Raw genomic sequence first — 56,309 nt, 5'->3', positions numbered from 1 at the left:
GCATTGCTCCATGAGCGCTCGAATCGGAAGCCGTTCGACATCCCCCATATGAGCCGTGAAAGATGGGATGTATCGTCGGCAGTTAGTGGCTCTCGGGCTTCTGGCTGGTAACGTAGCGGATTGTTAGCACGTGCAGCATTGAAGTAGCAATCTTCCAGTTGCTCGAACACATCCCATGCCTTATCTGTCTCGAGCATCTTGGCATGCCTAGCGGCTCCGCGCTTTGTCCAGAGAATGGCTTTGTTGAATAAATCGAATTTTCAGGGGATCGCCGGATCAAAGCACTATCATCGCTCCCGATAGCAGCTCCCCATGGCAAAGCAAAAGTTTAAAATCACCAACTGGCCCACCTACAACAAAGCACTCAGACAACGCGGCTCCCTGACGGTCTGGCTTGATGAGTCGGCCATCGCTGCATGGACTGACAGTTCTTCGCCTGAAGGTCGTGGTCGGCCGCTTTACTACACCGATATGGCTGTTATAGCCAAGCGACATTATTTTGATAACAGCCAGCTATGCTTCTTTGCCGCATATCAGGGCATAGGATGTAATCATTTTTAAGTCGGTTGGCTATACCACGGTTTTGATGATAAAGCGCGTGTTTAACCTGTCGCTCCGGGCATTACAGGGCTTTGTCGACTCGGTTTTTACACTGATGAGCCTGCCACTGCGCTGCCCGGACTACTCTCTGGTCAGTAGGCGGGCAAAAACCGTCAGTATCAGCATAAAAACGCCAACGCGTGGTGAAATCTCGCATCTGGTCATCGACAGTACCGGTCTGAAGGTCTTTGGCGAAGGTGAATGGAAAGTCAGGCAGCATGGGGCTGACAGACGAAGAGTGTGGCGCAAGCTTCATCTGGCAGCAGACAGTGCGACGCATGAGATTATCTGTGCCGACTTATCGCTCAGCGGAACGACAGATGCGCAGGCACTGCCGGGCCTGATTAACCAAACCCACCGAAAAATCAGGGAAGTGTCAGCAGACGGTGCTTATGACGCCCGTTACTGCCACGATGCGTTGCTAAGAAAGAAAATCAGGCCCCTTATCCCGCCGCGAAGCGGAGCCAAATACTGGCCGGACAAGTACCATGAACGTAACCATGCGGTGGCGAATCAGCGTCTGAGCGGGAGTAATGATATGTGGAAAAAGAAAGTGGGTTATCACCGGCGTTCAGTGGCAGAAACAGCGATGTTCCGCATAAAAACTTTGCTGGGTGGCCATCTGAGCCTGCGTGACTATGAGGCTCAAGTAGGTGAAGCCATAGCGATGGTCAAAGCGCTGAACCGTATGACGTTGTTGGGTATGCCACACAGCGTCAGGATAGGATAACAGGTGTAGCAGAGGGAGTCATCCTGTCGGCTAATTCTGATTTATTCAACAAAGCCCCTCCTGAGGTAACCATCTGGGCAGATACCGGTTTTCAAGGTATAGATAAACAGCATCCTAATACACAAATCCCAAAAAAAGGAACTCGAAAAAGACCTTTATCGCCTGAACAAAAACAAGAAAATAAAATAATCTCGGGCATCCGTATTACAGTTGAACACGCCATCGGCCCCATTCCCAGTCGAAACGCAACAAAACGGTAGGGCATTATGCCGCCTGTAAGTGCGTTAAAAATACCTCATTTGGAGAACGATAACCCAGCGATTTTCGGCCTCGCGTATTGAGCAGGTGTTCGAGTGCTGCAACCTTGCGATGGGTGACATAATTGAAGTCCGTTCCCTTCGGGTAAAAACGCCGTATCAGCCCGTTGGTATGCTCATTCAACCCGCGTTCCCAGGAATGATATGGCCGGGCAAAGTAGACCGGTGCCCCCGTGACTTTTGTAATTTCCCTGTGCTGGGAAAATTCAGAACCGTTGTCAGCAGTCAGGGTTTTAAACTCGCAGAAGGTATTGGCAACGATGTCCCTGAAGGCCGCTACCACTGTCTCTGCTCGCTTGTTGGGCAGTTTGCGAATGATGACCAGCTTGACGGCTTGATCGACCACCGTCAGCAGGAATGATTTCTGATCTTTGCCAAAGATGGTGTCAATCTCGAAATGCCCGGGTTCCTGTTTGAGGTCAGCAACGGCCGGCCGCTGCTCAATGCCAACACGGTTGGGAATAGGACCGCGTTTGTTCTCATCGGTCTGATAGTTATACCGTTTACCCCGATGAGGGAGCTGCTGATACAGCTCACCGCCGGCCCGGCGCTCCTGCTGGATATAGCGATAGAGCGAGTTCTTGCTGACGGACAGGCCAAATTCCAGGACCAGGCGCCCACTGATGACCTCAGGTGAGGTGTGGGTAGACAGCGCCGTTCTGATAAAGTCCTGAATGTGCGGTTCAAGCTGGTTAATCACGCTGTCCGGCCGTGTTTTCTGCCGCCGCCCTCTGGCCAACGTTTCGGCCCTTCTGCAGGAATAGACCCCGTTGAAAGCGGCGTCGGTATTGCGTCTGAGTTCCCTGCTGATGGTAGAACGAGGAAGCTCCAGTTCCCGGGCGATGGTGGCCTGGTTAACCCCATCACCACGCCGTTTTTCGATGTATAGCCAAGCGACTTAATTTTGATTACACCATATGGACTGAGAACAAACTCTCTGTATCGCAACCCATCTCTCTTTTTTTGCTTTTTGCTTGTGCCCATTTATGCTCAATTGGGTTAAGATCTGGCGAATATGTAGGCAAATACTCCACCATATACCCTGCATCGATGATGACTTGTTGAATATTATGTTTTTTGTGAAAAGTGGCATTGTCCATCATGATTACACTGTTTTTAGGGAGTACTGGGATAAGGACTTGTGTGACCCAGGCATAGAAAACATCGCTGTTAATATTGATATCAAATAATCCGATAGCAAACAGCGTTGTGCCTAATAAAGCGCCGATAACATTTGTTCTTCCCCTAGCTCCCCAGTTCTTCAGGCCAAAACACCGTTGACCTTTTGGGGAATAGCCGTGAGTCCGTGGGGCATCGTGTGAAAAACCACTTTCATCAATAAAAACAATAGGTTTACCTTCTTTTTCATACTGTTGTTTTTTTTGTTGAAATCCCTGCCGGGCGTTTTCGTCGGCTTTCGGATGACGTAGAGTTTTTTTTATAGGTCAATCCCAGCTTTTTAAGCGCTTGCCAAATGGCCTTCTGACAAACGCCAAAACGCTCTGCACGTTCTTTTTGGTAAGCATCTGGATATTGTTCAACATCTTTTATCAACTCGGATTTATCGATCTTTCGCTGACGCGTGGTCGATGCTTTTGACTCTATTTGATTAATCCAACGCGATACAGAGGCAGGGCCAATCCGAAATTGCTTCGCTGTTTCTCGGATACTCAACCCTTCGTTTTTCCGTGTAGATATCACTTTACGTCTAAAATCAATTGAATAGCTCATTTAAATAATGTAATCAAAATTAAGTCGTTTAGCTATAGAACCGCTCTTTGTGAGTCAGATGTTTTCCCTGCATGCAACGGGATCTCCAGTAGGGCCAGAACGGTGATTTTATCCGGGTCTGGCCAGTGGGTCACTTTGTTGCATTTCGACTGGGAATGGGGCGATGGATACTATAGCTCAAGCAATTATAGCCAACCGACTTAAAAATGATTACAGCCGATGCCCTGATATGTGGCAAAGAAGCATAGCTGGCTGTTATCAAAATAATGTCGCTTAGCTATAAGGGACACAGCCTAGCCGAAGAGAAGCGGATCGCAGCGGAAGCCAATAGAGTTTATGCCAAAGTAGAAATTTAAAGACGAACGCTTTAAGAATTACATAGGGCGTTACGGTGCTGTCAGAAGCGACTAATCCGAGATAGGGACATCACCCCCTGTCAACAGGTGACCGTGCAATCACGTTCCGCCTGACCCAAGGGATATAGTGCACCGTCACATTTTGAGAATGGCAGCAATGATGCTCACGGCAGCGGCGACCATTAGACCAAGCCGGATGGTCATCTGCATGCCAAGCTTCTCAAATTTATCGTTAATTTTATCGAAACCAGCAGTCATATCCTTACGGACATCGGCTATCTCTGCGGATAAGTCCTTACGGACATCGGCTATCTCTGCGGATAAGTCCTTACGGACATCGGCTATCTCTGCGGATAAGTCCTTACGGACATCGGCTATCTCACGCTTCACCTCGGCGATATCAGCGGACAGGTCTTTGCGCACGTCCTCGAGATCGCGCTTTGTAGCAAGATCTGCTACCTCGTGTGATTTTCGCACAACAAGAGATATCGCCTTGGCCTGGTCTTTCGGCAACCCGGCGTTTTCCAGCGTTTCAACGAACTCTTGAGTATCAAATGCAACCTGGCCCATAGCGGATCCTCCTGTGTTAAGCCAAGTGTAATCGATCTGACCGCCAATCTGCAAAATTTTACCCGTTAGCCCTCTGATATAGCCAAGCGACATTATTTTGATAACAGCCAGCTATGCTTCTTTGCCGCATATAGCCAAGCGACTTAAGTTTGATTACACCATATAGACTGAGAACAAACTCTCTGTATCGCAACCCATCTCTCTTTTTTTGCTTTTTGCTTGTGCCCATTTATGCTCAATTGGGTTAAGATCTGGCGAATATGTAGGCAAATACTCCACCATATACCCTGCATCGATGATGACTTGTTGAATATTATGTTTTTTGTGAAAAGTGGCATTGTCCATCATGATTACACTGTTTTTAGGGAGTACTGGGATAAGGACTTGTGTGACCCAGGCATAGAAAACATCGCTGTTAATATTGATATCAAATAATCCGATAGCAAACAGCGTTGTGCCTAATAAAGCGCCGATAACATTTGTTCTTCCCCTAGCTCCCCAGTTCTTCAGGCCAAAACACCGTTGACCTTTTGGGGAATAGCCGTGAGTCCGTGGGGCATCGTGTGAAAAACCACTTTCATCAATAAAAACAATAGGTTTACCTTCTTTTTCATACTGTTGTTTTTTTTGTTGAAATCCCTGCCGGGCGTTTTCGTCGGCTTTCGGATGACGTAGAGTTTTTTTTATAGGTCAATCCCAGCTTTTTAAGCGCTTGCCAAATGGCCTTCTGACAAACGCCAAAACGCTCTGCACGTTCTTTTTGGTAAGCATCTGGATATTGTTCAACATCTTTTATCAACTCGGATTTATCGATCTTTCGCTGACGCGTGGTCGATGCTTTTGACTCTATTTGATTAATCCAACGCGATACAGAGGCAGGGCCAATCCGAAATTGCTTCGCTGTTTCTCGGATACTCAACCCTTCGTTTTTCCGTGTAGATATCACTTTACGTCTAAAATCAATTGAATAGCTCATTTAAATAATGTAATCAAAATTAAGTCGTTTAGCTATATCAGGGCATAGGATGTAATCATTTTTAAGTCGGTTGGCTATATGTCTAAATTAGTTGTCATTGAAATGCCACGATGCGTTGCTGAGAAAGAAAATCAGGCTCCTTATCCTGCCGCTAAGCGTTGCGCAATACTGGCCGGAAAAGTACCATGAACGTAACCCTGCGGTGGGGAATCAGCATCTGAGCGGGAGTAATGACGCCTGGAAAAAGAAAGTAGGTTATCACCTGCGTTCAGTGGCAAAAACAGCGATGTTCCGCATCAAAACTCTGCTGGGTGGCCACCTGAGCCTGCGGGACTATGACGCGAAGGTGACTGAAGCGATGTCGATGGTCAAAGCGCTAAACCGGATGACCCTGTTGGGTATGCCGGCCAGTGTCCGTATTGCATAACAGGTGTTCCAGCGGGAACATACTGTCGTCTAAATCTGATTTATTCAACAAAGTCGGGGTCGACTCTTATTGATTCAGCGAATTATGAAAGCAGTATAACTCTCACTTAATTATGGTAATGTACATTACAGTAAAGAAGCATAGCAAGGCTTTGTTGAATAAATTAAACGATTAATTTACATAAATGTTAGGTAAAATGAATGTAAAGGAAATGTATTTTGCTAAATAGCTGCGCGGAATAGTGCTCCAGTTGACTTTGTTGAATAATAGGTAATCATGCTGTTATGCCTGTTTTGGATTAAAATGCTGCATCGCTCCGAGATGCATCACCACGATCTGAATTTAACATACTGATTTTACGTCAAGGGAATTCGCAGCCTTTATGGCTACGCAGCATAATATCTATTTATTCAACAAAGCCCAAATTAATTCAATCATTGAGGTTTATTTCACTATGAATATGAAAATATCAAGCAATGTAAGTCCAATTAAAGAAACGTTTGCAACTACAAAAGGTAATTTAACTACTTCAAATAGAAGTAGCATCATCAATAATAATATCACTCAAGTATATAATTGCGTTCGTGAACTTGCATCTATAAAACAATTTGTTAACGCAAAAAATAATAATTACATTGACATAAGTGAGGTTAATCAAATTAATATTAAAAATAGAGAATATAAAATCCAAGAAAAAAATGGGAAAGTTGAGATTATTAAATCAAAAACATACAGAAAATTTGATTTTATCAAACATTTTTTTGAAAAATGCAAGGCAAATCATTTTGCCTCGGTAAAAAAAGATATAAAATCTATGCTTGATCAAAAGAGTCACATTAAAAATATGGCGACTTCAGAAACTTTTTTTCGGCAATATGGTTTCCCCCCGATGACATTCACTCCGCCAGCGCCTGTCACCCCGATGACATTCACTCCGCCAGCGCCTGTCACCCTGAGCACATTCTCTCAGACAGCGCCCGTAAAACCGGGTGAAATTGGGATGCCGCCTATGCCGCCAGCATCGTATGAACCTCAGAAGGATACGGGCTTTTTTGAATAAATCAGAGTTAGCAGACAGGATGCTTCCCGCCGGGGCTACCGTTATGCGATGTTTTGATACGGAACATCGCTGTTTCTGCCACTGAACGGCGGTTATTGACACAAGGAGAATGAGATGAACGCATCCCACACATTTGAGAGCAGCGAAGGGTTCGGCAGGTAAGGTGTGGATCCTCGCAGACTTACGGCATCATTGTGCCCAACACGGGATGCATAAAGCTCCCTGATAACTGGAGGATCCACGACATGAAATATACCCCTGTTGGCGTCGATATCGCAAAACATCTGATGCAGGTTCATTTCATTAATGAACATACCGGTGAAGTCATCGATAAACAGATAAAGCGCGACGCGCTGCTGGGATACTTCAGCAATCGTGAGCCTTGCCTGATTGGCATGGAAGCTTGCGGCGGTTCCCAGCACTGGGCGCGGGAGCTGGAAAAACTGGGGCATAAGGTCAGACTACTCCAGGGCAAATTCGTCAAGGCCTTCGTGATGGGCAATAAAAATGACGTGATGGATGCCCGTGCTATCTGGATGGCGGTCCAGCAGCCAGCTAAAGCCGTTGCCGTCAAAACTGAGGAACAGCAGGCAGTACTGTCGCTGCACAAAATGCGCCGCCAGTTAGTGAAGTTCCGCACCGCGCAAATCAACTCGCTGCACGGATTGCTGTTGGAGTTCGGCGAAACTGTGCGTAAAGGCCGGGCGTCACTGGACAAGGCGATGCCAGAGGTGCTTGAGCGACTTAAGGAAAAGCTGCCACCGTTCCTGAACTACCAGTTTGAAGACCAGCATCGGCGCCTCACTGACCTGGATATGCAGATAGAGGGTATCGAAAAACAGCTTGCCACTTGGGCGAAACAGAATGAGGCCTGTCGGCGGATTATGGACATTCCAGGTGTTGGCACACTGGTTGCCACCGCAGCAATTACCACCATAGGAGATGCGGGAGCCTTCCGATCAGGACGGGAGTTCGCAGCCTACATCGGCTTGGTGCCAAAGCAAACAGGCACCGGCGGCAAAGTGCGGCTTCTGGGCATCAGTAAACGCGGCGATGCTTATCTGCGGACGCTGTTTATCCACGGAGCCAGGGCTGCGACGCTGCTGGCGAAAGAGCCGAACCCGTGGGTTACGGAGCTGCTGAAAAGACGGACAACCAGCGTTGCGGTGGTGGGAATGGCTAACAAGATAGCGCGCACGGTGTGGGCCCTGGTGGCACATAGCCGAACTTACGACAAAAAACACGTCAGCGTCAGGCCGTTCTGAACGACAGATGCTGGCAAAACATTAACTCTTTTAATAGAAGGGTGAATGCTGAAAGGTTGCTAGGGCAGCCGTAGTGATGACAACGACAGGTAAGACCGTGACTCACTAAACCTGAATGGTGTGTTGAGCTTAAAGCTCGCCAGGAGAATGAGGTGTGAGTCAGCGAATCTCATCGAGGCCCGCAGCAGCGGCTGCAACAAGGCCGAATATAGAGCTGCAACCTACCGTCAATGTCAACACCACGAATGCTTTGCAAACGGGATGCGTTCATATAGCACCCATGAATTATGCATTCGCGGGTCATGCTGCCCTCATGGGGAGCTATCACCCGCAAGAAACCCAATTGGATAAATGGGTTCAATGCCCCATTCCCACTCGAAACGCAACAAAGTGACCCACTTGCCAGAGTCGGATAAAATCACCGTTCTGGCCATACTGGAGAGCCTGTTGCATGCAGGGAAAACATCTGACTCACAAAGAACGGTTCTACATCGAAAAGCGGCGTGGTGAAGGTGTCAACCAAGCTACCATCGCCAGAGAGCGTGCTCTGCCTCGCTCGACCATCAGCAGGGAACTCAGACGCAATACCGACCCTACTTTCAATGGTGTCTACTGCTGTAGAAGGGCGGACACTCTGGCCTGGGAACGCCGTCATAAGCCTCTGCCAAACAATGCTTTTTACCAGTTGGAGCCACACATTCAGAACTTCATCAGGCAGGCGCTTTCCACTCACTCTTCACCTGAAATCATCAGTGGCCGTTTGCACCTGGAATTCGGTATATCTGTCAGCAAGAATACGCTATATCGCTATATCCTGCAGGAGAGACAGGCTGGCGGGGAGCTATATCAGCAACTTCCTCATCGGGGAAAACGTTACAGGTACAATGCCGAAAACCTCAAATCAGGCCCTATTCCCAACCGTGTTGGTAGGCTTTGTTGAATAAATAGATATTATTCTGCGCAGCCATAAAGGCTGCGGATTCCCTTGAGGTAAAATCAGTATGTTACATCCAGAGCGTAGTGATGCATCCCGGAGCGATCAGCATTTTAATCCAAAAAAGGCGTGTCATAACAGCATTATTCCCTATTATTCAACAAAGCCGTGTTGGTATTGAGTATCGCCCAGCTCAAGCCGAGCTTAAACAGGAGCCTGGCCACTTCGAAATTGACACTATTTTTGGCAAAGACCAGAAGTCATTCTTGTTAACCATCGTAGATAAAGCATTGAAAACCGTCATCATTCGCAAACTGCCTAATAAGCGTGCGGAGACTGTGGTTGCTGCTTTCAGGGACATTGAAGCTAATACCTTTTGCAAGTTTAAGACCCTAACAGCTGATAACGGCCCTGAATTCGCTCTGCACGAGCAAATTACTCAAATCACAGGGGCGCAGGTCTACTTTGCCCATCCTTATCATTCCTGGGAGAGGGGCTTGAATGAGCACACCAACGGGCTGATACGACGTTTTTACCCAAAGGGAACAGACTTCAGTCAGGTCAGTCATCGTAAGATCGCCGAACTCGAACACATACTCAATACAAGGGAGAGTGTAAAAAGATCTGTGTAAATGGCATTTTGAGGAAAACCTTCAGAGGACAAAAAATGCCTATCAGCAACGAACTTATTGACCAACTGCTTCAGGATTGCCACTCCCATCAGGAGCTTCTGGGTGAATCAGGCCTACTCAAGGAGCTGACTAAAAGACTGGCGGAACGGGTTCTTCAAGCTGAGATGGAGATACACCTTGGGTATGCTAAGCATGACCCGGCTGGTAATCATTCAGGCAACTCCCGCAATGGCAAGACATCCAAGAGCGTACGTAGCCAAAATGGGGCGCTCGAGCTCGATATTCCGCGCGACCGCAACAGTACCTTCGAGCCGACACTGATCGGTAAGCACGAAAAGCAGCTTAACAGCTTCGATGACCGCATTATTTCTCTCTATTCCAGAGGGCTATCAACCCGTGATATTCAGGCTCACTTTAAAGAAGTCTACGGGGTCGATGTTTCCGCTGGCTTCATTTCTCAAGTGACCAATGCCGTGATGGATGAAGTTAAGCGCTGGCAGCAACGGCCGCTGGATGCGTTTTATCCCATTGTTTACCTTGACTGTATTGTGGTCAAAAGCCAGGACGGCGGAGCCGTGACCAACAAGTCTGTTTACTTGGCTCTAGGCATCAACGGCCAGGGCGAAAAAGAGCTGCTGGGGCTATGGATAGCCAAAACCGAGGGGGCCAAGTTCTGGTTATCTGTAATGACAGAACTGAAAAATCGTGGGCTACAGGACATCTTCATCGCCTGCTGCGATGGCCTGAAGGGCTTTCCTGATGCCATTGAAGCTGTTTACCCGCATACGCGGGTACAGCTCTGCATCGTGCATCAGGTGCGGAACTCGCTGCGCTACGTCGGCTGGAAAGAGCGTAAAGCCGTTGCTGCTGACCTCCGCACTATCTATAGTGCAGTGGTCAAGTAAATCAGGACACTTTTTTCTCAGCCATTTGTTCATAACGCACCGGAGACAGGTCCCCGTTAGCGGCATGATGCCTGTCTAGGTTGTAGTAGCGGATATACGTCGCCACATCCTGCTCCATGTAAGCCCGTGTTGGCTGGGGTACCAGCAGCAACCATTCATGTTTCAGACTGCCCCAGAAGCGCTCCATCACCGCATTATCCCAGCAGGCACCCACGTCTCCCATACTGCTCCTCAGCCTGTAGCTGCTCAGCAGCGCCTGAAAGCGTTGTCCCGTGTACTGCGCCCTCCTGTCCGTATGCACCACCAGGCCCGGCGGGGGAGTTCGCAGGTTATATGCCTTCATCAGGGCCCCGCAGACCAGCGATGAGGTCATCCGTCTGTCCACCTGCCAGCCCACTATCTGCCGGGAGTACAAATCCATAATAGCCGCCAGATACAGCAAGCCTTCACCGGTCTTCAGATACGTGATGTCACTCGCCCACACCTGATTTGGCCCCGGCGGGTTAAAATTCTGGTTCAGCAGGTTTAGGGCCACCTCTGCACCCGGGGGGGGTTTTGTCGTGACCTTATAAGTCCGGCGCTGTCGGCAGACCAACCCCTCTTCCTGCATGAGTTTCCTCACCCGCCAGCGGCTGATTATGATGCCTTCTCCACGAAGCCTTTTGACCAGCGTCCGGCTTCCTGCTCCCTGCCTGCTGGCGGCGAACAGCGCCTTTAACCTGACCCGGACCTCCACGTCTTTTTGCAGCGGTTCGGCGGGCTTTTTTCGCCATGCATACCAGGCAGAGGCCGTCACACGCATGACCCGACAGAGTGTACGAACGCTGAAGTCAGTGGCATTGTCGAGAATGAACCGGTATCTCACGACATATGTTTCGCGAAGAAGGCACTCGCCTTTTTTAGTATCTCCTTCTCTGTACGTAACTCTTTGTTTTCCTTTTGTAACCGTTTTAACTCTGCACGTTCATCATCGCTGAGTACGCCGTTGCTCTGCTCGCGTGCCAGCGAGACCCATGTATGCAGGGTTTTGTTGCTTATGCCCAGCGATGCTGCTGCCCTGGCTATCGTATAGCCCTGCTCTGTTACCAGGGCAACGGCTTCCTTTTTAAACTCAGGGGTAAATTGTCGTTTATGGTTCACTAAACACCTCCGTTTTGGATGTAAGTTTAGTGTCCTGATTATTCAACCACTACATAGTTCCGCAACGCTAGAGGGCGCTGAAGAAGCCCTCGATGCCTTCGCGGCCAAATGGGATGAACAGTTCCCGACGATCAGCCCATCGTGGAGAAATAATTGGGAACGTCTCATCGTCATTTTTGATTTTCCGCCGGAGATCCGCAAGGTTATCTACACCACCAACGCGATAGAGTCGTTAAATGCTTCATTGCGCAAGATAACGAAAACGCGACGAATATTTCCAACGGATGACTCGGTGCTAAAATTATTCTATCTAGCCTTGCATAATATCTCGGCTAAATGGACCCTACCAATCAGAGACTGGAAACCGGCTATGAGCCAATTCATGTTGATGTATGGAGATCGGATTTCCGGTTAAGCGATGGAGCCATTTACACGAAATTCTTTACAGACTCATACAAGGGGCAGAAAATCGCTGGGCTATCGTTCCCCCAATGAGGTATTTTTAACGCACTTACTGGTGGAATAAGCCTCTACCGTTTTGTTGCGTTTCGAGTGGGAATGGGGCGATGGCTTTATTAACTGTGTGGGTTACATTTGGAGCGGCTAATGCCATGCTGGAAAAGCATAGACACAGTGTGGCTTTAACCAAAATAGCAGGAGAGACGGTCCTCATAAATGATCTCGTAATTAGTTGGCATATCGACGCTTTTTATAACGTCGCATCCTCGCATCGCATGATGAGTATAACGCCCATTTTGTTAACCAAATCAAAACCATTCTCTACTCAACAATTTCGCGTACGATTGATAGGTTCGTTTCAATCCGCCCTGCTCCACGGCGAGTATTCTGTTCACTAATTTTCCGATTTATTCAATAGCGTTCGTGAAAATTATCGCGTTTACCAGAAATCAGATTACATTCTCCGTTAAGTGAATAGTCAATAACTCATCATTTATTCGCTGATTTGAGAAAGTCTCTTCCTGCACGCTTATTGCCAATCGGTTTATTTTATCAATGTGGATTATACTATATTCTTAGACGCGTCATAAATGTAACACTTTTAATATTGAATTGCTGTTACAATCTCTTGGCGCATTACATTAATACACCGTTGCCTTTTCACGGTTGGAATTGCTTTTGTCTGCGGAGTTGTTGACGTTAATGTTATTTTTCTCGGAGAGATATAATGAAATTAAAGTTAGTTACGTTGGCAATGGCTTCATTGATCACACTTAACGCACATGCTACTGCCATTGATTATCAGCATGAATTTAAAGATTCATCAAACGGGGAGCACAATGATAGTTTTAAGTTTTCCACGCTTTTTGAGCAGGGTTTTGGACTGTCAGCAGAAGCGCGATGGGCTCAGCATCCCAATGATAAATCAGAAAAAAGTCCATTCAGCGAACGGGTCAGTAGCGGTACGGAGGTGATCGCCAGCTACACGCATGATGTCAACAAAACCTTCTCTTTAGAACCTGGATTTTCGTTGGAATCGACCGCGGACTACAATAGCTATCGCCCCTACCTGCGCGGTAAAGCGAATATTACCGACGATCTTTCCGTCTCTGTGACCTATCGTCCTTATTATAAACGAAACAGTGTCAATATTGGGACGCCGAAACAAACATCCGAAAAAGGTTATAGTTTAACGTCGTTGATGGCTTATAACTTCCTTAATGACTATACGTTTGAATATGAACTGGATTATCAAAATGCCAACGAGCTAAAAGCCAACTCGGCAGAAAATAAAAAATATGCCTTTAGTCATGATTTTAAAGTGAGCTATCAATGGGATAAAAATTGGCGCCCTTACCTTGCTGTCGGTAATGTTCCTGCGGTAGATAAGGGCAACGATCGACAAACACGCTATAGGATCGGGATTCAGTATAGTTTCTGATATATTGTGCGCGTAAAAAAGCCGACAACATAAATGCTGTCGGCTTTTATTTTTAGATCACTAAACTTTTAGTAGTTGCAACCCGCACGCTTTCACACTTTCCAACAGGATTTTTACATCTGCCAGGCAAACGGTAGGATTCAGCAAGGTCAGTTTCAGGCAGATCACCCCGTCGGCTTCGGTAACACCCACATTTGCGCTGCCAGACGCGAGCAGTGAGTCACCAATGCGTTGGTTCAGTAAAGCGACAGTCGCCACATCGCCAGACGCCGGGCGGAAACGGAACAGTACGCTGGCCAGTTGTGGCTGCATCACCAGTTCCAGATGCGACTGTTCTGTGATAAACTGTGCAACTTGTTGTGCCAACGTTACACCATTATCAATGATTTCGGCGTACTGCTTTTTGCCCAATGCTTCAAGGCCCATCCACAATTTCAGAGCATCAAATCGGCGCGTAGTTTGCAGCGATTTCGACACCAGATTAGGCACGCCCTGCTCTTCATCAAAGCCTGAATTGAGATAAGCCGCCTGATAGCGCATCAGTTCATAGTGACGGGCATCTTTCAGCAAAAATGCGCCGCAGCTGATGGTCTGGAAAAATTGCTTATGGAAATCCAACGTGACGGAATCGGCTAACTCAAGGCCATCCAGGTAGTGGCGGTATTTATCAGAAAGCAACAGCGCGCCGCCCCATGCTGCGTCAACGTGCAGCCAGATATGCCGTTCGGCGGCCATAGCCGCAATCTCAGCTAAGGGATCGATGGCGCCGGCATCGGTAGTTCCGGCCGTTGCAACAATGGCCAGCACCTGCTCACCATTGGCGGCGGCCTGCGCCAATTTTTCAGCCAAATCGCTGAGATCCATGCGCGAGAATGGATCCGTTTTTACCAGCGTAACGGATTGATATCCCAGCCCCATCAGTGCCATGTTTTTTTGCACGGAAAAATGGGCATTTTCAGAACACAGCACTTTGATTTTACTCAGATCGCCGGTTAAACCGTGCTGCTGAACGGAGTGCCCCTGACGCGCAAAAAAAGCATCTCGCGCCAACATCAATCCCATCAGGTTGCTTTGGGTACCGCCGCTGGTGAATACACCCGCGTCACCCGCGGTGTAACCTACTTGCTGGCGTAACCATTCGATCAGCTTCATCTCAATGATAGTGGCTGACGGGCTCTGATCCCAAGAGTCCATGCTTTGGTTGGTGGCATTAATCAGCACTTCTGCCGCCTGACTGATCACCAAACTCGGGCAATGCAAGTGCGCGACACATTGCGCGTGATGCACGGACAAGCTGTCTTTAAGAAAGTATTCAACAGCACGTTCAATGGCGACCTGGTTGCCCAGCCCCTGAGACGTGAAGGACAAATGAATACGCTCACGCAATTGCTCAACGGTCTTGCCTTGATACATCTCGGGCTGCTGTAACCAAGCCACGACAGCCTGAGTGCTCTGCTCGATGGCGTCCTGATAGGCGGCAATGCTCTGCGCCGAACCTGACAGAATAGGTTTGATATCAGACATTTGAGGGCTCACTACACTTAAACAGGCTTGACGCCAGCGCTCAGCAAGGCACTTTCGAATTTATCGAGGAAAATATCCAACTCGGCATTGGTGATGAGCAGCGAAGGCAACAGGCGCAATACGCAACCGTTGCGGCCACCTCTTTCAAGGATCAGGCCAGCTTCAAAACATTTTTTCTGCAACAGTGCAGAAAGTTCACCATCCGCAGGGTGGCATCCCATGTGATCCTGCGCTTCATGAGGTTTGACGATCTCAATGCCGATCATTAACCCCAGCCCGCGTACATGCCCCATCACCGGGTAGCGTTTTTGCAGTTCGGCCAGCTTGGCTTTCAGCCACTCGCCCTGTGCGGCCACTTTATCTGCAATCCGATCGTCTTTAAGGATTTTGAGCGTAGTCAGACCGGTGGCCATCGCCAGTTGGTTACCACGGAAAGTGCCGGTGTGGTGACCCGGTGCCCAGGCATCGAACTGTTTTTTGATGCCAAGCACTGCAAGCGGTAAACCGCCACCGACCGCTTTAGACATGACGATGATATCAGGTTCGATGCACGCGTGTTCAAACGCGAACAGTTTACCGGTACGGGCAAAACCGGCCTGTACTTCATCAATAATCAGGACAATGCCATGTTCCTGAGTCACTTTGCGAATACGTTGCAGCCACTCGGCCGGTGCCGGGTTGACGCCCCCTTCTCCTTGAACGGCTTCAAGGATTACCGCGGCAGGTTTGCGCACCCCGCTTTCGACATCGTTGATCAGATTGTCAAAGTAGTAGGTCAGTGCGTTAACACCAGCCTCACCGCCAATGCCCAACGGGCAACGGTATTGGTTCGGGTAAGGCATAAACTGCACTTCAGGCATCATACCATCGACAGCTTCTTTAGGTGACAGGTTACCCGTGACAGCGAGCGCTCCGTGGGTCATACCGTGATAGCCTCCGGAGAAACTGATCACACCTGAACGACCGGTCACTTTTTTAGCCAGTTTTAGCGCAGCCTCAACGGCATCGGCACCGGAAGGCCCGGTAAATTGCAAGCAATATTCTTTGCCCTGACCCGGCAGCAATGACAGCAGATAAGATGAAAATTCATCTTTTAACGGCGTGGTCAGGTCAAGGGTGTGTAACGGTAAGCCACTGGTAATGACACTTTGAATGCTTTGAAGCACATCAGGATGATTATGGCCGAGTGCCAGGGTTCCGGCACCGGCAAGGCAGTCAAGATATTGATTATTCTCAACATCAGTAATCCAAACGCCCTGCGCTTTGGCAATGGCCAAGGGCAATTTGCGCGGATAGCTCCTGACATTAGATTCAAATTCAGCTTGTCTTGCTAAAAAGGTTTCATTGCGTTGCGGTAATGAATTAGCACTCAAAGTATCAATACGGACTTTATCCGTCATCATATCACTCCTACAACCGGGGGTATGGTTAACGCCGGGTTGAATAATGGTTAAGGGGTAAAAAACGCGGCTAATATATGTTGTTTGAGCAATGGACTCAATATTTTATGGGGATATTGCTGGGATTTCATGCAGATATAAATAACAAAAAACAGCGTCAGGCTGACTTAATTGAGTCTGTAAAGAATTTTGTGTAAATGGCTCCATTGCTTAACCGGAGATTCGTTCTCCATACATCAACATGAATTGGCTCATAGCAGGTTTCCAGTCTCTGATTGGCAAGGTCCATTTAGCAGAGATATTATGCAAGGCTAGATAGGCTTTGTTGAATAAATCAGAATTAGCCGACAGGATGACTCCCTCTGCTACACCTGTTATCCTATCCTGACGCTGTGTGGCATACCCAACAACGTCATACGCTTCAGCGCTTTGACCATCGCTATGGCTTCACCTACTTGAGCCTCATAGTCACGCAGGCTCAGATGGCCACCCAGCAAAGTTTTTATGCGGAACATCGCTGTTTCTGCCACTGAACGCCGGTGATAACCCACTTTCTTTTTCCACATATCATTACTCCCGCTCAGACGCTGATTCGCCACCGCATGGTTACGTTCATGGTACTTGTCCGGCCAGTATTTGGCTCCGCTTCGCGGCGGGATAAGGGGCCTGATTTTCTTTCTTAGCAACGCATCGTGGCAGTAACGGGCGTCATAAGCACCGTCTGCTGACACTTCCCTGATTTTTCGGTGGGTTTGGTTAATCAGGCCCGGCAGTGCCTGCGCATCTGTCGTTCCGCTGAGCGATAAGTCGGCACAGATAATCTCATGCGTCGCACTGTCTGCTGCCAGATGAAGCTTGCGCCACACTCTTCGTCTGTCAGCCCCATGCTGCCTGACTTTCCATTCACCTTCGCCAAAGACCTTCAGACCGGTACTGTCGATGACCAGATGCGAGATTTCACCACGCGTTGGCATTTTTATGCTGATACTGACGGTTTTTGCCCGCCGACTGACCAGAGAGTAGTCCGGGCAGCGCAGTGGCAGGCTCATCAGTGTAAAAACCGAGTCGACAAAGCCCTGTAATGCCCGGAGCGACAGGTTAAACACGCGCTTTATCATCAAAACCGTGGTAACAGCCATATCGGTGTAGTAAAGCGGCCGACCACGACCTTCAGGCGAAGCACTGTCAGTCCATGCAGCGATGGCCGACTCATCAAGCCAGACCGTCAGGGAGCCGCGTTGTCTGAGTGCGTTGTTGTAGGTGGGCCAGTTGGTGATTTTAAACTTTTGCTTTGCCATGGGGAGCTGCTATCGGGAGCGATGATAGTGCTTTGATCCGGCGATCCCCTGAAAGTTCGATTTATTCAACAAAGCCGGCTAGATAGAGTAATTTTATCACCGAGTCATCCGTTGGAAATATTCGTCGCGTTTTCGTTATCTTGCGCAATGAAGCATTTAACGACTCTATCGCGTTGGTGGTGTAGATAACCTTGCGGATCTCCGGCGGAAAGTCAAAAATGACGATGAGACGTTCCCAATTATTTCTCCACGACGGGCTGATCGTCGGGAACTGCTCATCCCATTTGGCCGCGAAGGCATCCAGGGCCTCTTCAGCGCCCTCTAGCGTTGCGGAACTATAGATGGTGCGCAGGTCAGCAGCAACGGCCTTACGCTCTTTCCAGCCGACGTAGCGCAGCGAGTTCCGCACCTGATGCACAATGCAGAGCTGTACCCGCGTATGCGGGTAAACAGCTTCAATGGCATCAGGAAAGCCTTTCAGGCCATCGCAGCAGGCGACGAAGATGTCCTTTAGCCCACGATTTTTCAGTTCTGTCATCACAGATAACCAGAACTTGGCCCCCTCAGTTTTGGCTATCCATAGCCCCAGCAGCTCTTTTTCGCCCTGGCCGTTGACGCCGAGGGCCAGATAAACAGACTTGTTGGCCACGGCTCCGCCGTCCTGGCTTTTGACAACAATACAGTCAAGGTAAACAATGGGATAAAGCGCATCCAGCGGCCGTTGCTGCCAGCGCTTAACTTCATCCATCACAGCATTGGTCACTTGAGAAATGAAGCCAGCGGAAACATCGACCCCGTAGACTTCTTTAAAGTGTGCCTGAATATCACGGGTTGATAACCCTCTGGAATAGAGAGAAATAATGCGGTCATCGAAGCCGTTAAGCTGTTTTTCGTTCTTACCGATCAGTGTCGGCTCGAAGGTACTGTTGCGGTCGCGCGGAATATCGAACTCGATCTCCCCATTTTGGCTACGTACGCTCTTGGATGTCTTGCCATTGCGGGAGTTGCCTGAATGATTACCTGCCGGGTCATGCTTAGCATACCCAAGGTGCATCTCCATCTCAGCTTCAAGAACCCGTTCCGCCAGTCTTTTAGTCAGCACCTTGAGTAGGCCTGATTCACCCAGCAGATCCTGAGGGGAGTGACAATCTTGAAGCAGTTGGTCAATAAGTTCGTTGCTGATAGGCATTTTTTGTCCTCTGAAGGTTTTCCTCAAAATGCCATTTACACAGATCTTTTTACACTCTCCTCAGTGCAGCGTTGCTGCGTCAAATACTGTTGCATCTCCGTCAACGTTCCCTTGCCTGCCGGTGCAGACGTTGAAGCTGGCTTATCCATGATTGTCTCGTCATCATTTTTATTTGGCATTGCTTAGTTTAACAAGAATTAACATCTTCATAACGTTTTTTCCGACTAAGAGGAGTAACCGAGCAAAGCCCCAAGAATTGTGATATCCATCACATTTATCGAGCCTGCGGGCTTTATATTGGTGCAAACGCTCCCATTTAAGGGAAAGATGTTCCTAAGTTTCATTACGGCGCTTTTTCTTGCAACCGTTGCGCATCAGATTTGACTTGCCGCAACTATTGACACGATTCCGCTTGACGCTCAGCAAGGTTTTTGTAATTTTACAACCAACCTTTATTCAGTAACCATTATTCACTAACCATAGCTGGTGAAATATATGACTATCAAAGTAGGTATCAACGGTTTTGGCCGCATCGGCCGCATTGTTTTCCGTGCTGCTCAGAAACGCTCTGACATCGAGATCGTTGCAATCAACGACCTGTTGGACGCTGACTACATGGCTTACATGCTGAAATACGACTCAACTCACGGCCGTTTTGACGGCACCGTTGAAGTGAAAGACGGTCAGCTGATTGTTAACGGCAAAAAAATCCGCGTTACCGCAGAAAGAGATCCGGCTAACCTGAAGTGGGACGAAGTTGGTGTTGACGTAGTTGCTGAAGCAACCGGTATCTTCCTGACTGACGAAACTGCACGTAAGCACATCACCACCGGCGCGAAAAAAGTGGTTCTGACTGGCCCGTCCAAAGATGACACCCCGATGTTTGTTCGTGGTGCCAACTTTGACAAATATGCCGGACAAGATATCGTTTCCAACGCATCTTGCACCACTAACTGCTTGGCACCGCTGGCAAAAGTGATCAACGACAACTTCGGCATCATCGAAGGTCTGATGACCACTGTTCACGCCACCACGGCTACGCAGAAAGCCGTTGATGGCCCGTCTCACAAAGACTGGCGCGGCGGCCGCGGCGCATCCCAGAACATCATCCCGTCCTCTACTGGCGCAGCTAAAGCGGTAGGTAAAGTTCTGCCGGAACTGAACGGTAAACTGACCGGTATGGCGTTCCGCGTTCCGACTCCGAACGTTTCTGTTGTTGACCTGACTGTTCGTCTGGAAAAAGCAGCTTCTTACGCAGAAATCAAGAAAGCCCTCAAAGCCGCTTCTGAAGGCGAGCTGAAAGGCGTTCTGGGTTACGTTGAAGATGACGTGGTTTCCACCGATTTCAACGGTGAAATTCTGACGTCTGTGTTCGATGCCAAAGCCGGTATCGCGCTGAACGACAACTTTGTGAAACTGGTTTCTTGGTATGACAACGAAACTGGCTACTCCAACAAAGTACTGGACCTGATCGCACACATCTCCAAATAAGGCGACGGTGCGATAAGCGATGCTAGGGGCGACATGATGTCGCTCTTTTTATTAGCTGCGTTCCGCCATGATGCAACACGAAATACAAATAAAACAAGGTAACATCATGAACGATAAAATTTTTTCACTTCCCATCAAATCTGAAATTTCATCCACGCTCAGTCAACGTCAGATAGACCAACTGCCGGTTATTGTCGTTGATCATCCGCAGGTGCGTGCTGCCGTAACGCTGCAAGGTGCGCATCTGCTGCATTGGCAGCCGCAGGGTGAAACCCCCGTACTGTGGTTGAGCGACAACACGCCGTTCGCTGAGGGCGTCGCCATCCGCGGTGGCGTGCCAATCTGCTTCCCATGGTTTGGTCCGTTCGCGGAACCTAACCACGGTTTTGCCCGTTTGCTGCCGTGGGAATTCACCGCGCACCGTGAAGATGCTAACGGTGTTGAACTGACCTTCACCCTGCGTGATACGCCGGAGACGTTGGCAAGCTGGCCACATGCTTTCACGCTGACAGCGCGCTACAAATTGGGTAAAACCTGCACGATCGAATTAGAAGCGCAGGGCGATTACAGCATCACCAGCGCCTTGCACACCTACTTCCAGATTGGTGACATTGACCATATCCACGTCAGTGGTTTGGGCGATACCTTTATCGATAAGGTCAATCAAGGCAAGTTGACGACGCAAGGTGGCGATCTGACATTCACCGACCGTACCGATCGTATCTATACGCATCCGCAGGCAGTAAGCAGCATCGTGGACCCAACGCTGAAACGCACTATCGACGTGCACCACACGCACCACAGCGATGCAGTTGCCTGGAACCCGGCGGCAGAAGTGTCTAAATCCATCGCTGATATGCCGGATGACGGTTATAAAACCTTTGTTTGCGTGGAAACGGCACGCGTGACTCAGCCGTTTGTTGCTACACCGGCCGCACCGGCGCGTTTGACTACGGTGATCAGCGTAACACGTTGATTAGCAAAACGGGTTTACGTCCGTAGATCCGAAATCGCCGCTCGCAGTCATGCGGGCGGCGTTAGTCACGTAATGCTAACCCATTGAGCCTCATTGCCCTATCACGCTACACAACATCCAACGGCTGCTTACTGGTCGGTGCGGGAAAAGCGGCATCCAGCGCAGCGATATCAACGCTGTCCAATTCCAACGTGAGCGCGCGTGCGTTTTCTTCAACGTGGGCCACCGAACTCGCTTTCGGAATAGCCATCACGCCGGGTTGAAGCAATACACATGCCAACATAATTTGAGCGGAGGTCGCCTGGTATTTGTCTGCCATACGCGTTATCACCGGGTGAGAAAACAGGTTGCGGCAAAGCGTACCCGCTTGTGCTAATGGACAGTAGGCCATCACCGGCACGGCACGCGCCTGACACCAGGCCAGTAAATCAAACTCAATGCAGCGCGAGGCAACGTGATAGAGCACCTGATTGGTCATGCAATGCTCACCGCCCGACAAGGACCAGAGTTCATTTATGTCCGTCACGTCCAGATTGGCCCACCCCCACTGACGAATCTTGCCTGCCTGTTGCAGCGCCTCCATCGCCGTGATGGTCTCTTCCAACCGGATACCACCGCGCCAGTGTAGCAAGTATAAATCCAGCACGTCGGTTTGCAACCGTTTCAGGCTGCGCTCACAGGCTTCAATAGCTTTCGTGCCGCCCGCATTGTGGGGATAGACTTTAGAGACCAGAAACGCTGCATCACGCCGCCCGCGCAGTGCAGCACCCACCACGCTCTCCGCACCACCGTCGGCGTACATTTCTGCGGTATCAATAAGCCTGAGCCCGAGATCGAGCCCTGCCTGCAAGGCCTTTATTTCATGCGCCTTCTCACTGACCGCTTCCCCCATAAACCACGTGCCCTGCCCGATAGCGGGCAGCGTTGAACCATCAGGAAATCGAATCTGTCGGGTTGTCATCGCTATCCTCCTTGCATCCTGTTAGCTACCCTAGCTGAGCCACAGCGCGCCCAAAACGTGCAAATGGGGTGAAATCACCCCATTGTTGTGCGGCATTTGCCCTGTTTTAGCGCATCAGGCGTTAGTGCACTGGTCAAGTAAATCAGGACACTTTTTTCTCAGCCATTTGTTCATAACGCACCGGGGACAGATCCCCGTTAGCGGCATGATGCCTGTCTAGGTTGTAGTAGCGGATATACGTCGCCACATCCTGCTCCATGTAAGCCCGTGTTGGCTGGGGTACCAGCAGCAACCATTCATGTTTCAGACTGCCTCAGAAGCGCTCCATCACCGCATTATCCCAGCAGGCACCCACGTCTCCCATACTGCTCCTCAGCCTGTATAGCCAAGCGACATTATTTTGATAACAGCCAGCTATGCTTCTTTGCCGCATATCAGGGCATAGGATGTAATCATTTTTAAGTCGGTTGGCTATAGCTGCTCAGCAGCGCCTGAAAGCGTTGTCCCGTGTACTGCGCCCCCCTGTCCGTATGCACCACCAGGCCCGGCGGGGGAGTTCGCAGGTTATATGCCTTCATCAGGGCCCCGCAGACCAGCGATGAGGTCATCCGTCTGTCCACCTGCCAGCCCACTATCTGCCGGGAGTACAAATCCATAATAGCCGCCAGATACAGCCAGCCTTCACCGGTCTTCAGATACGTGATATCACTCGCCCACACCTGATTTGGCCCCGGCGGGTTAAAATTCTGGTTCAGCAGGTCTGGGGCCACCTCTGCACCCGGGCGGGGTTTTGTCGTGACCTTATAAGTCCGGCGCTGTCGGCAGACCAGCCCCTCTTCCTGCATGAGTTTCCTCACCCGCCAGCGGCTGATTATGATGCCTTCTCCACGAAGCCTTTTGACCAGCGTCCGGCTTCCTGCTCCCTGCCTGCTGGCGGCGAACAGCGCCTTTAACCTGACCCGGACCTCCACGTCTTTTTGCAGCGGTTCGGCGGGCTTTTTTCGCCATGCATACCAGGCAGAGGCCGTCACACGCATGACCCGACAGAGTGTACGAACGCTGAAGTCAGTGGCATTGTCGAGAATGAACCGGTATCTCACGACATATGTTTCGCGAAGAAGGCACTCGCCTTTTTTAGTATCTCCTTCTCTGTACGTAACTCTTTGTTTTCCTTTTGTAACCGTTTTAACTCTGCACGTTCATCATCGCTGAGTACGCCGTTGCTCTGCTCGCGTGCCAGCGAGACCCATGTATGCAGGGTTTTGTTGCTTATGCCCAGGGCTTTGTTGAATAATTTAACCGTTTGATTTACATCTTCTTTAGTTAGAATGCATTTACAGAGAATGTATTTTGTTAGAACGACAAATCAAATAGTTAGCACAATAAAAAGCATTCCGAGAGGAAAAATTAGTCGTTGAAATTTTATAATGCTTATATAAATCAGTATCTTAAATTATTCAACAAAGCCTATGCCCAGCGATGCTGCTGCCCTGGCTATCGTATAGCCCTGCTCTGTTACCAGGGCAACGGCTTCCTTTTTAAACTCAGGGGTAAATTGTCGTTTATGGTTCACTAAACACCTCCGTTTTGGATGTAAGTTTAGTGTCCTGATTATTCAACCACTACAGCATACTGAATTTGGCCACCTAAGTAGAGGTGATATGCTTACCTCATAATTTTTATAGGTGCCAAAATGAGTAAAATAATTACTGCTGAATTTAAATGTGAAACCGCCAAATTAGTCCTTGACCAAAATTATACCTACCAGGAAGCCGCGAAAGCCATGAACGTCAGTCTTTCAGCGATTAGCCGGTGGGTAAGAGCCCTTCGTTTAGAACGTCAAGGGAAAACATCGCCTTGTCTGCCATTAACACCTGAACAAATTGAGTTCAGAGAAATGAAGAAAAAAATCCACCGACTGGAAATGGAGAATGCCATCTTAAAAAAGACTACTGCGCTCTTAATGTCCGACTCACTGAAAAATTCTCGGTAGTTGAAAAGCTAAGAGCGCTTTATCCAGTGAAAGCGTTGTGTCGTATTTTTAATGTTCACAGAAGCAGTTATAGCCAAGCGACTTAATTTTGATTACACCATATGGACTGAGAACAAACTCTCTGTATCGCAACCCATCTCTCTTTTTTTGCTTTTTGCTTGTGCCCATTTATGCTCAATTGGGTTAAGATCTGGCGAATATGTAGGCAAATACTCCACCATATACCCTGCATCGATGATGACTTGTTGAATATTATGTTTTTTGTGAAAAGTGGCATTGTCCATCATGATTACACTGTTTTTAGGGAGTACTGGGATAAGGACTTGTGTGACCCAGGCATAGAAAACATCGCTGTTAATATTGATATCAAATAATCCGATAGCAAACAGCGTTGTGCCTAATAAAGGCTTTGTTGAATAATTTAAGATACTGATTTATATAAGCATTATAAAATTTCAACGACTAATTTTTCCTCTCGGAATGCTTTTTATTGTGCTAACTATTTGATTTGTCGTTCTAACAAAATACATTCTCTGTAAATGCATTCTAACTAAAGAAGATGTAAATCAAACGGTTAAATTATTCAACAAAGCCCCTAATAAAGCGCCGATAACATTTGTTCTTCCCCTAGCTCCCCAGTTCTTCAGGCCAAAACACAGTTGACCTTTTGGGGAATAGCCGTGAGTCCGTGGGGCATCGTGTGAAAAACCACTTTCATCAATAAAAACAATAGGTTTACCTTCTTTTTCATACTGTTGTTTTTTTTGTTGAAATCCCTGCCGGGCGTTTTCGTCGGCTTTCGGATGACGTAGAGTTTTTTTTATAGGTCAATCCCAGCTTTTTAAGCGCTTGCCAAATGGCCTTCTGACAAACGCCAAAACGCTCTGCACGTTCTTTTTGGTAAGCATCTGGATATTGTTCAACATCTTTTATCAACTCGGATTTATCGATCTTTCGCTGACGCGTGGTCGATGCTTTTGACTCTATTTGATTAATCCAACGCGATACAGAGGCAGGGCCAATCCGAAATTGCTTCGCTGTTTCTCGGATACTCAACCCTTCGTTTTTCCGTGTAGATATCACTTTACGTCTAAAATCAATTGAATAGCTCATTTAAATAATGTAATCAAAATTAAGTCGTTTAGCTATATCGCTATTGGTGTCGACCTAAGAAGCCAGATATTGAGCGGACGATAAAACGTAGCCTGGTCAGCGAAGCGTGGAACGTTAGTGGCGGGTCTGCGGGCGCAAGGACTATCGCCACGATGGTTACCAATACACACGACGTGAAACTTGGGCGGTGGTTAGCGGGTAAGTTGATGAAAGAATTAACCCTCGTTAGTTGCCAAACAAGAAAACATCAATATAGCCAACCGACTTAAAAATGATTACATCCTATGCCCTGATATGCGGCAAAGAAGCATAGCTGGCTGTTATCAAAATAATGTCGCTTGGCTATACAACCGCGGTGGAAATGAACGTATTGATATTCCAAATCTGCTCAATAGGCAGTTCGCTGTTACCAAGCCTGACCAGGTTTGGTGCGGCGATGTAACCTATATTTGGACAGGCGACCGATGGGCGTATCTGGCGGTGGTATTAGATTTATTTGCCCGAAAACCCGTGGGTTGGGCAATGTCGTTTTCGCCAGATTCAGAATTAACAGCCAAAGCACTACAAATGGCTTGGGAACTGCGTGGGCATCCCAAACAAGTCATGTTTCATAGTGACCAAGGAAGCCATTACACCAGTCGTCAGTATAGGCAGGCATTGTGGCGTTATCAGATGACCCAAAGTATGAGTCGCAGAGGAAATTGTTGGGATAATAGTCCGATGGAGCGATTCTTCCGTAGTCTGAAGACTGAATGGGTGCCAACGACTGGCTACCAAAGCTTTAGTACTGCTCAATCATTCATTATTCGCTACATAACCCATTATTATAGCGATGTCAGACCTCACTGGTATAACTGTGGGTTAACACCAAATGAATCAGAACGGCTGTTCCATCAACAGTCAGGTAGGGTGGCCAAATTTAGTTGACCACTACAGCCGCTGGCGGGTGAGGAAACTCATGCAGGAAGAGGGGCTGGTCTGCCGACAGCGCCGGACTTATAAGGTCACGACAAAACCCCGCCCGGGTGCAGAGGTGGCCCCAAACCTGCTGAACCAGAATTTTAACCCGCCGGGGCCAAATCAGGTGTGGGCGAGTGACATCACGTATCTGAAGACCGGTGAAGGCTGGCTGTATCTGGCGGCTATTATGGATTTGTACTCCCGGCAGATAGTGGGCTGGCAGGTGGACAGACGGATGACCTCATCGCTGGTCTGCGGGGCCCTGATGAAGGCATATAACCTGCGAACTCCCCCGCCGGGCCTGGTGGTGCATACGGACAGGGGGGCGCAGTACACGGGACAACGCTTTCAGGCGCTGCTGAGCAGCTACAGGCTGAGGAGCAGTATGGGAGACGTGGGTGCCTGCTGGGATAATGCGGTGATGAAGCGCTTCTGGGGCAGTCTGAAACATGAATGGTTGCTGCTGGTACCCCAGCCAACACGGGCTTACATGGAGCATGATGTGGCGACGTATATCCGCTACTACAACCTACACAGGCATCATGCCGCTAACGGGGATCTGTCTCCGGTGCGTTATGAACAAATGGCTGAGAAAAAAGTGTCCTGATTTACTTGACCAGTGCACGCCCCAGCAGGGCCCGTCGGCGCTGTACTGCGCCGCCCACCGCAGCGCGGTGTTCTGCAATCCGCTCCAGGCCTACATCCCTCGAGCAAACAACCAGGTCTTCATGCCGCGTGCCGGGCGGGAAGCGCGACTTGCTTTACCGGGTGGTCGAACGCGCCGAATGAGCAGTTCTGCACAAGCGGTTGGCACACCGGCGTCAGCTGCGTGTGGCGAGGCATGTCTCTCGTGCCGGGAATATGGAGACCGGCTTATCAGCACATCGATGCCGCGAACGGGTCCGAGCTCAATCGCATCGACAACGGCGACTCCGGCGGACCAGTCGTCACCTACGATCGGCATCTGATCGGGATCATCTCCTCCGGCGAGCCTAACGGCCGTTCAATCGTCTTCTACACGCCAATGGCGCAAGTGTTGCACGAGCTGTTTAGCTACAACCTCGCGCCCGCCGACCTTCCCACCGCTGTAGGCGAGGACAATTCGCTCTCCCCAGACGGTGAAAACGCTGGGACGGAACTGGCGCCGACCGACGAGAGAGGCGTATGGCCGCCCCACTGCCTGATGAAAGCGAGCGGGGCGGCTGTCATGGTTAGGAATCTATAGTCACTCCCATTTTTGCAACACTGATTTTTGACTAATGGGCACCTCGAAAAACTCGAAATTGTCAATAGTTCTTCGACTTGTCTCTAAATAATTTGTACTAGCTCAGGCCTGATCTGGCTTTGTTGCATAAATCAAGCTTTTAGGCGAATGACGGATCTGAACACTACAGTCTTTTCAGCATCGGGTTCCCATGGCAAAGCAAACGTTTAAAATCACCAACTGGTCCGTCTATAACAATGCTCTCGAGCAGCGCTGTTCATTGACAGTCTGGTTTCAAGCGCCTGCAATTGCTCGGACTCGCTGAGCGCAAGTCACGTCCCAGCAGCAAGCATCCCGACAAAGAGAAATTGTTCTGGTCGCTAGCAGAAAAAGGCTTGCAGTTTGGCAAGAATTTCACTGACCCAGTCAATCAGCACCAGACACAGCCACACTTCTACGACAGCCTGTTTACACGTCTCTTAGGCGTCATGATGAACGGTGTAGCGGCATAAACCACCAGATTGACGCAAGGATAACCCATGCGCTATAGTCGATCTGCACCTGCAAATTCAGGTGCCCGGATTAGCCTCCGTTTAGCTTCTCCGCCTTGCTTTCCTGAAACAAAGAGTCGCTCAGCTGATTCAGTATATTGTCGTCCATCCTAGCCTCCCACAGGTCAGCTTTTGTCAGGTTAGCGTTGCCCAGTTCAGCTTTTCTCAGGTCAGCTTTGCTCAGGTCAGCCCGAATCAGGTCAGCATTGCTCAGGTCAGCATTGCTCAGGTTAGCTTTACTCAGGTTAGCGTTCCTCAGGTTAGCGTTCCTCAGATTAGCATGCTCCAGGCTAACATCAGTCAGGTTAGCATTGCTCAGATTAGCGTTCCTCAGGTCAGCGAAGTCCAGGTTAGCGTTGACCAGGTCAGCATTTTCCAGGTTAGCGCCGCTCAGGTCAGCATTGCTCAGGTTAGCGTACCTTAGATTAGTTTTCCTCAGGTTAGCGTTGCTCAGGTTAGCATGCTCCAGGCTAACATCATTCAGGTCAGCGTTTTCCAGGTTAGCGTTGCTCAGATTAGCGGCTTCCAGGTGATTATCACTCAGGTTAGCATATCTCAGATCAGCGTTGCTCAGGTTAGCATTGAATAGTATAGCGTGTTCCAAGTAAGCGTTGCTCAGGTTAGCATCGCTTAGATCTGCATCTACCAGATAAGCATGGTACAGTTTAGCACCGCTCAGGTTAACTCCTTTCAGGTTGAGAATCCCATCATCGGTTAATATATCTTTAATATAGTTAATGTTGAGCAATGTCTTCAATCTTATCGCTTGAAATATATTAAAAAATCCTTTATCATTAATTTCTTGTCTTTCTGATTTATATGTCGTTTTTACTTCTACAATAAATTTTTCTGTTAGTTCCATGTAACAAAATGATACTTTGCATCCATTAATGTCATTTAAGAGTATTTCTTCGCCACATAGAATTTCTTGAAATTTATGTTTTTTTTCTTCAAAAGCGATTTCTATTTTTTCCATTATTTGATTATGTAAAATTCCTTCATCTTTCGGCATCCTACCGAAGGACATAAAATTGATGACGTGTTCGAGAATATCTTTTGATGAAGATATATCTTCCATAGAACTACTTGTCATTGACGCGGATACATTTTGTAATATAGAGCTTGGTGATGTGTTAATTGGCATTATATTAACCTATATTCATATTAGGTGGTATTAATTAATAACCATTTAAAATTTTTTAAATTATCCACGGGGATTTAACTTGATAATTTTTGGGTCTGGTTGGTTTTGTTGAATAAATCGAACTTTTAGGTGATTGGGGGATCTGATCGCTACAGTCGTTTCATCATCGGGTCCCTATGGCAAAGCAAAAGTTTAAAATCACCAACTGGCCTGCATACAACAAAGCACTCAGGCAGCGCGTTTCATTGACAGTCTGGTTTCAAACGCCTGCGATGGCTCTGATTCGCTGAGCGCAAGTCACGTCCCAGCAGCAAGCATCCCGACAAAGAGAAGCTGTTCTGGTCGCTAACGGAGAAAGTCTTGCAGTTTGGTAAGAACCTGACTGACCCGAATAATCCGCGCCAGACACAGCCACACTTCTATGATAGCCTGTTTCCACGGCTCTTAGGCGTCATGATGAACATTGTAGCAGCATAAACGACCTGAGAGAGACTTATGTACAAAATAACGGCAACTATCAAAAAGCACGGTGGGATGGATGTCAGTGGCTACGGTTCTCTGTAGTTGTCAACTAAATTTGGCCACCCTACCTGACTGTTGATGGAACAGCCGTTCTGATTCATTTGGTGTTAACCCACCGTTATACCAGTGAGGTCTGACATCGCTATAATAATGGGTTATGTAGCGAATAATGGATGATTGAGCAGTACTAAAGCTTTGGTAGCCAGTCGTTGGCACCCATTCAGTCTTCAGACTACGGAAGAATCGCTCCATCGGACTATTGCACTGGTCAAGTAAATCAGGACACTTTTTTCTCAGCCATTTGTTCATCACGCACCGGAGACAGATCCCCGTTAGCGGCATGATGCCTGTCTAGATTGTAGTAGCGGATATACATCGCCACATCATGCTCCATGTAAGCCCGTGTTGGCTGGGGTACCAGCAGCAACCATTCATGTTTCAGACTGCCCCAGAAGCGCTCCATCACCGCATTATCCCAGCAGGCACCCACGTCTCCCATACTGCTCCTCAGCCTGTATAGCTAAACGACTTAATTTTGATTACATTATTTAAATGAGCTATTCAATTGATTTTAGACGTAAAGTGATATAGCCAAGCGACATTATTTTGATAACAGCCAGCTATGCTTCTTTGCCGCATATCAGGGCATAGGATGTAATCATTTTTAAGTCGGTTGGCTATATCTACACGGAAAAACGAAGGGTTGAGTATCCGAGAAACAGCGAAGCAATTTCGGATTGGCCCTGCCTCTGTATCGCGTTGGATTAATCAAATAGAGTCAAAAGCATCGACCACGCGTCAGCGAAAGATCGATAAATCCGAGTTGATAAAAGATGTTGAACAATATCCAGATGCTTACCAAAAAGAACGTGCAGAGCGTTTTGGCGTTTGTCAGAAGGCCATTTGGCAAGCGCTTAAAAAGCTGGGATTGACCTATAAAAAAAAACGCTACGTCATCCGAAAGCCGACGAAAACGCCCGGCAGGGATTTCAACAAAAAAAACAACAGTATGAAAAAGAAGGTAAACCTATTGTTTTTATTGATGAAAGTGGTTTTTCACACGATACCCCACGGACTCACGGCTATTCCCCAAAAGGTCAACGGTGTTTTGGCCTGAAGAACTGGGGAGCTAGGGGAAGAACAAATGTTATCGGCGCTTTATTAGGCACAACGCTGTTTGCTATCGGATTATTTGATATCAATATTAACAGCGATGTTTTCTATGCCTGGGTCACACAAGTCCTTATCCCAGTACTCCCTAAAAACAGTGTAATCATGATGGACAATGCCACTTTTCACAAAAAACATAATATTCAACAAGTCATCATCGATGCAGGGTATATGGTGGAGTATTTGCCTACATATTCGCCAGATCTTAACCCAATTGAGCATAAATGGGCACAAGCAAAAAGCAAAAAAAGAGAGATGGGTTGCGATACAGAGAGTTTGTTCTCAGTCCATATGGTGTAATCAAAATTAAGTCGCTTGGCTATACCTGCTCAGCAGCGCCTGAAAGCGTTGTCCCGTGTACTGCGCCCCCCTGTCCGTATGCACCACCAGGCCCGGCGGGGGAGTTCGCAGGTTATATGCCTTCATCAGGGCCCCGCAGACCAGCGATGAGGTCATCCGTCTGTCCACCTGCCAGCCCACTATCTGCCGGGAGTACAAATCCATAATAGCCGCCAGATACAGCCAGCCTTCACCGGTCTTCAGATACGTGATATCACTCGCCCACACCTGATTTGGCCCCGGCGGGTTAAAATTCTGGTTCAGCAGGTCTGGGGCCACCTCTGCACCCGGGCGGGGTTTTGTCGTGACCTTATAAGTCCGGCGCTGTCGGCAGACCAGCCCCTCTTCCTGCATGAGTTTCCTCACCCGCCAGCGGCTGATTATGATGCCTTCTCCACGAAGCCTTTTGACCAGCGTCCGGCTTCCTGCTCCCTGCCTGCTGGCGGCGAACAGCGCCTTTAACCTGACCCGGACCTCCACGTCTTTTTGCAGCGGTTCGGCGGGCTTTTTTCGCCATGCATACCAGGCAGAGGCCGTCACACGCATGACCCGACAGAGTGTACGAACGCTGAAGTCAGTGGCATTGTCGAGAATGAACCGGTATCTCACGACATATGTTTCGCGAAGAAGGCACTCGCCTTTTTTAGTATCTCCTTCTCTGTACGTAACTCTTTGTTTTCCTTTTGTAACCGTTTTAACTCTGCACGTTCATCATCGCTGAGTACGCCGTTGCTTTGCTCGCGTGCCAGCGAGACCCATGTATGCAGGGTTTTGTTGCTTATGCCCAGCGATGCTGCTGCCCTGGCTATCGTATAGCCCTGCTCTGTTACCAGGGCAACGGCTTCCTTTTTAAACTCAGGGGTAAATTGTCGTTTATGGTTCACTAAACACCTCCGTTTTGGATGTAAGTTTAGTGTCCTGATTATTCAACCACTACAGTTAGTCAGGCCGAGTTTGGCTGCCGGTTAGGCGTCAGTAAGTCAACGGTATCCCGCGAGCTACGGCGTAATTGCTCTGTAGATGGCTACCAGCCAGCCGTCGCGCAGAAGCTCAGCGACTACCGGCGTAAAACTCCCGGCAAACGCCAGATACATGAAGACACGGTCTTCTTTGTCGAAGAAGCGCTTAACTGGCTATGGAGTCCGGAACAGATCAGTACCATTGGCGATATCATCGGCAGGCCGGTTAGCCACGAGTGGAGCTACCAGCACGTGGCTAGCTATAAAGCCGTTGGTGGAGACCTGTACAAGTCCCTACGCCAGGGTAAACGTAGGTATCGCAAACGCTACGGCAAAAAGTGAAGCCCTATACCTGACGCTGTCTCCATCGAGAAACGGCCGCTGGTCTTTCATGACCGTAGCCCCGTAGGGGATAGGGAAGCAGACTTTGTACTGGGCAAGCAAGGCACTGGTGCCATCGTGACGTTGGCCGAGCGTAAAAACCGCATTTATCTGACTAAAAGGTCTTTTCTAAAGACCTCAACCGAAGTGGCTGCTGCCATTATCTCGATGCTGAGGAGCTATAAGGCATACCGTTATACATATATTAATTTATAACTTATTAATCAATTACTTATTAGTATAATTCGTAGTGATGATCAAACACCAAAAAAGCCAGTAAGGTGGTTGGTATATAGTAATTCACGGGCTCCCAAGTAGGTTGCTCAAAAAACGGGCAAAAAATGTGTATAACGGTATGGCTATAAGGACGTCTGCCATACCATAACGTTCGACAATGGCAGAGAGTTTACTCAGCACAAGGCTTTGTTGAATAATTTAACCGTTTGATTTACATCTTCTTTAGGTAGAATGCATGTACAGAGACTGTATTTTGTTAGAACGACAAATCAAGTAGTTAGCACAATAAAAAGCATTACGGCTGGAAAACTTAGTTGTTGAAGTGTTATAATAATTATGTAAATCAGCATGTTAAATTATTCAACAAAGCCTCAGCACAAAGAAATCGCCGTTGCGTTGGAATCGGAAACCTACTTCGTTCACCCTTACGCCTCCTGGGAGCGCGGGTTGAACGAGAACACCAATGGGCTACTGAGACAGTTTATCTCGAAAGGGACTGACCTAAGGACGGTAACGGATGACGAGCTCCGCAAGTACCAAGGAGCGCTGAATAGCAGGCCACGAAAATGCCTTGGCTTCAGGCCACGTTCAGTGCTCTTTGCAGAGCAAAGACAGGCGGCTTTGCTCTGCACCTTAATAGTTGAATCTGCCTGTGATCAATAAGGAATAAATATGAATTCTTTCAATAATGATAATGTTTTCGATAAAGGTATTGATGTATCAAAATGGCAAGGGGCTATTGACTGGGGATCCGTAGCTAAAAGTGGTGTTAAACATGCATTCATAAGAATGACCGAAGGAGGGACTTATGTCGACCCTAAATTCGTTGAAAACTGGAATAAAGCGAAGATTGAAAATATTAACGTTAATTGTTATCATTATTTCAGGGCACTAAGCAGTACGCCAGAAGAACAGTTTAATAACATCAAAAATGTATTATCTTCTGTTGATTTTGATTCAACCAAAAATTCACTGGCGATTGATGTTGAAAAATCACGTAATGAAACAGCAACGCCAGAACAAATGGCGGACAATTTGCATGCATTATTAGATCTTGTCAGTAAAAATTCAGATTTTTCTTGCCAAACTACACTTATATATTGCTCGCCATCGTATTGGGATAGTGGTATTAAGTGGGATAAATATGATTTTAGTATATATCCTCTCTGGGTTGCTAACTGGAATGTAGAGACACCCCAGCTTCCTTTGACATGGAAAAATGCAGCTAAAAGTTGGTCATGGTGGCAGTATAGCTCCAAGGGGAAAATTAGCGGCATTACTGAAAATGTAGTGGACTTAGATTGGGTAAAAAGAGCCTGTACATAAATTTGTGTAATTACCGGCTTTGTTGAATAAATCAGAGTTAGCCGACATGATGTTCACGCTGTTCAGCGACTCTATGGCATTCGTTGTGTAGATCACCTTGCGTATGTCTGCCGGGTAAGCGAAGAACGTCGCCAGGTTGGCCCAGTTTGTCTGCCAGCTCCGGCTTATATGCGGGTAGCGGCTGTCCCATGCGCTGGCGAACGCTTCCAGCGCCTGCTGGCCTGATTCTTCCGTGGAAGCCTGATAGATGGCTTTCAGGTCGCGAGTGACGGCTTTGTAGTCCTTCCAGGAGACGAGCCGCATGCTGTTACGCACCTGATGCACGATGCAGAGCTGTACCCGCGTATGCGGGTAAACAGCTTCAATGGCATCAGGAAAGCCCTTCAGGCCATCGCAGCAGGCGATGAAGATGTCATGTAGCCCACGATTTTTCAGTTCTGTCATTACAGATAACCAGAACTTGGCCCCCTCGGTTTTGGCTATCCATAGCCCCAGCAGCTCTTTTTCGCCCTGGCCGTTGATGCCTAGAGCCAAGTAAACAGACTTGTTGGTCACGGCTCTGCCGTCCTGGCTTTTGACCACAATACAGTCAAGGTAAACAATGGGATAAAACGCATCCAGCGGCCGTTGCTGCCAGCGCTTAACTTCATCCATCACGGCATTGGTCACTTGAGAAATGAAGCCAGCAGAAACATCGACCCCGTAGACTTCTTTAAAGTGAGCCTGAATATCACGGGTTGATAGCCCTCTGGAATAGAGAGAAATAATGCCCCATTCCCACTCGAAACGCAACAAAGCGGTAGAGGCTTATGCCACCAGTAAGTGCGTTAAAAATACCTCATTGGGAGAACGATAGCCCAGCGATTTTCTGCCCCTTGTATTGAGTATGTGTTCGAGTTCGGCAATCTTACGATGACTGACCTGACTGAAGTCTGTTCCCTTTGGGTAAAAACGTCGTATCAGCCCGTTGGTGTGCTCATTCAAGCCCCTCTCCCAGGAATGATAAGGATGGGCAAAGTAGACCTGCGCCCCTGTGATTTGAGTAATTTGCTCGTGCAGAGCGAATTCAGGGCCGTTATCAGCTGTTAGGGTCTTAAACTTGCAAAAGGTATTAGCTTCAATGTCCCTGAAAGCAGCAACCACAGTCTCCGCACGCTTATTAGGCAGTTTGCGAATGATGACGGTTTTCAATGCTTTATAGCCAACCGACTTAAAAATGATTACATCCTATGCCCTGATATGCGGCAAAGAAGCATAGCTGGCTGTTATCAAAATAATGTCGCTTGGCTATATCTACGATGGTTAACAAGAATGACTTCTGGTCTTTGCCAAAAATAGTGTCAATTTCGAAGTGGCCAGGCTCCTGTTTAAGCTCGGCTTGAGCTGGGCGATACTCAATACCAACACGGTTGGGAATAGGGCCTGATTTGAGGTTTTCGGCATTGTACCTGTAACGTTTTCCCCGATGAGGAAGTTGCTGATATAGCTCCCCGCCAGCCTGTCTCTCCTGCAGGATATAGCGATATAGCGTATTCTTGCTGACAGATATACCGAATTCCAGGTGCAAACGGCCACTGATGATTTCAGGTGAAGAGTGAGTGGAAAGCGCCTGCCTGATGAAGTTCTGAATGTGTGGCTCCAACGGGTAAAAAGCATTGTTTGGCAGAGGCTTATGACGGCGTTCCCGGGCCAGAGTGTCCGCCCTTCTACAGCAGTAGACACCATTGAAAGTAGGGTCGGTATTGCGTCTGAGTTCCCTGCTGATGGTCGAGCGAGGCAGAGCAAGCTCTCTGGCGATGGTAGCTTGGTTGACACCTTCACCACGCCGCTTTTCGATGTAGAACCGTTCTTTCTGAGTCAGATGTTTTCCCTGCATGCAACAGGCTCTCCAGTATGGCCAGAACGGTGATTTTATCCGACTCTGGCCAGTGGGTCACTTTGTTGCGTTTCGAGTGGGAATGGGGCATCGAGTTCATGGTGTCAGGATAGCGCAAACGCGCAATCCTGAATACCGACAGAAGCGCGCGTTGCTGAACAAGCAGCGGCATTGCCAATACTAGAACTGCATTAGAAGGGACATCATCGTGCATAACTTACCTGATATTGCTTTTTTCACACGCTGGCCGATGCCGCAGCCGAGCAGAACCTCCCTCGCTATCGTTCAGCGCAAAACCTTCACATTGGCAATAAGCCAAAGGAAGGTTTTCGCTTCGACCCGGTGACCGACGCCGATCGAGAAGCGGAGCGCGCCATTCGCGCACTGATTAGCGCACATTACCCTGAACATGCGATTTTGGGCGAGGAGTTCAGCGCAGTTGGCGAGGGTGAAACCCAATGGATATTAGATCCGGTTGACGGAACCCGGCCCTTTCTGTGCGGCATTCCCGTGTGGGGAACGTTGATGGGTTTACTGCATCACCGGCGCGCCGTTATGGGAATGATGAGTCAGCCGTTTACGCAAGAACGCTTCTGGGCCGATGGAATTCAATCTTGGTATCGGGGCCCCTACGGTGAGCATGCGTTGCAAACGCGTAAAAATCTATCGCTGTCGCAAGTTATTCTGCACACCACCTCCCCCGAACCGGTTCCACGTCATCCTGGCATCTATTTTCCGTCCCTGACACAGCAAACCCTGATGACCCGTTATGGCGGAGAGTGCTATGCCATGGCCATGGTGGCCGCTGGACACATTGATATCAGAGTGGAATATGGCCTGCAGCCTTATGATATCGCAGCGCTGATCCCGATCATTGAGCAGGCAGGTGGCATCGTGACCACCCTTGATGGCGGACGTCCTGAAGGCGGGGGGAATATTGTTGCTTCAGGCGATCCGCAGCTTCACCAGCAGGTATTCGCCATACTCAATGGCTGACCGACGTTAGTTTTCTTTTCCCCCCTCCAGCAGGCGCGCCCAACGCGCGCCGCCATCAACCTGTTCGACAATCAGCTTCAGCGTCATGGTCAGTGGCACGGCCAACAAAATTCCGATCAGTCCCAACAACCCCTGCCACACCAGCAGAGAAATCAAGACCACACTGGTGGCAATATTCAGCTTCCGGCCACACAGGTATGGGTCCACAATCCAGCCCAATATCAGGTTGATGATCAGAAATGCCGCCAGTGCCGCCATACCCGGACTCATGCCGTTAAAGGCAAATGCCTGAATGATAGGCGGCACTGCCGCCAGAATAGATCCCAGCGCGGGAATAAAATTCAGCAGAAAGGCCAGCACAGCCCAAATAAAGGCGAATTTAACCTGCAAAATGGTTAACAGCACCCAGGTTGCTACGCCGTTTAACACGCTCATCAGCGTTTTAAGCATCAGATACTGCGTTACGCTATCAATGCCGCGCCGCACGGCTTTCATGCCAGAGGATTCCGCGCGAAACAACCGTTGTGTTTTCTCTACTAATACCGGTACCTCAATCAGCATGAAAATAACGGTCAGAAACACCACCAGTGTCGATGAAAAAAAACTGGATACATTGCTGAGCATACGGGTGATCAGTCCAAGAAATTGCCCAGGGTCAATCAGCGACATCGCCGCTTCCGGCGACAGTGTTAGCCCTAATTCCTGCAATGGTGCCATACCGACGGCAAGCTGACGCGTCAGCAGGCTGCGCATTTGCAGGCTCATTTGATTTAACTCAGGCAACGCCGCCACCATTCGGAGCAGGACGTAAACCAACAGCATCAACAATACGCCGCCCAGCAACACCACAACCAGTGAACGCGGTAGACGCGTACGACACAATAGCGCCACTACCGGCTCAAGCACGATAGCCAAAAACAGGGAAAGCAGAATGATGGAGAGGATGGATGCCGCCAGATGGATCCCCATCATGACGATAGCCAATGCGGCTAACAGCAACATGCGGTTCAGCAACATATCATCGGAAAATACAGGTGTTTTCATGGTGGCCTGCTTAGGGTTAACACGACGTTTAAATCCTGTCGCACGCGATAAAATCCATTTTTGCAAATGCGCGTCGGACAGTCTGTTCTTCAACAGAAAATATAGCGGCTTTTCGCCGCAACGTCGTTTTTAACGCTATTTACCCCAGTGCGTTTTGAGGTAATCCACCGCCGGAACGGTTTGAGGTTGATGAAGAAATCCCTCACGAAAGAGCACGCTGCCTTTCACATCCGGCAGCGCTTCATTGAGCGCCAACTGCCGCCGCAGTTCAGGCACGCCGCCGTCCTGCGCCCAATCAGGCTCCTTTTGGGAAGGCACACCGACTTTATATAGTGCTATACCAATGTAGAGGCGCGTTTTTGTTGGCTTTACCACATCCGCCCACCATTTTACCAGTGTGTCATAACGGACGATTTCTAGTGAAAAAGGCCAGTAGATTTGCGGGATGATGTAGTCAATCAGGCCGCGTTCCACCCACAACCGTGTGTCTGTATAAGAGATGTCATAGGCCTCCCCCCCGCGCGTGTCCGAACCGCGAGCGTCATTCTCCGCATTGCGCCACACGCCCGACGGACTGATGCCAAACTCAACCTGCGGTTTGACCGCTTTGATTGCCATCGATACTTGCTCAATCAATAGTAAGGTATTATTGCGGCGCCAGTCCCCTTTGAGGGCAAATCCCTGTCCGTACTGTCGATAGGTAGCATCGTCTTGCAAACGAGAAGCTGGGGTCTCGTAGTAAAAGTAATCATCAAAATGGATGCCATCTACGGCGTAGTTGTTAATCAGCTCCACCACCACGTTGGTGATCCACTGACGCACCTCAGGGATACCAGGATCCAACACAAACCGGTCGCTCGCCGTGCGTATCCATTCTGGGTGCAACGCATACACGCTCGAGGGCGAGGCACCAAGGGTGCGGCGCAGCGCGGCCACAGTTTTCGGCTGGGTATTGCTGGTCACTCGGTAAGGATTAAGCCAGGCGTGAATGCGTAATCCACGCTTATGCCCCTCAGCCAACATGAAGGCCAAAGGATCGTAACCGGGATCTTTGCCCACCACGCCGGTTAATACATCAGACCACGGCAGCAACGCCGAACGGTATAACGCTGTGCCATCCGGCTTTACCTGAAAAAAAATCGTGTTAACGCCCAGACTAACCAGATTGTCAAGCTTGTCGATCAGCGCCTGTTTTTGTAACGCAATGCGGCGCTCATCAGAAGGTTCATCACTTGACGCAGGCGTCGGCCAGTCAAGGCCGGATAGCGTGGTCAGCCAAACCCCCTTAACGTTCTCCGGCACAGCCGGAGAAACGCGGACGGGAGCCTCAACCACCACGGGAGAGATGATGTTCCCTTTGCTACCGCACCCAAGCACCCCGCACACCAAACACAGCAGAAAAAAACGACGTTGATAATTCAGCATATTTGGGCAACTCCTTGGCAGTAGAAAGGGCAATCACGGATTTAGGTTCGGTATTTTTCCACCAGCGCTTTGGCAATTGCCTCCGTTTGCGCATCGGCATTGCCTTCGATGTCCGTCGGGCGGAAATGCATTTGAAACGCGCTGATGGTCAAACGTGTTTCTTTATCCAGCTCACCGTTTTGTGGAATTTTATCATAGCCATACCGATGCAGTGCTTTCTGAAGCGTCAGCACATCCGTCGGCGCACTCGGTTGCCGTCCAGCCAGATACTTGTTCACCGTTGCATCATCAGGCCAGGCACCAACGCACATCTCCGCAAACAGTTTCCAGGGGAACAGTTTTCCAGGGTCCTGTTTGCGCAGCGGTGCAATATCGCTGTGCGCCAGCACATTATCCGGCGTGATGTTGTTACGCTTGATAATGTCTTTGATCAGCGCAGCAAGCGCGGTGATTTGTGTTTCATTATAAGCATACCAGGTACGAAAGCCAAGCATGTTATCGGTAAATCCGAGGTTAACAATCTCAATGCCTACCGACGAGTCATTGAGATTTACCCGACCATTCCAATTACTGACACCCGCATGCCAGGCTCTCATATCCTCAGGTACCAGTTGCATCACTACGGGTTTTTTATCGCGTAGCGGTGGATTTTTCGCAACCAGATAATGCGCACTTACCTGCCCCTGGGTTAATACCTTTAACGAACGCGCATCATCCAGTGCGGTGTAATGTAAAATCAGAAATCGGACACGCTCATTCTGGCCCTTGGCCGGATGAGTGGTATCCACGGTGTAATCGCCACGATCCACCAACGTTGAACGTGGCGTAGAACATCCGGCAACTCCCAATGCGAGCATTCCCACGGTGAGCAATTTCAGCCCGCCTGGACGAGTGGTAGACAAAACAGAATTGGATATCATGAAAAATTCACCTCCTTGGCGATCATTAACAGCAATAAGCATCACAATAAGCCAGTAAATAGGCGTTTTTTCCTAAAGATTACTACGCGGTTGCTATTCGCGGTTGCTATTAAATCATCGCTAAACCGTTACGACATTTAATCATTTTATAGCATTTCCAAGGAATAATTACCCTTTTCAACACTCAAAAAGTGACACCGTCACCTTAGATGTTAGCCCTATACCCCATTCCCACTCGAAACGCAACAAAGTGACCCACTTGCCAGAGTCGGATAAAATCACCGTTCTGGCCCTACTGGAGAGCCTGTTGCATGCAGGGAAAACATCTGACTCACAAAGAACGGTTCTACATCGAAAAGCGGCGTGGTGAAGGTGTCAACCAAGCTACCATCGCCAGAGAGCTTGCTCTGCCTCGCTCGACCATCAGCAGGGAACTCAGACGCAATACCGACCCTACTTTCAATGGTGTCTACTGCTGTAGAAGGGCGGACACTCTGGCCCGGGAACGCCGTCATAAGCCTCTGCCAAACAATGCTTTTTACCCGTTGGAGCCACACATTCAGAACTTCATCAGGCAGGCGCTTTCCACTCACTCTTCACCTGAAATCATCAGTGGCCGTTTGCACCTGGAATTCGGTATATCTGTCAGCAAGAATGCGCTATATCGCTATAGCCTGCAGGAGAGACAGGCTCGCGGGGAGCTATATCAGCAACTGTAGTGGGGCTTTGTTGAATAAATCGAACTTTCAGGGGATCGCCGGATCAAAGCACTATCATCGCTCCCGATAGCAGCTCCCCATGGCAAAGCAAAAGTTTAAAATCACCAACTGGCCCACCTACAACAAAGCACTCAGACAACGCGGCTCCCTGACGGTCTGGCTTGATGAGTCGGCCATCGCTGCATGGACTGACAGTTCTTCGCCTGAAGGTCGTGGTCGGCCGCTTTACTACACCGATATGGCTGTTACCACGGTTTTGATGATAAAGCGCGTGTTTAACCTGTCGCTCCGGGCATTACAGGGCTTTGTCGACTCGGTATTTACACTAAGCGTGTTGCTTAATAGTGAAATAAGGGTGTTTCGGTGATTGAAGTAAATTTTACGCTGTTCTGAGATGGAAATTCCAAAGACCGGCGCTAAGGAGTAAGAAGGTATCATCAATAAAGGGTCTACGATTCCGTAAAATTTGGGTCATGCAACCGAGGCGCTTGATACCCGCGATGGCGTGTTCAACTGTAATACGGATGCCCGAGATTATTTTATTTTCTTGTTTTTGTTCAGGCGATAAAGGTCTTTTTCGAGTTCCTTTTTTTGGGATTTGTGTATTAGGATGCTGTTTATCTATACCTTGAAAACCGGTATCTGCCCAGATGGTTACCTCAGGAGGAATATGGCGAATTATATCGACTTTATCGAGTAAGCGTTTATCGTGACGGCGCCCATTTTTGCTCATGGGGATAAATCCAATTTGCCTTGTTTCGTCAGTCATAATAAGCGCTTTTCGAGTGGTCTGTCTTTTCTTTCCCGAATACATTTTTTTTCGCCGACGCAGATTCTTAGGCTTTTGGACAGGTCGCTCTGTCCCATCAATAAAGACGTCTTTAACTCCAGGAAAGGCGCGAAAAAATTCCTCAGCAGAGCGAATTTGACGAGCGGGCAAAACACATTCTCGCCCCAAGGTCATCTCTAAAACCGGCAATAATATTTTTACCCAGCGACATACCCGTGTTCTATCTAAACCAAAAAGAAGTCCTTGCAAATCATAGGTCGGATAACATTTTAAATACAATAAAATAAAAAGCAGTTTATCTAATGGGGTTGGGATAAATACTTTCTGCCCTGCACCCATCTGCCGCTCGTGATCTTTTCGATTCTTTTTCCGATAAATCAAATAACAAGCTGAAAATTCAGCGGCTAAATTTTTCAATTCTTCGACTGATAATCCAATGATTGCTTTACATAAACGATTATCTCGTAACAACCGCTCTTTGTTGATCATTTCAAACCTTTATTCTCTAAGTTAAACCTCTTTTTATTCTCAATAGCCTGACAAAAAATGCAAGTCTCTATTCAGCAACTAGTTTACTGATGAGCCTGCCACTGCGCTGCCCGGACTACTCTCTGGTCAGTCGGCGGGCAAAAACCGTCAGTATCAGCATAAAAACGCCAACGCGTGGGCTTTGTTGAATAATTTAACCGTTTGATTTACATCTTCTTTAGTTAGAATGCATTTACAGAGAATGTATTTACAGAGAATGTATTTTGTTAGAACGACAAATCAAATAGTTAGCACAATAAAAAGCATTCCGAGAGGAAAAATTAGTCGTTGAAATTTTATAATGCTTATATAAATCAGTATCTTAAATTATTCAACAAAGCCCAACGCGTGGTGAAATCTCGCATCTGGTCATCGACAGTACCGGTCTGAAGGTCTTTGGCGAAGGTGAATGGAAAGTCAGGCAGCATGGGGCTGACAGACGAAGAGTGTGGCGCAAGCTTCATCTGGCAGCAGACAGTGCGACGCATGAGATTATCTGTGCCGACTTATCGCTCAGCGGAACGACAGATGCGCAGGCACTGCCGGGCCTGATTAACCAAACCCACCGAAAAATCAGGGAAGTGTCAGCAGACGGTGCTTATGACGCCCGTTACTGCCACGATGCGTTGCTAAGAAAGAAAATCAGGCCCCTTATCCCGCCGCGAAGCGGAGCCAAATACTGGCCGGACAAGTACCATGAACGTAACCATGCGGTGGCGAATCAGCGTCTGAGCGGGAGTAATGATATGTGGAAAAAGAAAGTGGGTTATCACCGGCGTTCAGTGGCAGAAACAGCTATGTTGCGCATAAAAACTTTGCTGGGTGGCCATCTGAGTCTGCGTGACTATGAGGCTCAAGTAGGTGAAGCCATAGCGATGGTCAAAGCGCTGAACCGTATGACGTTGTTGGGTATGCCACACAGCGTCAGGATAGGATAACAGGTGTAGCAGAGGGAGTCATCCTGTCGGCGGCTTTGTTGAATAATTTAACCGTTTGATTTACATCTTCTTTAGTTAGAATGCATTTACAGAGAATGTATTTTGTTAGAACGACAAATCAAATAGTTAGCACAATAAAAAGCATTCCGAGAGGAAAAATTAGTCGTTGAAATTTTATAATGCTTATATAAATCAGTATCTTAAATTATTCAACAAAGCCCCTGTCGGCTAATTCTGATTTATTCAACAAAGCCTGGACCTTGCCAATCAGAGACTGGAAACCTGCTATGAGCCAATTCATGTTGATGTATGGAGAACGAATCTCCGGTTAAGCAATGGAGCCATTTACACAAAATTCTTTACAGACTCTCGCGGGTATCAAGCGCCTCGGTTGCATGACCCAAATTTTACGGAATCGTAGACCCTTTATTGATGATACCTTCTTATAGCCAAGCGACTTAATTTTGATTACACCATATGGACTGAGAACAAACTCTCTGTATCGCAACCCATCTCTCTTTTTTTGCTTTTTGCTTGTGCCCATTTATGCTCAATTGGGTTAAGATCTGGCGAATATGTAGGCAAATACTCCACCATATACCCTGCATCGATGATGAATTGTTGAATATTATGTTTTTTGTGAAAAGTGGCATTGTCCATCATGATTACACTGTTTTTAGGGAGTACTGGGATAAGGACTTGTGTGACCCAGGCATAGAAAACATCGCTGTTAATATTGATATCAAATAATCCGATAGCAAACAGCGTTGTGCCTAATAAAGCGCCGATAACATTTGTTCTTCCCCTAGCTCCCCAGTTCTTCAGGCCAAAACACCGTTGACCTTTTGGGGAATAGCCGTGAGTCCGTGGGGCATCGTGTGAAAAACCACTTTCATCAATAAAAACAATAGGTTTACCTTCTTTTTCATACTGTTGTTTTTTTTGTTGAAATCCCTGCCGGGCGTTTTCGTCGGCTTTCGGATGACGTAGAGTTTTTTTTATAGGTCAATCCCAGCTTTTTAAGCGCTTGCCAAATGGCCTTCTGACAAACGCCAAAACGCTCTGCACGTTCTTTTTGGTAAGCATCTGGATATTGTTCAACATCTTTTATCAACTCGGATTTATCGATCTTTCGCTGACGCGTGGTCGATGCTTTTGACTCTATTTGATTAATCCAACGCGATACAGAGGCAGGGCCAATCCGAAATTGCTTCGCTGTTTCTCGGATACTCAACCCTTCGTTTTTCCGTGTAGATATCACTTTACGTCTAAAATCAATTGAATAGCTCATTTAAATAATGTAATCAAAATTAAGTCGTTTAGCTATACCTTCTTACTCCTTAGCGCCGGTCTTTGGAATTTCCATCTCAGAACAGCGTAAAATTTACTTCAATCACCGAAACACCCTTATTTCACTATTAAGCAACACGCTTATAGCATTTGTCTAGACAGAGGCGGAGCTTTCTGCCGGGTCTGCCCGTCTGAAGGGCGTCGAGAGTATCAGCAACCAGCTTTATGTCGTGGGTATTTGCCCCTGAGACAACCAGAGAGAGGGGAAGCCCGTTCGCATCGGTCATCAGGCTACGCTTTACACCCTGTTTCCCCCGGTCTGTGGGATTCCGTCCTGTTTTTTTGAGCCTGTCAGCGGTGACTTCGTCATACAACCATCCATCGACAGCCATGACCAGTCGATAGCATCCAGCTGCTCGCAGGCCAGCAACCCGTTCTGCCAGAACCGTTCAAAAACTCCTGCATCCCGCCACTCCTGGAAGCGGCGGTGAGCGGAGATTGACGAGCATATCCCGGTGGCATTCAGGGCATTCCACTGGCAACCCGTTCTGAGCACAAAGAGAATGGCGTTCATTGCGGCACGATTATCAACCCGCCAGCGATGCGTACCCAGCGGATGGTGGGTTTTGTGTTCCGGGAGCAACGGAACCATTTTCCCCCAGAGTTCATCGCTGATCTACCACTTATTGCTTGCCATACTTCCCTCAGAAATTGCCATTACTTATTAACTGATAATTCCTTTTGGGATAGGTTCTTAGCCCTGTTTGCTGCATATTTGATGACAATCATGCTGTAATCCGACGGGAAAACTCTGATTTTGCGTCAGGTCACCCTGCATTTTGATGTAAGTCTTAACACTCCCTGCTTAACAGGCGTATCCTACACTTCACTTATCGACGACGGGCCAACTGCCCGCCATTTTTTTGTCCTTTTTTGGTCTGACATAAGATGAAAACGCATGGAGTAATCGGGGTTACGCCTTTTAATGCGCTGATCGCCGCCTGTTGGCGCGAAAAATATACCGCACAACGTTTGGTTCACGACATTATCGCGGGCATCACCGTGGGGATTATTGCCATTCCCTTGGCAATGGCGCTGGCGATTGCCAGTGGCGTTCCTCCGCAGTACGGGCTTTACACCTCGGCAATTGCCGGGATTGTCATTGCGGTAACCGGAGGGTCACGCTATAGCGTTTCCGGCCCAACGGCAGCCTTCGTGGTAATTCTTTATCCCGTTTCGCAGCAGTTTGGCCTCTCTGGCTTGTTGGTGGCCACACTGCTTTCCGGGGTGTTTTTGGTGTTGATGGGCGTCTGCCGCTTTGGGCGCCTGATTGAATATATTCCGCTGTCAGTGACTTTAGGCTTTACCTCCGGCATCGGTATCACCATTGCTGCCATGCAGATTAAGGACCTGTTTGGTCTGCATCTGACCATCGTGCCAGAGCACTATATCGAAAAGGTGATAGCGCTGGCACAGGCGTTTCCCACCCTGACGCTGGCTGACACCCTGATCGGCCTGACAACGCTGGCCGTGCTAGTGTTGTGGCCCAAACTGGGGCTCCGCTTGCCGGGCCATTTGCCTGCGCTGCTGGCAGGCGTTGCTGTCATGGGTATCATGTCGCTGATGGGCCACGATGTCGCCACCATCGGTTCCCGCTTTAGCTTTATGCTGGCTGATGGCTCGCAGGGTCAGGGCATTCCGCCCATTCTGCCGCAGTGGGTGCTGCCGTGGAACGTGTCGGCAGCCGGTGAACCGGCCATGACGCTCAACTGGCAGAGCATTTCCGCCCTGCTCCCCGCGGCATTTTCCATGGCGATGCTCGGCGCTATCGAATCACTGCTGTGCGCGGTGGTACTAGACGGAATGACCGGTAAAAAACACAACTCCAATGCCGAATTGATGGGACAAGGCTTCGGTAATCTGGTCGCGCCATTCTTTGGCGGCATCACCGCCACCGCGGCTATCGCGCGCTCCGCCGCCAACGTGCGCGCCGGAGCAACATCTCCGGTGTCGGCGGTGGTGCACGCGCTGTTGGTGCTGTTGGCGCTTTTGGTGCTGGCTCCCTGGCTCTCTTATCTGCCATTGGCCGCTATAGCCGCGCTGCTGCTGATCGTCGCCTGGAACATGAGCGAAGCCCATAAAGTGGTGGATTTGCTGCGTCATGGCCCCAAAGATGACATCATTGTCATGCTGCTTTGCATGTCGTTGACCGTGCTGTTTGATATGGTGATTGCGATTACGGTGGGGATTGTGTTGGCATCGCTGCTGTTTATGCGCCGCATTGCCCAAATCACCCGGCTGAGCGAACGTCCCGAGACCTCATCGCCGACGCGACTGGTACTGCGGGTCAACGGTCCACTGTTTTTCGCCGCAGCGGAACGCATTTTCAACGATATTCTGCAACGCAGCGAGCATTATCAGATCATCATTCTGCAATGGGACGCGGTGCCGATTCTGGATGCCGGAGGACTCAATGCGTTCTTGCGTTTCAGCGATGCCTTACCCGCTGACAAACAGCTATTGATAACCGATATTCCGTTCCAACCGCTCAAAACCTTGGCGCGCGCCAATGTGCATCCCATTGCGGGACGCCGCACATTTTATCCCACGCTGGCCCAAGCGTTGGAAGCAACGCAGGCTATCGATTAATCTCACTACCCATTAGGCCGCGCGAGCGGCCTAAACCGGTGTGATCTGGACGTTCAGACACTCATTGCGCTGCGACACCGTTGTTGATGCCGCGCAGGCTTCACGGATCGTCACTAACTGTTGTGACGTCAGCGGATACGGCAGCACAATATTCAGTGCTGTCAGCTGCTGCTGCTGCGCCAGGGCGATCAGTCGCGTCAGGTTTGTTTCATCGTTGACCTGAGTGGAAAACACCTGCATTGCCAGCGTTTTCATTTGCTCTTGCGGGGCTACCTGACGGGCCGACTCAGATTTTGTGACTATGCCGATAATCGGCAACACGCCATACATGGCATCAATAAAACGCCAGCGTTTGTTACACAGCGCTGCCAAATACTCAGCGTAATCAATACTTAACTCCTCATTGTAACACACAGACTCTGGGTTATCTCCCATGTCCTTCTCTCCTGTTCGCCAGTGGGTTCATCGCGTCACTTGTACGTCAATCACCTTTCATCAAGCGTCGATAATACATCTGCCCTGTTTTACCAGGCTCACGGGTTACCCCCATATAGACAACCGACTTAAAAATGATTACATCCTATGCCCTGATATGCGGCAAAGAAGCATAGCTGGCTGTTATCAAAATAATGTCGCTTGGCTATATATTGTCATGAGCGTGAGTGATTTGACAGCGCGAGCACGTTATCAAGTTCACGATATTGCAATAAACTAGTTGCTGAATAGAGACTTGCATTTTTTGTCAGGCTATTGAGAATAAAAAGAGGTTTAACTTAGAGAATAAAGGTTTGAAATGATCAACAAATAGCGGTTGTTACGAGATAATCGTTTATGTAAAGCAATCATTGGATTATCAGTCGAAGAATTGAAAAATTTAGCCGCTGAATTTTCAGCTTGTTATTTGATTTATCGGAAAAAGAATCGAAAAGATCACGAGCGGCAGATGGGTGCAGGGCAGAAAGGATTTATCCCAACCCCATTAGATAAACTGCTTTTCATTTTATTGTATTTAAAATGTTATCCGACCTATGATTTGCAAGGACTTCTTTTTGGTTTAGATAGAACACGGGTATGTCGCTGGGTAAAAATATTATTGCCGGTTTTAGAGATGACCTTGGGGCGAGAATGTGTTTTGCCCGCTCGTCAAATTCGCTCTGCTGAGGAATTTTTTCGCGCCTTCCCTGGAGTTAAAGACGTCTTTATTGATGGGACAGAGCGACCTGTCCAAAAGCCTAAGAATCTGCGTCGGCGAAAAAAAATGTATTCGGGAAAGAAAAGACAGACCACTCGAAAAGGGCTTATTATGACTGACGAAACAAGGCAAATTGGATTTATCCCCATGAGCAAAAATGGGCGCCGTCACGATAAACGCTTACTCGATAAAGTCGATATAATTCGCCATATTCCTCCTGAGGTAACCATCTGGGCAGATACCGGTTTTCAAGGTATAGAGAAACAGCATCCTAATACACAAATCCCAAAAAAAGGAACTCGAAAAGACCTTTATCGCCTGAACAAAAACAAGAAAATAAAATAATCTCGGGCATCCGTATTACAGTTGAACACGCCATCGCGGGTATCAAGCGCCTCGGTTGCATGACCCAAATTTTACGGAATCGTAGACCCTTTATTGATGATACCTTCTTATAGCCAAGCGACTTAATTTTGATTACACCATATGGACTGAGAACAAACTCTCTGTATCGCAACCCATCTCTCTTTTTTTGCTTTTTGCTTGTGCCCATTTATGCTCAATTGGGTTAAGATCTGGCGAATATGTAGGCAAATACTCCACCATATACCCTGCATCGATGATGACTTGTTGAATATTATGTTTTTTGTGAAAAGTGGCATTGTCCATCATGATTACACTGTTTTTAGGGAGTACTGGGATAAGGACTTGTGTGACCCAGGCATAGAAAACATCGCTGTTAATATTGATATCAAATAATCCGATAGCAAACAGCGTTGTGCCTAATAAAGCGCCGATAACATTTGTTCTTCCCCTAGCTCCCCAGTTCTTCAGGCCAAAACACCGTTGACCTTTTGGGGAATAGCCGTGAGTCCGTGGGGCATCGTGTGAAAAACCACTTTCATCAATAAAAACAATAGGTTTACCTTCTTTTTCATACTGTTGTTTTTTTTGTTGAAATCCCTGCCGGGCGTTTTCGTCGGCTTTCGGATGACGTAGAGTTTTTTTTATAGGTCAATCCCAGCTTTTTAAGCGCTTGCCAAATGGCCTTTCTGACAAACGCCAAAACGCTCTGCACGTTCTTTTTGGTAAGCATCTGGATATTGTTCAACATCTTTTATCAACTCGGATTTATCGATCTTTCGCTGACGCGTGGTCGATGCTTTTGACTCTATTTGATTAATCCAACGCGATACAGAGGCAGGGCCAATCCGAAATTGCTTCGCTGTTTCTCGGATACTCAACCCTTCGTTTTTCCGTGTAGATATCACTTTACGTCTAAAATCAATTGAATAGCTCATTTAAATAATGTAATCAAAATTAAGTCGTTTAGCTATACTCCTTAGCGCTGGTCTTTGGAATTTCCATCTCAGAACAGCGTAAAATTTACTTCAATCACCGAAACACCCTTATTTCACTATTAAGCAACACGCTTAATGAAATCCGGTATCTGCGCGTTATACCCTTTTACGCTTCATTGCTGGCGCCGCCCATGTGTGGGCGCTATGCTAACGCAAGACGAAAACGGTCTGTCACACGGCAGGCTGAGGATAGAGCAACAAAAACTACGGTGACTATGCATAAGATTGCCTTTGTGGAAGATGACCCTGAAGTGGGCAAACTGATTGCGGCTTATCTGGGAAAACATGACATAGATGTTCATCTGGAGCAGCGCGGTGATAAAGCGCTCGACTTCATCGCGCAGCAAAATCCCGATCTGGTGCTGTTGGATGTGATGCTACCGGGCAAAGATGGCATGACCATTTGCCGCGAGTTACGCCCCCTGTACTGCGGCCCGATCGTGCTGCTGACCTCACTTGACAGCGACATGAACCACATTTTGGCGCTGGAAATGGGCGCAGATGACTACATTCTGAAAACGACGCCACCCGCCGTGTTACTGGCCCGCCTGCGACTCCATCTGCGCCAGTATTCAACACAGCCCGCCACGCAGTTTGCACCTGAAACGCCCGCAGTACAGGCGCAGGTTCAGGTGCACAAAACGCTGCACTTCGGGTTGCTGTGTATCGATCCGGTTAACCGTGAAGTGACGCTGGCGGAAGAGAATATAGTGCTATCCACCGCCGATTTCGATTTACTGTGGCAGTTGGCGACCCATGCCGGACACACCATGGACCGGGATTTGTTGCTCAAAAATCTGCGCGGCGTCAGTTATGACGGTATGGATCGCAGCATCGACGTTGCCATTTCCCGCCTGCGCAAAAAATTGCACGACAACGCCCTGGAGCCCTTCCGTATCAAGACCGTGCGCAACAAAGGTTACCTTTTCGCTCCGAACGCCTGGGAGAGCGCCATACCATGAGAAAACTGTTTGTGCAGTTTTTTCTGTTGCTGTTTGCCAGCTTCGTGGTAATGACGCTGCTGGTAGGTCTGGTCTACAAAATGACCGCAGAGCGCGCTGGTCGCCAGTCGATGGACGACCTGATGAAAAGTTCGCTCTATCTGATCCGCAATGAGTTGCGTACCATCCCGCCGCGCGAATGGCATAAAACCATCAACGAGATGGATTTGAACCTGTCATTCACGTTGAACATTGAGCCACTGAGTAAATACCGCTTATCGCCGAAAGCACAGCAGCGGTTGAATCAGGGCGAAATTATCGCGATTGAAGATCAATACACCTTTATCCAGCGTATCCCGCGCTCTCACTATGTACTGTCGGTTGGGCCAATCCCTTATCTGTTTTTCCTGCATGAGATGCGGCTGTGGGATTTGCTGTTTGTGATGCTGATTGGTCTTTCTCTGGCACTGCCCGTGTTTTTGTGGATGCGACCGCATTGGCAGGCCATGTTGAAACTGGAAAATGCCGCGCAGCGATTGGGGGAAGGCCATCTTGAAGAGCGACTGCACTATGACAACACCTCCAGTATGGTGCGACTGGGTATCGCGTTTAACCAAATGGCCGATAATCTGAATCAACTGATTGTCAGTAAAAAGCGGCTGATTGACAACATTGCCCATGAATTACGCACCCCGCTGGTACGCCTGCGCTATCGCCTCGCCATGAGCGATAATCTGAGTGAGGATAAACAAATCGCCCTCAACCGCGATATTGGGCAATTGGAAGCGCTGATTGACGAGTTACTGACCTACGCACGCCTCGATCGTCCGCAGGTCTCACTCCACCTGACACAGATTGATGTCACTGCCTGGCTGCAAAATAAAATCGATGAGTGGCGTATGCTGCACGCGGATAAGGAATTCGAACTGTCGATGCCGCCCGGCACGGATATTGGCTATCTCGATATGCGCCTGATGGAGCGGGTGCTGGATAATCTGGTCAATAATGCACTGCGCTTCTGCCATTCGCGCATCAGCGTCAGCGTATCTCGCGATGGGCCAATGGCCTGTCTTCAAGTGGATGACGATGGCCCCGGCATTGCGTTGGAAGACCGGGAAACGGTGTTTGAGCCGTTTATCCGGCTGGAGGCCGGGTTAGAAAACAGCAGCGGAGGTTGTGGGCTGGGCCTCGCGATTGTTTATGCCATCGTGCAGGCTTATGACGGCACTATTGTGGCGGAGAGCAATGAATGGGGCGGCGCCCGTTTCCGCTTCTGCTGGCCGATTAAAACCGATATCCCCGTTCGCCCTGCACTCCCGTCCTGAGGGTGTACATTGCGTTACACACCGATACCAATGACTCACAGACCCTCAACGGGCTTTTTCTTATGCTTCTTTCACCGGGCCGCTTCAAGGCCCACATTTGAACGGAATAATGAGGAATTGATGATGAAAAAAGTATTAGTATTGATCGCAGGTGCCGCTCTGGGTCTCTCCTCTGTCACATTTGCAGCGAACACCACGGCAGCGCCAGCAACCACACCTGCTGCACATGCTCAGGAACACGCGAAAAAGACAGTGAAAAAAGCCACTAAGCCTGCCGCACAGAAAGCGCAAGCTGCCAAAAAACACGTGAAGAAAGCCGCTAAGCCTGCCGCACAAAAAGCCCAGGCTGCGAAAAAACACGTCAAAAAGGCCGCTAAAAAACCGGCTCCCACCGCCGCGTAATCGCATCACTGTTTGTTGTCTCAAGATCCCTGCTCCGGCAGGGACTTGTTAGCCACAAAACGCCGCCAACACCAGCGGGTTTCACGCAAAGATAGTGAGTCTGACACCCGGTGAATCGGGTGTTTTTTTATGACAGGCATTCCAGCCGCTCCCCTTCCGGAAGCCGCCGTATGCCCGGACGCATACGGTTTATTTATGGGGTGCCTGATGATGTTCCATAGCTACTCATTCGAAATTGCGTTTTCGTTGGTGCTTGTGTGCGGATTCATCACGCTGCTGTTCTTTATATGAGGAACACAAAAGCGATTCCAAGTAGAACCTGAACCCACCATCCTAGCAAACCTGACTATAGTTAGTGGGCAACGAAAATATATCGCTTTTCCGCAAGGTAATTCTATTGATGCGTAAACTGGCCTGGTTGTTCTGTTTGATAGCGTTACCCGCCGCCCATAGCTGGGCTGAACAATCCTCTTCTGAAGCTGAACGTCAAAAAACGCTGTTTTTTAATCATGACGATCGCGATCCGGTGCCGTCCCCTAACGCCTGGCCCTGGCAGGCCATCGGTCAACTGGAAACCGCCAGCGGCAATCTGTGTACCGCCACGCTGATTGCTCCGCATCTGGCATTAACCGCAGGCCACTGCGTCTTAACGCCGCCGTCAGGAAAACCCGATAAACCGGTTGCGTTGCGTTTTATTGCGGTCAATGGCGAATGGAAGTATGAAACGCACGCCATCGAAGCAGTGACCAATAGCGCGCTACGCAAAAAATTGCAGCCCGACGGCGAAGGGTGGATTGTTTCTCCTGCCGCCGCACCGCTGGATTACGCCTTGATTTGGTTGCGCGATCCCCCTGCGGGTATCACGCCGTTGACCACCTGGAATGGCACACAATCAGAACTGAATGCCGCACTAGCGCAACAGCAAGCAAAGGTTACGCAGGCGGGCTACCCCGAAGATCACCAGGAAGCGCTCTATCGCCATCAGGATTGTGTGATTACCGGTTGGGCGGCCTCCGCGATTTTATCTCACCAGTGCGACACCTTGCCGGGCGACAGCGGTTCTCCGCTGATGCTGAAAACACTGCAAGGCTGGCAGTTGATTGGCATCCAAATCTCTGCGCCAGATGCCAGCGAACGCGAACGCGCTGACAACCATGCCGTTGCGATCACCGCCATTCAGCGGCAATTGAAGGCGCTGGCGTGCCATGCGATGAAAAACGCTGCTGATTCAGAATATATTATCGCCAAACGCGGCGTAAAGCGAAACGCCGCGCATACAAGCGCTAGCCAGGCGATCGATTTCATGTAAAATCGCTTAACTACGCCCTTCTCGTTTTCATCAGATAATGCAAACGCGGTACTTCTCCGGTTTTTTATCCTGTGAAATATCATGAATAGCGGTGCCTAATGACAGGTTTGTCCCCTATGGAATAGGCTAAGATGAGGTGTTCTTATAGCGCATAAATGGAGTCATCAATGCTAAGACATTTGAATCATGATGAGGAGCAGCGGATGCATGCGCTCGATAGGCTATTGTTTCACCTGGATACCTCTCAAGATAATGTGCTTAGCCAAATCACTTCGTTGACCAGCAAGATATTGAATATGCCTAGCGCGCTGCTCACCGTCAGTGATACCCATTCATTGCATATCAAAGCCAAACATAACTTTGTGCTCAACGAAATGCGCAAAGTCGGCGCACTCGATCAGTACACCATGCAAACCAACGAATTGCTGGTCTGCAATGATGCGTCACAAGATGAGCGCTTTAAGAACAGCCGAGTCTGTAAAGAATTTCGTGTAAATGGCTCCATCGCTTAACCGGAAATCCGATCTCCATACATCAACATGAATTGGCTCATAGCCGGTTTCCAGTCTCTGATTGGTAGGGTCCATTTAGCCGAGATATTATGCAAGGCTAGGGCTTTGTTGAATAATTTAACCGTTTGATTTACATCTTCTTTAGTTAGAATGCATTTACAGAGAATGTATTTTGTTAGAACGACAAATCAAATAGTTAGCACAATAAAAAGCATTCCGAGAGGAAAAATTAGTCGTTGAAATTTTATAATGCTTATATAAATCAGTATCTTAAATTATTCAACAAAGCCCAAGGCTAGATAGAATAATTTTAGCACCGAGTCATCCGTTGGAAATATTCGTCGAGTTTTCGTTATCTTGCGCAATGAAGCATTTAACGACTCTATCGCGTTGGTGGTGTAGATAACCTTGCGAATCTCCGGCGGAAAATCAAAAATGACGATGAGACGTTCCCAATTATTTCTCCACGATGGGCTGATCGTCGGGAACTGCTCATCCCATTTGGCCGCGAAGGCATCCAGGGCCTCTTCAGCGCCCTCTAGCGTTGCGGAACTATAGATAGTGCGGAGGTCAGCAGCAACGGCTTTACGCTCTTTCCAGCCGACGTAGCGCAGCGAGTTCCGCACCTGATGCACGATGCAGAGCTGTACCCGCGTATGCGGGTAAACAGCTTCAATGGCATCAGGAAAGCCCTTCAGGCCATCGCAGCAGGCGATGAAGATGTCCTGTAGCCCACGATTTTTCAGTTCTGTCATTACAGATAACCAGAACTTGGCCCCCTCGGTTTTGGCTATCCATAGCCCCAGCAGCTCTTTTTCGCCCTGGCCGTTGATGCCTAGAGCCAAGTAAACAGATTTGTTGGTCACGGCTCCGCCGTCCTGGCTTTTGACCACAATACAGTCAAGGTAAACAATGGGATAAAACGCATCCAGCGGCCGTTGCTGCCAGCGCTTAACGTCATCCATCACGGCATTGGTCACTTGAGAAATGAAGCCAGCGGAAACATCGACCCCGTAGACTTCTTTAAAGTGAGCCTGAATATCACGGGTTGATAGCCCTCTGGAATAGAGAGAAATAATGCGGTCATCGAAGCCGTTAAGCTGCTTTTCGTGCTTACCGATTAGTGTCGGCTCGAAGGTATAGCCAAGCGACTTAATTTTGATTACACCATATGGACTGAGAACAAACTCTCTGTATCGCAACCCATCTCTCTTTTTTTGCTTTTTGCTTGTGCCCATTTATGCTCAATTGGGTTAAGATCTGGCGAATATGTAGGCAAATACTCCACCATATACCCTGCATCGATGATGACTTGTTGAATATTATGTTTTTTGTGAAAAGTGGCATTGTCCATCATGATTACACTGTTTTTAGGGAGTACTGGGATAAGGACTTGTGTGACCCAGGCATAGAAAACATCGCTGTTAATATTGATATCAAATAATCCGATAGCAAACAGCGTTGTGCCTAATAAAGCGCCGATAACATTTGTTCTTCCCCTAGCTCCCCAGTTCTTCAGGCCAAAACACCGTTGACCTTTTGGGGAATAGCCGTGAGTCCGTGGCGCATCGTGTGAAAAACCACTTTCATCAATAAAAACAATAGGTTTACCTTCTTTTTCATACTGTTGTTTTTTTTGTTGAAATCCCTGCCGGGCGTTTTCGTCGGCTTTCGGATGACGTAGAGTTTTTTTTATAGGTCAATCCCAGCTTTTTAAGCGCTTGCCAAATGGCCTTCTGACAAACGCCAAAACGCTCTGCACGTTCTTTTTGGTAAGCATCTGGATATTGTTCAACATCTTTTATCAACTC

General features: G+C 48.5%; 54 protein-coding genes and 22 pseudogenes (1 of these 76 cut by a window edge). 34 read left to right on the top strand and 42 right to left on the bottom strand.

Annotation, left to right across the window (positions count from 1 at the left end):
* Positions 1-136: 136 nt before the first annotated feature.
* Positions 137-236 (bottom strand): annotated as a pseudogene (locus ACQGXV_RS29950) (ORF6N domain-containing protein); the annotation flags it as partial.
* Positions 237-312: 76 nt separating this feature from the next.
* Here ACQGXV_RS29950 and ACQGXV_RS29945 point away from each other — a divergent pair.
* Positions 313-1,330 (top strand): annotated as a pseudogene (locus tag ACQGXV_RS29945) (IS5 family transposase).
* Positions 1,327-1,590, top strand: a complete 264-nt coding sequence (locus ACQGXV_RS29940; RefSeq protein WP_440867703.1) for a transposase family protein — start codon at positions 1,327-1,329, stop codon at positions 1,588-1,590. Before ACQGXV_RS29945 ends, ACQGXV_RS29940 begins: the two are co-directional and overlap by 4 nt.
* A 4-nt stretch (positions 1,591-1,594) precedes the next feature.
* On the opposite strand, the gene ACQGXV_RS29935 is transcribed toward ACQGXV_RS29940, so the two are convergent.
* The 7 genes from ACQGXV_RS29935 to ACQGXV_RS29905 all read right to left on the bottom strand — a co-directional run bounded on the left by ACQGXV_RS29935 (position 1,595) and on the right by ACQGXV_RS29905 (position 5,280).
* Positions 1,595-2,530 carry an IS30 family transposase gene (locus tag ACQGXV_RS29935; RefSeq protein WP_440867702.1) on the bottom strand — a complete coding sequence of 312 codons (936 nt, stop codon included), beginning with the start codon at positions 2,528-2,530 and terminating at the stop codon, positions 1,595-1,597.
* Between the two features lie 25 nt (positions 2,531-2,555).
* The gene (locus ACQGXV_RS29930; protein ID WP_440862665.1) at positions 2,556-3,089 is read right to left on the bottom strand and encodes an IS630 family transposase; all 534 of its coding nucleotides are present in this window, start codon (positions 3,087-3,089) and stop codon (positions 2,556-2,558) included.
* Positions 3,013-3,378, bottom strand: coding sequence for an IS630 transposase-related protein (locus ACQGXV_RS29925; protein ID WP_440862584.1), 366 nt, complete (start codon positions 3,376-3,378; stop codon positions 3,013-3,015). The genes ACQGXV_RS29930 and ACQGXV_RS29925 overlap by 77 nt, the downstream gene beginning before the upstream one ends.
* Before the next feature lie 491 nt (positions 3,379-3,869).
* On the bottom strand, positions 3,870-4,304 hold the full coding sequence (locus ACQGXV_RS29920; RefSeq protein ID WP_440867700.1) for a coiled-coil domain-containing protein: 435 nt from the start codon (positions 4,302-4,304) through the stop codon (positions 3,870-3,872).
* 58 nt (positions 4,305-4,362) lie between these two features.
* The gene (locus ACQGXV_RS29915) at positions 4,363-4,497 is read right to left on the bottom strand and encodes a hypothetical protein (protein ID WP_440864066.1); all 135 of its coding nucleotides are present in this window, start codon (positions 4,495-4,497) and stop codon (positions 4,363-4,365) included.
* Positions 4,458-4,991: an IS630 family transposase gene (locus ACQGXV_RS29910; RefSeq protein ID WP_440867699.1), complete on the bottom strand. Its 534-nt coding sequence runs from the start codon at positions 4,989-4,991 to the stop codon at positions 4,458-4,460. Before ACQGXV_RS29910 ends, ACQGXV_RS29915 begins: the two co-directional genes overlap by 40 nt.
* Positions 4,915-5,280 (bottom strand): IS630 transposase-related protein, encoded by a 366-nt coding sequence (locus ACQGXV_RS29905; RefSeq protein WP_440862584.1) that lies wholly within the window; start codon positions 5,278-5,280, stop codon positions 4,915-4,917. The genes ACQGXV_RS29910 and ACQGXV_RS29905 overlap by 77 nt, the downstream gene beginning before the upstream one ends.
* A 103-nt stretch (positions 5,281-5,383) precedes the next feature.
* On the opposite strand from ACQGXV_RS29905, the pseudogene ACQGXV_RS29900 reads away from it, so the two are divergent.
* From ACQGXV_RS29900 to ACQGXV_RS29875, 6 genes and pseudogenes are all read left to right on the top strand, one after another.
* A pseudogene (locus ACQGXV_RS29900) lies at positions 5,384-5,707 on the top strand (IS5/IS1182 family transposase); the annotation flags it as partial.
* 382 nt (positions 5,708-6,089) lie between these two features.
* The gene (locus ACQGXV_RS29895) at positions 6,090-6,767 is read left to right on the top strand and encodes a hypothetical protein (RefSeq protein ID WP_440864065.1); all 678 of its coding nucleotides are present in this window, start codon (positions 6,090-6,092) and stop codon (positions 6,765-6,767) included.
* Positions 6,768-7,012: 245 nt separating this feature from the next.
* On the top strand, positions 7,013-8,032 hold the full coding sequence (locus tag ACQGXV_RS29890) for an IS110 family transposase (protein ID WP_440864064.1): 1,020 nt from the start codon (positions 7,013-7,015) through the stop codon (positions 8,030-8,032).
* A gap of 451 nt (positions 8,033-8,483) precedes the next feature.
* Positions 8,484-8,972 (top strand): transposase, encoded by a 489-nt coding sequence (locus ACQGXV_RS29885; protein WP_440864063.1) that lies wholly within the window; start codon positions 8,484-8,486, stop codon positions 8,970-8,972.
* An 83-nt stretch (positions 8,973-9,055) separates the two neighbouring features.
* Positions 9,056-9,598, top strand: a complete 543-nt coding sequence (locus tag ACQGXV_RS29880) for an IS30 family transposase (RefSeq protein ID WP_440867698.1) — start codon at positions 9,056-9,058, stop codon at positions 9,596-9,598.
* A 35-nt stretch (positions 9,599-9,633) separates the two neighbouring features.
* A pseudogene (locus ACQGXV_RS29875) lies at positions 9,634-10,491 on the top strand (IS256 family transposase); the annotation flags it as partial.
* A gap of 13 nt (positions 10,492-10,504) precedes the next feature.
* Here ACQGXV_RS29875 and ACQGXV_RS29870 read toward each other — a convergent pair.
* Positions 10,505-11,643 (bottom strand): IS3 family transposase gene (locus ACQGXV_RS29870; protein WP_440864062.1). Its coding sequence is split into 2 segments (ribosomal slippage): positions 10,505-11,406 and positions 11,406-11,643, totalling 1,140 coding nucleotides; the frame shifts between segments, so codons are not numbered across the junction.
* A 52-nt stretch (positions 11,644-11,695) separates the two neighbouring features.
* Here ACQGXV_RS29870 and ACQGXV_RS29865 point away from each other — a divergent pair.
* A pseudogene (locus ACQGXV_RS29865) lies at positions 11,696-12,058 on the top strand (transposase); the annotation flags it as partial.
* A gap of 771 nt (positions 12,059-12,829) precedes the next feature.
* Complete coding sequence (locus ACQGXV_RS29860; RefSeq protein WP_440864061.1) at positions 12,830-13,543, top strand: oligogalacturonate-specific porin KdgM family protein; 714 nt, start codon at positions 12,830-12,832, stop codon at positions 13,541-13,543.
* Positions 13,544-13,603: 60 nt separating this feature from the next.
* Here ACQGXV_RS29860 and ACQGXV_RS29855 read toward each other — a convergent pair whose 3' ends face one another.
* The 4 genes and pseudogenes from ACQGXV_RS29855 to ACQGXV_RS29840 form a co-directional block, all read right to left on the bottom strand.
* A complete protein-coding gene (locus ACQGXV_RS29855) occupies positions 13,604-15,067 on the bottom strand; it encodes a pyridoxal phosphate-dependent decarboxylase family protein (protein WP_440864060.1) in 1,464 nt (487 codons plus the stop codon).
* Positions 15,068-15,084: 17 nt separating this feature from the next.
* Positions 15,085-16,467 (bottom strand): diaminobutyrate--2-oxoglutarate transaminase, encoded by a 1,383-nt coding sequence (locus ACQGXV_RS29850; protein WP_440867696.1) that lies wholly within the window; start codon positions 16,465-16,467, stop codon positions 15,085-15,087.
* A 374-nt stretch (positions 16,468-16,841) separates the two neighbouring features.
* Entirely contained in the window at positions 16,842-17,765 is a 924-nt protein-coding gene (locus tag ACQGXV_RS29845) for an IS5 family transposase (RefSeq protein ID WP_440864059.1), read from the bottom strand.
* Positions 17,766-17,841: 76 nt separating this feature from the next.
* Positions 17,842-18,954, bottom strand: a pseudogene (locus ACQGXV_RS29840) (IS256 family transposase); the annotation flags it as partial.
* Between the two features lie 495 nt (positions 18,955-19,449).
* Between ACQGXV_RS29840 and gapA the strand changes: the two are divergent.
* Entirely contained in the window at positions 19,450-20,445 is a 996-nt protein-coding gene (gene gapA, locus ACQGXV_RS29835) for a glyceraldehyde-3-phosphate dehydrogenase (protein WP_440864058.1), read from the top strand.
* A 106-nt stretch (positions 20,446-20,551) separates the two neighbouring features.
* On the top strand, positions 20,552-21,421 hold the full coding sequence (locus ACQGXV_RS29830) for a D-hexose-6-phosphate mutarotase (protein ID WP_440864057.1): 870 nt from the start codon (positions 20,552-20,554) through the stop codon (positions 21,419-21,421).
* Between the two features lie 106 nt (positions 21,422-21,527).
* On the opposite strand, the gene ACQGXV_RS29825 is transcribed toward ACQGXV_RS29830, so the two are convergent.
* From ACQGXV_RS29825 to ACQGXV_RS29805, 5 genes and pseudogenes are all read right to left on the bottom strand, one after another.
* Positions 21,528-22,382 (bottom strand): aldo/keto reductase, encoded by an 855-nt coding sequence (locus tag ACQGXV_RS29825; RefSeq protein ID WP_440864056.1) that lies wholly within the window; start codon positions 22,380-22,382, stop codon positions 21,528-21,530.
* 142 nt (positions 22,383-22,524) lie between these two features.
* Positions 22,525-22,689: an IS3 family transposase gene (locus ACQGXV_RS29820; protein ID WP_440867694.1), complete on the bottom strand. Its 165-nt coding sequence runs from the start codon at positions 22,687-22,689 to the stop codon at positions 22,525-22,527.
* A 151-nt stretch (positions 22,690-22,840) separates the two neighbouring features.
* Positions 22,841-23,506, bottom strand: a pseudogene (locus ACQGXV_RS29815) (IS3 family transposase); the annotation flags it as partial.
* Positions 23,479-23,712, bottom strand: a complete 234-nt coding sequence (locus tag ACQGXV_RS29810; RefSeq protein WP_440867693.1) for a transposase — start codon at positions 23,710-23,712, stop codon at positions 23,479-23,481. The gene ACQGXV_RS29810 and the pseudogene ACQGXV_RS29815, both read right to left, overlap by 28 nt.
* Before the next feature lie 123 nt (positions 23,713-23,835).
* Positions 23,836-23,955, bottom strand: coding sequence for a transposase (locus tag ACQGXV_RS29805; RefSeq protein WP_440864055.1), 120 nt, complete (start codon positions 23,953-23,955; stop codon positions 23,836-23,838).
* Between the two features lie 120 nt (positions 23,956-24,075).
* On the opposite strand from ACQGXV_RS29805, the pseudogene ACQGXV_RS29800 reads away from it, so the two are divergent.
* A pseudogene (locus ACQGXV_RS29800) lies at positions 24,076-24,446 on the top strand (transposase); the annotation flags it as partial.
* Between the two features lie 21 nt (positions 24,447-24,467).
* Here ACQGXV_RS29800 and ACQGXV_RS29795 read toward each other — a convergent pair.
* The 3 genes from ACQGXV_RS29795 to ACQGXV_RS29785 form a co-directional block, all read right to left on the bottom strand.
* Complete coding sequence (locus tag ACQGXV_RS29795) at positions 24,468-24,740, bottom strand: transposase (protein WP_440867691.1); 273 nt, start codon at positions 24,738-24,740, stop codon at positions 24,468-24,470.
* A gap of 201 nt (positions 24,741-24,941) precedes the next feature.
* Positions 24,942-25,097 carry a hypothetical protein gene (locus ACQGXV_RS29790; protein ID WP_440867690.1) on the bottom strand — a complete coding sequence of 52 codons (156 nt, stop codon included), beginning with the start codon at positions 25,095-25,097 and terminating at the stop codon, positions 24,942-24,944.
* Between the two features lie 25 nt (positions 25,098-25,122).
* Positions 25,123-25,488 carry an IS630 transposase-related protein gene (locus ACQGXV_RS29785; protein ID WP_440862584.1) on the bottom strand — a complete coding sequence of 122 codons (366 nt, stop codon included), beginning with the start codon at positions 25,486-25,488 and terminating at the stop codon, positions 25,123-25,125.
* 35 nt (positions 25,489-25,523) lie between these two features.
* Between ACQGXV_RS29785 and ACQGXV_RS29780 the strand changes: the two are divergent.
* The 3 genes and pseudogenes from ACQGXV_RS29780 to ACQGXV_RS29770 all read left to right on the top strand — a co-directional run.
* Positions 25,524-26,415: pseudogene (locus ACQGXV_RS29780) on the top strand (IS3 family transposase); the annotation flags it as partial.
* Between the two features lie 10 nt (positions 26,416-26,425).
* Positions 26,426-27,055: pseudogene (locus ACQGXV_RS29775) on the top strand (IS3 family transposase); the annotation flags it as partial.
* 243 nt (positions 27,056-27,298) lie between these two features.
* Entirely contained in the window at positions 27,299-27,673 is a 375-nt protein-coding gene (locus ACQGXV_RS29770) for a trypsin-like serine protease (RefSeq protein ID WP_440864054.1), read from the top strand.
* Between the two features lie 561 nt (positions 27,674-28,234).
* Here ACQGXV_RS29770 and ACQGXV_RS29765 read toward each other — a convergent pair.
* Positions 28,235-29,281 carry a pentapeptide repeat-containing protein gene (locus tag ACQGXV_RS29765; RefSeq protein WP_440864053.1) on the bottom strand — a complete coding sequence of 349 codons (1,047 nt, stop codon included), beginning with the start codon at positions 29,279-29,281 and terminating at the stop codon, positions 28,235-28,237.
* 242 nt (positions 29,282-29,523) lie between these two features.
* Here ACQGXV_RS29765 and ACQGXV_RS29760 point away from each other — a divergent pair.
* Positions 29,524-29,625 (top strand): annotated as a pseudogene (locus ACQGXV_RS29760) (IS5/IS1182 family transposase); the annotation flags it as partial.
* 289 nt (positions 29,626-29,914) lie between these two features.
* On the opposite strand, the pseudogene ACQGXV_RS29755 reads toward ACQGXV_RS29760, so the two are convergent.
* Positions 29,915-30,130, bottom strand: a pseudogene (locus tag ACQGXV_RS29755) (integrase core domain-containing protein); the annotation flags it as partial.
* Positions 30,131-30,146: 16 nt separating this feature from the next.
* Positions 30,147-30,386 (bottom strand): annotated as a pseudogene (locus ACQGXV_RS29750) (integrase core domain-containing protein); the annotation flags it as partial.
* A gap of 156 nt (positions 30,387-30,542) precedes the next feature.
* Between ACQGXV_RS29750 and ACQGXV_RS29745 the strand changes: the two are divergent.
* Complete coding sequence (locus ACQGXV_RS29745; RefSeq protein ID WP_440864052.1) at positions 30,543-30,986, top strand: IS630 transposase-related protein; 444 nt, start codon at positions 30,543-30,545, stop codon at positions 30,984-30,986.
* Positions 30,872-31,339: pseudogene (locus tag ACQGXV_RS29740) on the top strand (IS630 family transposase); the annotation flags it as partial. The gene ACQGXV_RS29745 and the pseudogene ACQGXV_RS29740, both read left to right, overlap by 115 nt.
* Positions 31,340-31,345: 6 nt before the next feature.
* On the opposite strand, the gene ACQGXV_RS29735 reads toward ACQGXV_RS29740, so the two are convergent.
* Both ACQGXV_RS29735 and ACQGXV_RS29730 read right to left on the bottom strand, forming a co-directional pair.
* Positions 31,346-31,987, bottom strand: a complete 642-nt coding sequence (locus ACQGXV_RS29735; protein ID WP_440864051.1) for an IS3 family transposase — start codon at positions 31,985-31,987, stop codon at positions 31,346-31,348.
* Positions 31,984-32,262, bottom strand: a complete 279-nt coding sequence (locus tag ACQGXV_RS29730) for a transposase (protein ID WP_440862591.1) — start codon at positions 32,260-32,262, stop codon at positions 31,984-31,986. Before ACQGXV_RS29730 ends, ACQGXV_RS29735 begins: the two co-directional genes overlap by 4 nt.
* A gap of 66 nt (positions 32,263-32,328) precedes the next feature.
* Between ACQGXV_RS29730 and ACQGXV_RS29725 the strand changes: the two are divergent.
* The 3 genes and pseudogenes from ACQGXV_RS29725 to ACQGXV_RS29715 form a co-directional block, all read left to right on the top strand.
* Positions 32,329-32,919 (top strand): annotated as a pseudogene (locus tag ACQGXV_RS29725) (IS30 family transposase); the annotation flags it as partial.
* A 408-nt stretch (positions 32,920-33,327) separates the two neighbouring features.
* Positions 33,328-33,618 (top strand): annotated as a pseudogene (locus tag ACQGXV_RS29720) (IS30 family transposase); the annotation flags it as partial.
* A 9-nt stretch (positions 33,619-33,627) separates the two neighbouring features.
* Positions 33,628-34,281: a glycoside hydrolase family 25 protein gene (locus ACQGXV_RS29715; protein ID WP_440864050.1), complete on the top strand. Its 654-nt coding sequence runs from the start codon at positions 33,628-33,630 to the stop codon at positions 34,279-34,281.
* 54 nt (positions 34,282-34,335) lie between these two features.
* On the opposite strand, the pseudogene ACQGXV_RS29710 reads toward ACQGXV_RS29715, so the two are convergent.
* From ACQGXV_RS29710 to ACQGXV_RS29700, 3 genes and pseudogenes are all read right to left on the bottom strand, one after another.
* Positions 34,336-35,049, bottom strand: a pseudogene (locus ACQGXV_RS29710) (IS256 family transposase); the annotation flags it as partial.
* Between the two features lie 39 nt (positions 35,050-35,088).
* A complete protein-coding gene (locus ACQGXV_RS29705) occupies positions 35,089-35,472 on the bottom strand; it encodes an IS30 family transposase (protein ID WP_440864049.1) in 384 nt (127 codons plus the stop codon).
* A gap of 19 nt (positions 35,473-35,491) precedes the next feature.
* Positions 35,492-36,157, bottom strand: a complete 666-nt coding sequence (locus tag ACQGXV_RS29700; RefSeq protein ID WP_440864048.1) for an IS30 family transposase — start codon at positions 36,155-36,157, stop codon at positions 35,492-35,494.
* A gap of 205 nt (positions 36,158-36,362) precedes the next feature.
* On the opposite strand from ACQGXV_RS29700, the pseudogene ACQGXV_RS29695 reads away from it, so the two are divergent.
* Positions 36,363-37,153: pseudogene (locus tag ACQGXV_RS29695) on the top strand (inositol monophosphatase family protein).
* Positions 37,154-37,159: 6 nt separating this feature from the next.
* On the opposite strand, the gene ACQGXV_RS29690 reads toward ACQGXV_RS29695, so the two are convergent.
* The 3 genes from ACQGXV_RS29690 to ACQGXV_RS29680 are packed head-to-tail and all read right to left on the bottom strand — an operon-like array spanning position 37,160 to position 40,542.
* The gene (locus tag ACQGXV_RS29690) at positions 37,160-38,290 is read right to left on the bottom strand and encodes an AI-2E family transporter (RefSeq protein WP_440864047.1); all 1,131 of its coding nucleotides are present in this window, start codon (positions 38,288-38,290) and stop codon (positions 37,160-37,162) included.
* Positions 38,291-38,332: 42 nt separating this feature from the next.
* Positions 38,333-39,622: a glycoside hydrolase family 10 protein gene (locus ACQGXV_RS29685; protein ID WP_440864046.1), complete on the bottom strand. Its 1,290-nt coding sequence runs from the start codon at positions 39,620-39,622 to the stop codon at positions 38,333-38,335.
* Between the two features lie 41 nt (positions 39,623-39,663).
* A complete protein-coding gene (locus ACQGXV_RS29680) occupies positions 39,664-40,542 on the bottom strand; it encodes an N-acetylmuramoyl-L-alanine amidase (RefSeq protein WP_440867688.1) in 879 nt (292 codons plus the stop codon).
* Between the two features lie 311 nt (positions 40,543-40,853).
* Here ACQGXV_RS29680 and ACQGXV_RS29675 point away from each other — a divergent pair, with 311 nt between their 5' ends.
* On the top strand, positions 40,854-41,261 hold the full coding sequence (locus tag ACQGXV_RS29675; protein ID WP_440864045.1) for a transposase: 408 nt from the start codon (positions 40,854-40,856) through the stop codon (positions 41,259-41,261).
* A gap of 79 nt (positions 41,262-41,340) precedes the next feature.
* Positions 41,341-41,589: pseudogene (locus ACQGXV_RS29670) on the top strand (transposase); the annotation flags it as partial.
* Positions 41,590-41,640: 51 nt separating this feature from the next.
* Here the strand turns inward: ACQGXV_RS29670 and ACQGXV_RS29665 are convergent.
* Positions 41,641-42,540: a transposase family protein gene (locus ACQGXV_RS29665; protein ID WP_440864044.1), complete on the bottom strand. Its 900-nt coding sequence runs from the start codon at positions 42,538-42,540 to the stop codon at positions 41,641-41,643.
* Positions 42,541-42,914: 374 nt separating this feature from the next.
* Between ACQGXV_RS29665 and ACQGXV_RS29660 the strand changes: the two are divergent.
* Positions 42,915-43,517: pseudogene (locus ACQGXV_RS29660) on the top strand (IS5 family transposase); the annotation flags it as partial.
* A 468-nt stretch (positions 43,518-43,985) separates the two neighbouring features.
* Here the strand turns inward: ACQGXV_RS29660 and ACQGXV_RS29655 are convergent.
* The 3 genes and pseudogenes from ACQGXV_RS29655 to ACQGXV_RS29645 form a co-directional block, all read right to left on the bottom strand.
* The gene (locus tag ACQGXV_RS29655) at positions 43,986-44,519 is read right to left on the bottom strand and encodes an IS630 family transposase (RefSeq protein WP_440867641.1); all 534 of its coding nucleotides are present in this window, start codon (positions 44,517-44,519) and stop codon (positions 43,986-43,988) included.
* Positions 44,443-44,808 carry an IS630 transposase-related protein gene (locus ACQGXV_RS29650; protein WP_440862584.1) on the bottom strand — a complete coding sequence of 122 codons (366 nt, stop codon included), beginning with the start codon at positions 44,806-44,808 and terminating at the stop codon, positions 44,443-44,445. The genes ACQGXV_RS29655 and ACQGXV_RS29650 overlap by 77 nt, the downstream gene beginning before the upstream one ends.
* Positions 44,809-44,947: 139 nt before the next feature.
* Positions 44,948-45,459 (bottom strand): annotated as a pseudogene (locus tag ACQGXV_RS29645) (IS5 family transposase); the annotation flags it as partial.
* 296 nt (positions 45,460-45,755) lie between these two features.
* Between ACQGXV_RS29645 and dauA the strand changes: the two are divergent.
* The gene (gene dauA, locus ACQGXV_RS29640; protein ID WP_440864043.1) at positions 45,756-47,456 is read left to right on the top strand and encodes a C4-dicarboxylic acid transporter DauA; all 1,701 of its coding nucleotides are present in this window, start codon (positions 45,756-45,758) and stop codon (positions 47,454-47,456) included.
* A gap of 30 nt (positions 47,457-47,486) precedes the next feature.
* Here the strand turns inward: dauA and ACQGXV_RS29635 are convergent, their stop codons facing one another.
* The gene (locus ACQGXV_RS29635; RefSeq protein WP_440864042.1) at positions 47,487-47,891 is read right to left on the bottom strand and encodes a hypothetical protein; all 405 of its coding nucleotides are present in this window, start codon (positions 47,889-47,891) and stop codon (positions 47,487-47,489) included.
* A gap of 376 nt (positions 47,892-48,267) precedes the next feature.
* On the opposite strand from ACQGXV_RS29635, the gene ACQGXV_RS29630 reads away from it, so the two are divergent.
* Together ACQGXV_RS29630 and ACQGXV_RS29625 are read left to right on the top strand one after the other, a co-directional pair.
* On the top strand, positions 48,268-48,993 hold the full coding sequence (locus ACQGXV_RS29630) for a transposase family protein (RefSeq protein WP_440864041.1): 726 nt from the start codon (positions 48,268-48,270) through the stop codon (positions 48,991-48,993).
* Positions 48,990-49,106, top strand: a complete 117-nt coding sequence (locus tag ACQGXV_RS29625; protein ID WP_440867687.1) for a hypothetical protein — start codon at positions 48,990-48,992, stop codon at positions 49,104-49,106. Before ACQGXV_RS29630 ends, ACQGXV_RS29625 begins: the two co-directional genes overlap by 4 nt.
* Before the next feature lie 19 nt (positions 49,107-49,125).
* Here ACQGXV_RS29625 and ACQGXV_RS29620 read toward each other — a convergent pair whose 3' ends face one another.
* A complete protein-coding gene (locus tag ACQGXV_RS29620; protein ID WP_440862665.1) occupies positions 49,126-49,659 on the bottom strand; it encodes an IS630 family transposase in 534 nt (177 codons plus the stop codon).
* A gap of 17 nt (positions 49,660-49,676) precedes the next feature.
* The gene (locus ACQGXV_RS29615) at positions 49,677-49,949 is read right to left on the bottom strand and encodes an IS630 transposase-related protein (RefSeq protein ID WP_440864040.1); all 273 of its coding nucleotides are present in this window, start codon (positions 49,947-49,949) and stop codon (positions 49,677-49,679) included.
* 275 nt (positions 49,950-50,224) lie between these two features.
* Here ACQGXV_RS29615 and rstA point away from each other — a divergent pair, with 275 nt between their 5' ends.
* The 5 genes from rstA (at position 50,225) to ACQGXV_RS29590 (ending at position 54,498) form a co-directional block, all read left to right on the top strand.
* A complete protein-coding gene (gene rstA, locus ACQGXV_RS29610) occupies positions 50,225-50,971 on the top strand; it encodes a two-component system response regulator RstA (RefSeq protein WP_440864039.1) in 747 nt (248 codons plus the stop codon).
* The gene (gene rstB, locus ACQGXV_RS29605; protein ID WP_440864038.1) at positions 50,968-52,275 is read left to right on the top strand and encodes a two-component system sensor histidine kinase RstB; all 1,308 of its coding nucleotides are present in this window, start codon (positions 50,968-50,970) and stop codon (positions 52,273-52,275) included. Before rstA ends, rstB begins: the two co-directional genes overlap by 4 nt.
* Positions 52,276-52,395: 120 nt before the next feature.
* On the top strand, positions 52,396-52,677 hold the full coding sequence (asr, locus tag ACQGXV_RS29600; RefSeq protein ID WP_440864037.1) for an acid resistance repetitive basic protein Asr: 282 nt from the start codon (positions 52,396-52,398) through the stop codon (positions 52,675-52,677).
* Between the two features lie 400 nt (positions 52,678-53,077).
* A complete protein-coding gene (locus tag ACQGXV_RS29595; RefSeq protein ID WP_440864036.1) occupies positions 53,078-53,986 on the top strand; it encodes a trypsin-like serine peptidase in 909 nt (302 codons plus the stop codon).
* Positions 53,987-54,141: 155 nt separating this feature from the next.
* Positions 54,142-54,498 carry a hypothetical protein gene (locus ACQGXV_RS29590; protein ID WP_440864035.1) on the top strand — a complete coding sequence of 119 codons (357 nt, stop codon included), beginning with the start codon at positions 54,142-54,144 and terminating at the stop codon, positions 54,496-54,498.
* Positions 54,499-54,788: 290 nt separating this feature from the next.
* Here the strand turns inward: ACQGXV_RS29590 and ACQGXV_RS29585 are convergent.
* The 3 genes and pseudogenes from ACQGXV_RS29585 to ACQGXV_RS29575 form a co-directional block, all read right to left on the bottom strand.
* Positions 54,789-55,682, bottom strand: a pseudogene (locus tag ACQGXV_RS29585) (IS256 family transposase); the annotation flags it as partial.
* A complete protein-coding gene (locus tag ACQGXV_RS29580) occupies positions 55,661-56,194 on the bottom strand; it encodes an IS630 family transposase (protein ID WP_440862665.1) in 534 nt (177 codons plus the stop codon). The pseudogene ACQGXV_RS29585 and the gene ACQGXV_RS29580, both read right to left, overlap by 22 nt.
* On the bottom strand, positions 56,118-56,309 hold the 3' portion of the coding sequence (locus ACQGXV_RS29575; RefSeq protein ID WP_440862584.1) for an IS630 transposase-related protein. 174 nt of this gene lie beyond the right edge of the window; 192 of the gene's 366 nt are visible here — the last part of the coding sequence; the start codon falls outside the window, past its right edge; its stop codon occupies positions 56,118-56,120. The genes ACQGXV_RS29580 and ACQGXV_RS29575 overlap by 77 nt, the downstream gene beginning before the upstream one ends.

The organism is Symbiopectobacterium purcellii (assembly GCF_052050035.1).
In the GTDB taxonomy this organism is placed as follows: domain Bacteria; phylum Pseudomonadota; class Gammaproteobacteria; order Enterobacterales; family Enterobacteriaceae; genus Symbiopectobacterium; species Symbiopectobacterium purcellii_A.
Note: the sequence above shows the minus strand (reverse complement) of the source record. Positions and strands in the feature narration are given on the sequence as shown.

What these genes read in the sequence shown, in the direction of transcription:
- ACQGXV_RS29925 (WP_440862584.1), bottom strand. Translation starts at nt 3,378, where the DNA reads ATGAGCTATTCAATTGATTTTAGACGTAAAGTGATATCTACACGGAAA.
- ACQGXV_RS29920 (WP_440867700.1), bottom strand. Translation starts at nt 4,304, where the DNA reads ATGGGCCAGGTTGCATTTGATACTCAAGAGTTCGTTGAAACGCTGGAA.
- ACQGXV_RS29905 (WP_440862584.1), bottom strand. Translation starts at nt 5,280, where the DNA reads ATGAGCTATTCAATTGATTTTAGACGTAAAGTGATATCTACACGGAAA.
- ACQGXV_RS29895 (WP_440864065.1), top strand. Translation starts at nt 6,090, where the DNA reads ATGGCTACGCAGCATAATATCTATTTATTCAACAAAGCCCAAATTAAT.
- ACQGXV_RS29890 (WP_440864064.1), top strand. Translation starts at nt 7,013, where the DNA reads ATGAAATATACCCCTGTTGGCGTCGATATCGCAAAACATCTGATGCAG.
- ACQGXV_RS29885 (WP_440864063.1), top strand. Translation starts at nt 8,484, where the DNA reads ATGCAGGGAAAACATCTGACTCACAAAGAACGGTTCTACATCGAAAAG.
- ACQGXV_RS29880 (WP_440867698.1), top strand. Translation starts at nt 9,056, where the DNA reads ATGCATCCCGGAGCGATCAGCATTTTAATCCAAAAAAGGCGTGTCATA.
- ACQGXV_RS29860 (WP_440864061.1), top strand. Translation starts at nt 12,830, where the DNA reads ATGAAATTAAAGTTAGTTACGTTGGCAATGGCTTCATTGATCACACTT.
- ACQGXV_RS29855 (WP_440864060.1), bottom strand. Translation starts at nt 15,067, where the DNA reads ATGTCTGATATCAAACCTATTCTGTCAGGTTCGGCGCAGAGCATTGCC.
- ACQGXV_RS29850 (WP_440867696.1), bottom strand. Translation starts at nt 16,467, where the DNA reads ATGACGGATAAAGTCCGTATTGATACTTTGAGTGCTAATTCATTACCG.
- ACQGXV_RS29845 (WP_440864059.1), bottom strand. Translation starts at nt 17,765, where the DNA reads ATGGCAAAGCAAAAGTTTAAAATCACCAACTGGCCCACCTACAACAAC.
- gapA (WP_440864058.1), top strand. Translation starts at nt 19,450, where the DNA reads ATGACTATCAAAGTAGGTATCAACGGTTTTGGCCGCATCGGCCGCATT.
- ACQGXV_RS29830 (WP_440864057.1), top strand. Translation starts at nt 20,552, where the DNA reads ATGAACGATAAAATTTTTTCACTTCCCATCAAATCTGAAATTTCATCC.
- ACQGXV_RS29825 (WP_440864056.1), bottom strand. Translation starts at nt 22,382, where the DNA reads ATGACAACCCGACAGATTCGATTTCCTGATGGTTCAACGCTGCCCGCT.
- ACQGXV_RS29785 (WP_440862584.1), bottom strand. Translation starts at nt 25,488, where the DNA reads ATGAGCTATTCAATTGATTTTAGACGTAAAGTGATATCTACACGGAAA.
- ACQGXV_RS29765 (WP_440864053.1), bottom strand. Translation starts at nt 29,281, where the DNA reads ATGGAAGATATATCTTCATCAAAAGATATTCTCGAACACGTCATCAAT.
- ACQGXV_RS29715 (WP_440864050.1), top strand. Translation starts at nt 33,628, where the DNA reads ATGAATTCTTTCAATAATGATAATGTTTTCGATAAAGGTATTGATGTA.
- ACQGXV_RS29700 (WP_440864048.1), bottom strand. Translation starts at nt 36,157, where the DNA reads ATGCAGGGAAAACATCTGACTCAGAAAGAACGGTTCTACATCGAAAAG.
- ACQGXV_RS29685 (WP_440864046.1), bottom strand. Translation starts at nt 39,622, where the DNA reads ATGCTGAATTATCAACGTCGTTTTTTTCTGCTGTGTTTGGTGTGCGGG.
- ACQGXV_RS29680 (WP_440867688.1), bottom strand. Translation starts at nt 40,542, where the DNA reads ATGATATCCAATTCTGTTTTGTCTACCACTCGTCCAGGCGGGCTGAAA.
- ACQGXV_RS29675 (WP_440864045.1), top strand. Translation starts at nt 40,854, where the DNA reads ATGCAGGGAAAACATCTGACTCACAAAGAACGGTTCTACATCGAAAAG.
- ACQGXV_RS29665 (WP_440864044.1), bottom strand. Translation starts at nt 42,540, where the DNA reads ATGATCAACAAAGAGCGGTTGTTACGAGATAATCGTTTATGTAAAGCA.
- ACQGXV_RS29650 (WP_440862584.1), bottom strand. Translation starts at nt 44,808, where the DNA reads ATGAGCTATTCAATTGATTTTAGACGTAAAGTGATATCTACACGGAAA.
- dauA (WP_440864043.1), top strand. Translation starts at nt 45,756, where the DNA reads ATGAAAACGCATGGAGTAATCGGGGTTACGCCTTTTAATGCGCTGATC.
- ACQGXV_RS29635 (WP_440864042.1), bottom strand. Translation starts at nt 47,891, where the DNA reads ATGGGAGATAACCCAGAGTCTGTGTGTTACAATGAGGAGTTAAGTATT.
- ACQGXV_RS29615 (WP_440864040.1), bottom strand. Translation starts at nt 49,949, where the DNA reads ATGAGCTATTCAATTGATTTTAGACGTAAAGTGATATCTACACGGAAA.
- rstA (WP_440864039.1), top strand. Translation starts at nt 50,225, where the DNA reads ATGCATAAGATTGCCTTTGTGGAAGATGACCCTGAAGTGGGCAAACTG.
- rstB (WP_440864038.1), top strand. Translation starts at nt 50,968, where the DNA reads ATGAGAAAACTGTTTGTGCAGTTTTTTCTGTTGCTGTTTGCCAGCTTC.
- asr (WP_440864037.1), top strand. Translation starts at nt 52,396, where the DNA reads ATGATGAAAAAAGTATTAGTATTGATCGCAGGTGCCGCTCTGGGTCTC.
- ACQGXV_RS29595 (WP_440864036.1), top strand. Translation starts at nt 53,078, where the DNA reads ATGCGTAAACTGGCCTGGTTGTTCTGTTTGATAGCGTTACCCGCCGCC.
- ACQGXV_RS29590 (WP_440864035.1), top strand. Translation starts at nt 54,142, where the DNA reads ATGGAGTCATCAATGCTAAGACATTTGAATCATGATGAGGAGCAGCGG.